The sequence below is a fragment of the Isoptericola sp. BMS4 genome (assembly GCF_011634835.1).
Classification (GTDB): domain Bacteria; phylum Actinomycetota; class Actinomycetes; order Actinomycetales; family Cellulomonadaceae; genus Isoptericola.
The window spans coordinates 1-56606 of the sequence record NZ_SIRP01000001.1 but is presented as its reverse complement, the minus strand read 5'-3'; the positions used below and the strand labels follow the sequence as shown (position 1 = coordinate 56606).

General features: G+C 75.2%; 49 protein-coding genes and 1 pseudogene (1 of these 50 running past the window's edge). 28 read left to right on the top strand and 22 right to left on the bottom strand.

All coding sequences use genetic code 11. The features are described from left to right. Positions 1 to 501, bottom strand: partial view of an ABC transporter permease gene (locus tag EYB28_RS00250; protein WP_166843855.1) — the 5' portion only. The gene continues 264 nt to the left of window position 1, outside the view; only the first 501 of its 765 coding nucleotides appear in the window; it begins with the start codon at positions 499 to 501; the stop codon falls past the left edge of the window. Further along, positions 498 to 1409, bottom strand: a complete 912-nt coding sequence (locus EYB28_RS00245; RefSeq protein WP_166843853.1) for an ABC transporter ATP-binding protein — start codon at positions 1407 to 1409, stop codon at positions 498 to 500. The genes EYB28_RS00250 and EYB28_RS00245 overlap by 4 nt, the downstream gene beginning before the upstream one ends. Positions 1410 to 1573: 164 nt before the next feature. Here EYB28_RS00245 and EYB28_RS00240 point away from each other — a divergent pair, with 164 nt between their 5' ends. Next, complete coding sequence (locus tag EYB28_RS00240) at positions 1574 to 2824, top strand: sensor histidine kinase (RefSeq protein ID WP_166843851.1); 1251 nt, start codon at positions 1574 to 1576, stop codon at positions 2822 to 2824. Continuing rightward, a complete protein-coding gene (locus EYB28_RS00235) occupies positions 2821 to 3519 on the top strand; it encodes a response regulator transcription factor (RefSeq protein ID WP_240930316.1) in 699 nt (232 codons plus the stop codon). The genes EYB28_RS00240 and EYB28_RS00235 overlap by 4 nt, the downstream gene beginning before the upstream one ends. Positions 3520 to 3593: 74 nt before the next feature. Here EYB28_RS00235 and EYB28_RS00230 read toward each other — a convergent pair whose 3' ends face one another. Continuing rightward, entirely contained in the window at positions 3594 to 4385 is a 792-nt protein-coding gene (locus EYB28_RS00230; protein WP_166843847.1) for a deoxyribonuclease IV, read from the bottom strand. Positions 4386 to 4426: 41 nt separating this feature from the next. On the opposite strand from EYB28_RS00230, the gene EYB28_RS00225 reads away from it, so the two are divergent. Both EYB28_RS00225 and EYB28_RS00220 read left to right on the top strand, forming a co-directional pair. After that, entirely contained in the window at positions 4427 to 5134 is a 708-nt protein-coding gene (locus EYB28_RS00225) for a response regulator transcription factor (protein ID WP_240930315.1), read from the top strand. Beyond that, positions 5131 to 6357: a HAMP domain-containing sensor histidine kinase gene (locus tag EYB28_RS00220; RefSeq protein ID WP_166843845.1), complete on the top strand. Its 1227-nt coding sequence runs from the start codon at positions 5131 to 5133 to the stop codon at positions 6355 to 6357. The genes EYB28_RS00225 and EYB28_RS00220 overlap by 4 nt, the downstream gene beginning before the upstream one ends. Here the strand turns inward: EYB28_RS00220 and EYB28_RS00215 are convergent. The 3 genes from EYB28_RS00215 to EYB28_RS00205 are packed head-to-tail and all read right to left on the bottom strand — an operon-like array spanning position 6287 to position 9059. Beyond that, complete coding sequence (locus tag EYB28_RS00215) at positions 6287 to 7087, bottom strand: FAD:protein FMN transferase (RefSeq protein ID WP_166843843.1); 801 nt, start codon at positions 7085 to 7087, stop codon at positions 6287 to 6289. The two genes, EYB28_RS00220 and EYB28_RS00215, sit on opposite strands and share 71 nt — an antisense overlap. 5 nt (positions 7088 to 7092) lie before the next feature. Beyond that, positions 7093 to 7656, bottom strand: coding sequence for an FMN-binding protein (locus EYB28_RS00210; RefSeq protein ID WP_166843841.1), 564 nt, complete (start codon positions 7654 to 7656; stop codon positions 7093 to 7095). After that, positions 7653 to 9059, bottom strand: coding sequence for a ferredoxin reductase family protein (locus tag EYB28_RS00205; RefSeq protein WP_166843840.1), 1407 nt, complete (start codon positions 9057 to 9059; stop codon positions 7653 to 7655). Before EYB28_RS00205 ends, EYB28_RS00210 begins: the two co-directional genes overlap by 4 nt. A gap of 65 nt (positions 9060 to 9124) precedes the next feature. Between EYB28_RS00205 and EYB28_RS00200 the strand changes: the two genes are divergently transcribed. Continuing rightward, entirely contained in the window at positions 9125 to 9952 is an 828-nt protein-coding gene (locus EYB28_RS00200; RefSeq protein ID WP_166843838.1) for a hydroxymethylpyrimidine/phosphomethylpyrimidine kinase, read from the top strand. A 73-nt stretch (positions 9953 to 10025) separates the two neighbouring features. Continuing rightward, positions 10026 to 10688, top strand: a complete 663-nt coding sequence (locus EYB28_RS00195; RefSeq protein ID WP_166843835.1) for a hypothetical protein — start codon at positions 10026 to 10028, stop codon at positions 10686 to 10688. Here the strand turns inward: EYB28_RS00195 and EYB28_RS00190 are convergent. Together EYB28_RS00190 and EYB28_RS00185 are read right to left on the bottom strand one after the other, a co-directional pair. Beyond that, positions 10685 to 11326 carry a hypothetical protein gene (locus EYB28_RS00190; RefSeq protein ID WP_166843833.1) on the bottom strand — a complete coding sequence of 214 codons (642 nt, stop codon included), beginning with the start codon at positions 11324 to 11326 and terminating at the stop codon, positions 10685 to 10687. The two genes, EYB28_RS00195 and EYB28_RS00190, sit on opposite strands and share 4 nt — an antisense overlap. Before the next feature lie 55 nt (positions 11327 to 11381). After that, positions 11382 to 11924 carry a hypothetical protein gene (locus tag EYB28_RS00185; protein WP_166843831.1) on the bottom strand — a complete coding sequence of 181 codons (543 nt, stop codon included), beginning with the start codon at positions 11922 to 11924 and terminating at the stop codon, positions 11382 to 11384. A 153-nt stretch (positions 11925 to 12077) separates the two neighbouring features. Here EYB28_RS00185 and EYB28_RS00180 point away from each other — a divergent pair, with 153 nt between their 5' ends. From EYB28_RS00180 to EYB28_RS00155, 6 genes are all read left to right on the top strand, one after another. Continuing rightward, positions 12078 to 12758 carry a YceI family protein gene (locus EYB28_RS00180; RefSeq protein ID WP_166843829.1) on the top strand — a complete coding sequence of 227 codons (681 nt, stop codon included), beginning with the start codon at positions 12078 to 12080 and terminating at the stop codon, positions 12756 to 12758. Beyond that, positions 12748 to 13251 (top strand): sigma-70 family RNA polymerase sigma factor, encoded by a 504-nt coding sequence (locus EYB28_RS00175; protein WP_166843827.1) that lies wholly within the window; start codon positions 12748 to 12750, stop codon positions 13249 to 13251. Before EYB28_RS00180 ends, EYB28_RS00175 begins: the two co-directional genes overlap by 11 nt. Next, positions 13248 to 13994: an anti-sigma factor gene (locus EYB28_RS00170; protein ID WP_166843825.1), complete on the top strand. Its 747-nt coding sequence runs from the start codon at positions 13248 to 13250 to the stop codon at positions 13992 to 13994. The genes EYB28_RS00175 and EYB28_RS00170 overlap by 4 nt, the downstream gene beginning before the upstream one ends. 150 nt (positions 13995 to 14144) lie before the next feature. Further along, complete coding sequence (locus EYB28_RS00165) at positions 14145 to 16814, top strand: phosphoenolpyruvate carboxylase (RefSeq protein ID WP_166851426.1); 2670 nt, start codon at positions 14145 to 14147, stop codon at positions 16812 to 16814. A 172-nt stretch (positions 16815 to 16986) separates the two neighbouring features. Next, positions 16987 to 18159, top strand: coding sequence for a macrolide family glycosyltransferase (locus tag EYB28_RS00160; RefSeq protein WP_240930314.1), 1173 nt, complete (start codon positions 16987 to 16989; stop codon positions 18157 to 18159). Between the two features lie 87 nt (positions 18160 to 18246). Then, positions 18247 to 18927 (top strand): VOC family protein, encoded by a 681-nt coding sequence (locus EYB28_RS00155; protein ID WP_166843823.1) that lies wholly within the window; start codon positions 18247 to 18249, stop codon positions 18925 to 18927. Between the two features lie 8 nt (positions 18928 to 18935). On the opposite strand, the gene EYB28_RS00150 is transcribed toward EYB28_RS00155, so the two are convergent. The 5 genes from EYB28_RS00150 to EYB28_RS00130 all read right to left on the bottom strand — a co-directional run bounded on the left by EYB28_RS00150 (position 18936) and on the right by EYB28_RS00130 (position 26957). Beyond that, on the bottom strand, positions 18936 to 19916 hold the full coding sequence (locus EYB28_RS00150; RefSeq protein WP_166843821.1) for a 5'-3' exonuclease: 981 nt from the start codon (positions 19914 to 19916) through the stop codon (positions 18936 to 18938). 49 nt (positions 19917 to 19965) lie between these two features. Continuing rightward, positions 19966 to 21021, bottom strand: a complete 1056-nt coding sequence (locus EYB28_RS00145) for a sigma-70 family RNA polymerase sigma factor (RefSeq protein ID WP_166843818.1) — start codon at positions 21019 to 21021, stop codon at positions 19966 to 19968. 38 nt (positions 21022 to 21059) lie between these two features. After that, entirely contained in the window at positions 21060 to 23426 is a 2367-nt protein-coding gene (locus EYB28_RS00140) for a SpoIIE family protein phosphatase (RefSeq protein WP_240930313.1), read from the bottom strand. Between the two features lie 25 nt (positions 23427 to 23451). Beyond that, on the bottom strand, positions 23452 to 26430 hold the full coding sequence (locus tag EYB28_RS20510) for a helix-turn-helix transcriptional regulator (RefSeq protein WP_304599227.1): 2979 nt from the start codon (positions 26428 to 26430) through the stop codon (positions 23452 to 23454). 110 nt (positions 26431 to 26540) lie between these two features. Further along, on the bottom strand, positions 26541 to 26957 hold the full coding sequence (locus EYB28_RS00130) for a hypothetical protein (RefSeq protein ID WP_166843814.1): 417 nt from the start codon (positions 26955 to 26957) through the stop codon (positions 26541 to 26543). Positions 26958 to 27236: 279 nt separating this feature from the next. Here EYB28_RS00130 and EYB28_RS00125 point away from each other — a divergent pair, with 279 nt between their 5' ends. Both EYB28_RS00125 and EYB28_RS00120 read left to right on the top strand, forming a co-directional pair. Then, positions 27237 to 27941, top strand: coding sequence for a hypothetical protein (locus EYB28_RS00125; RefSeq protein WP_240930312.1), 705 nt, complete (start codon positions 27237 to 27239; stop codon positions 27939 to 27941). Between the two features lie 61 nt (positions 27942 to 28002). Beyond that, positions 28003 to 29232 (top strand): MalY/PatB family protein, encoded by a 1230-nt coding sequence (locus EYB28_RS00120; protein WP_240930311.1) that lies wholly within the window; start codon positions 28003 to 28005, stop codon positions 29230 to 29232. 12 nt (positions 29233 to 29244) lie between these two features. Here the strand turns inward: EYB28_RS00120 and EYB28_RS00115 are convergent, their stop codons facing one another. After that, positions 29245 to 30000 (bottom strand): M15 family metallopeptidase, encoded by a 756-nt coding sequence (locus EYB28_RS00115; RefSeq protein WP_166843812.1) that lies wholly within the window; start codon positions 29998 to 30000, stop codon positions 29245 to 29247. A 113-nt stretch (positions 30001 to 30113) separates the two neighbouring features. Between EYB28_RS00115 and EYB28_RS00110 the strand changes: the two genes are divergently transcribed. Beyond that, positions 30114 to 32117, top strand: coding sequence for a penicillin-binding transpeptidase domain-containing protein (locus tag EYB28_RS00110; RefSeq protein WP_240930310.1), 2004 nt, complete (start codon positions 30114 to 30116; stop codon positions 32115 to 32117). 98 nt (positions 32118 to 32215) lie between these two features. Here EYB28_RS00110 and EYB28_RS00105 read toward each other — a convergent pair whose 3' ends face one another. Together EYB28_RS00105 and EYB28_RS00100 are read right to left on the bottom strand one after the other, a co-directional pair. Continuing rightward, on the bottom strand, positions 32216 to 33469 hold the full coding sequence (locus EYB28_RS00105) for an amidohydrolase (protein WP_166843809.1): 1254 nt from the start codon (positions 33467 to 33469) through the stop codon (positions 32216 to 32218). Positions 33470 to 33573: 104 nt separating this feature from the next. Beyond that, positions 33574 to 35628 carry an NAD(+) synthase gene (locus EYB28_RS00100; RefSeq protein ID WP_166843807.1) on the bottom strand — a complete coding sequence of 685 codons (2055 nt, stop codon included), beginning with the start codon at positions 35626 to 35628 and terminating at the stop codon, positions 33574 to 33576. A gap of 127 nt (positions 35629 to 35755) precedes the next feature. On the opposite strand from EYB28_RS00100, the gene EYB28_RS00095 reads away from it, so the two are divergent. The 3 genes from EYB28_RS00095 to EYB28_RS00085 all read left to right on the top strand — a co-directional run bounded on the left by EYB28_RS00095 (position 35756) and on the right by EYB28_RS00085 (position 38331). Beyond that, positions 35756 to 37030 (top strand): ATP-grasp domain-containing protein, encoded by a 1275-nt coding sequence (locus EYB28_RS00095; protein WP_166843805.1) that lies wholly within the window; start codon positions 35756 to 35758, stop codon positions 37028 to 37030. 105 nt (positions 37031 to 37135) lie between these two features. Next, positions 37136 to 37873 carry a copper resistance CopC family protein gene (locus tag EYB28_RS00090; RefSeq protein WP_166843803.1) on the top strand — a complete coding sequence of 246 codons (738 nt, stop codon included), beginning with the start codon at positions 37136 to 37138 and terminating at the stop codon, positions 37871 to 37873. 173 nt (positions 37874 to 38046) lie between these two features. Next, positions 38047 to 38331: an HU family DNA-binding protein gene (locus EYB28_RS00085; protein WP_166843801.1), complete on the top strand. Its 285-nt coding sequence runs from the start codon at positions 38047 to 38049 to the stop codon at positions 38329 to 38331. A 147-nt stretch (positions 38332 to 38478) separates the two neighbouring features. Here the strand turns inward: EYB28_RS00085 and EYB28_RS00080 are convergent, their stop codons facing one another. Both EYB28_RS00080 and EYB28_RS00075 read right to left on the bottom strand, forming a co-directional pair. Continuing rightward, positions 38479 to 39465 (bottom strand): hypothetical protein, encoded by a 987-nt coding sequence (locus EYB28_RS00080; protein WP_166843799.1) that lies wholly within the window; start codon positions 39463 to 39465, stop codon positions 38479 to 38481. 164 nt (positions 39466 to 39629) lie between these two features. Further along, entirely contained in the window at positions 39630 to 42317 is a 2688-nt protein-coding gene (locus EYB28_RS00075; protein ID WP_166843797.1) for a lysylphosphatidylglycerol synthase transmembrane domain-containing protein, read from the bottom strand. Between the two features lie 208 nt (positions 42318 to 42525). Between EYB28_RS00075 and EYB28_RS00070 the strand changes: the two genes are divergently transcribed. The 5 genes from EYB28_RS00070 to EYB28_RS00050 all read left to right on the top strand — a co-directional run bounded on the left by EYB28_RS00070 (position 42526) and on the right by EYB28_RS00050 (position 48936). Further along, positions 42526 to 44172: an ABC transporter substrate-binding protein gene (locus EYB28_RS00070; protein ID WP_166843795.1), complete on the top strand. Its 1647-nt coding sequence runs from the start codon at positions 42526 to 42528 to the stop codon at positions 44170 to 44172. A 20-nt stretch (positions 44173 to 44192) separates the two neighbouring features. Beyond that, entirely contained in the window at positions 44193 to 45236 is a 1044-nt protein-coding gene (locus tag EYB28_RS00065) for an ABC transporter permease (protein WP_166843793.1), read from the top strand. Then, on the top strand, positions 45236 to 46279 hold the full coding sequence (locus tag EYB28_RS00060) for an ABC transporter permease (protein WP_166843791.1): 1044 nt from the start codon (positions 45236 to 45238) through the stop codon (positions 46277 to 46279). Before EYB28_RS00065 ends, EYB28_RS00060 begins: the two co-directional genes overlap by 1 nt. Then, on the top strand, positions 46276 to 47949 hold the full coding sequence (locus EYB28_RS00055) for an ABC transporter ATP-binding protein (RefSeq protein WP_166843789.1): 1674 nt from the start codon (positions 46276 to 46278) through the stop codon (positions 47947 to 47949). The genes EYB28_RS00060 and EYB28_RS00055 overlap by 4 nt, the downstream gene beginning before the upstream one ends. A 93-nt stretch (positions 47950 to 48042) precedes the next feature. Next, positions 48043 to 48936 carry an HdeD family acid-resistance protein gene (locus EYB28_RS00050; RefSeq protein ID WP_166843787.1) on the top strand — a complete coding sequence of 298 codons (894 nt, stop codon included), beginning with the start codon at positions 48043 to 48045 and terminating at the stop codon, positions 48934 to 48936. Here EYB28_RS00050 and EYB28_RS00045 read toward each other — a convergent pair. Then, positions 48841 to 49698, bottom strand: coding sequence for a CPBP family intramembrane glutamic endopeptidase (locus EYB28_RS00045; protein WP_370459414.1), 858 nt, complete (start codon positions 49696 to 49698; stop codon positions 48841 to 48843). The genes EYB28_RS00050 and EYB28_RS00045 overlap by 96 nt on opposite strands. A gap of 158 nt (positions 49699 to 49856) precedes the next feature. Between EYB28_RS00045 and EYB28_RS00040 the strand changes: the two genes are divergently transcribed. From EYB28_RS00040 to EYB28_RS00025, 4 genes are read left to right on the top strand one after another with little or no spacing between them, the layout of a single operon-like run. Beyond that, the gene (locus EYB28_RS00040) at positions 49857 to 50501 is read left to right on the top strand and encodes a hypothetical protein (protein WP_166843785.1); all 645 of its coding nucleotides are present in this window, start codon (positions 49857 to 49859) and stop codon (positions 50499 to 50501) included. Beyond that, a complete protein-coding gene (locus EYB28_RS00035; RefSeq protein ID WP_166843783.1) occupies positions 50494 to 50793 on the top strand; it encodes a transcriptional regulator in 300 nt (99 codons plus the stop codon). Before EYB28_RS00040 ends, EYB28_RS00035 begins: the two co-directional genes overlap by 8 nt. Next, positions 50790 to 51716 (top strand): ABC transporter ATP-binding protein, encoded by a 927-nt coding sequence (locus EYB28_RS00030; RefSeq protein WP_166843781.1) that lies wholly within the window; start codon positions 50790 to 50792, stop codon positions 51714 to 51716. Before EYB28_RS00035 ends, EYB28_RS00030 begins: the two co-directional genes overlap by 4 nt. After that, on the top strand, positions 51713 to 52507 hold the full coding sequence (locus EYB28_RS00025; protein WP_166843779.1) for an ABC transporter permease: 795 nt from the start codon (positions 51713 to 51715) through the stop codon (positions 52505 to 52507). Before EYB28_RS00030 ends, EYB28_RS00025 begins: the two co-directional genes overlap by 4 nt. A 171-nt stretch (positions 52508 to 52678) precedes the next feature. Here the strand turns inward: EYB28_RS00025 and EYB28_RS00020 are convergent, their stop codons facing one another. From EYB28_RS00020 to EYB28_RS00010, 3 genes are all read right to left on the bottom strand, one after another. After that, the gene (locus EYB28_RS00020; protein ID WP_166843777.1) at positions 52679 to 55195 is read right to left on the bottom strand and encodes a cation-translocating P-type ATPase; all 2517 of its coding nucleotides are present in this window, start codon (positions 55193 to 55195) and stop codon (positions 52679 to 52681) included. A 185-nt stretch (positions 55196 to 55380) separates the two neighbouring features. Further along, positions 55381 to 55746, bottom strand: coding sequence for a heavy-metal-associated domain-containing protein (locus EYB28_RS00015; RefSeq protein WP_166843775.1), 366 nt, complete (start codon positions 55744 to 55746; stop codon positions 55381 to 55383). Between the two features lie 26 nt (positions 55747 to 55772). Continuing rightward, positions 55773 to 56117, bottom strand: coding sequence for a metal-sensitive transcriptional regulator (locus EYB28_RS00010; RefSeq protein ID WP_166843774.1), 345 nt, complete (start codon positions 56115 to 56117; stop codon positions 55773 to 55775). 106 nt (positions 56118 to 56223) lie between these two features. Here EYB28_RS00010 and EYB28_RS00005 point away from each other — a divergent pair. Beyond that, a pseudogene (locus EYB28_RS00005) lies at positions 56224 to 56606 on the top strand (deaminase); the annotation flags it as partial.

The following is a 56606-nucleotide window of genomic DNA, read 5'->3' as shown; positions in this document are numbered from 1 at the left end:
GCCGAACCCGACGCCCTGGGCCATGAACAGCACCACGGACAGGGCCAGGTAGGCCACGTTCTGCACCGTCACGTCCCACGCCGGGTCCGCGTCCCGCAGCGAGACGACGAGCAGGTGGGCCAGGGCGGCGAGCGCGACCGCGAGCGCGAGGAGCGCGAGCCCGGAGCCGACGGCGCTGAGCACCTTGGCCAGCCCGACGCGCGTGCGGCGCGGCTCCAGGGTGAACGTCACCAGCGCCGTGCGCTGCGACCACTCGGACGTGGCGGCCATGACGCCCACGATGGGCAGCAGGATCGCCATCGGCGTCGTCGTCGCGACGAGGAACGCGCCGAACGAGTGGTTGCCGCCGTTCACCGCGACCATGATCGCCAGGACGCCGACGGTGATGATCGCGATGGTCGCCAGCAGCCAGCGGCCGGAGCGGGTGTCGAGCTGCTTGCGCCACTCGACGAGGGTGAGCGTGGAGAACGTCACGGGGCGGACCGGGGTCGTCGTGGTCATGCCGCCACCTCCGTCCGGGCGTGCTCGCGGGCGTCGTCGGCGGTCAGCTCGAGGAACAGCTCCTCCAGGCCGCGGGAGTCCGCCGCGCGCAGCTCCGCCAGGACCACGCCGGTCGCGGCGGCGACGCGCCCCACGTCCAGCGGCTCGGCGTCCACCGCGAGGCCGCCGGTGGCGACCACCTCGACGCCGTGTCCGGCGTCGCGCAGGGACGCGGCCAGGGCGGCGTCGTCGGTCGAGCGCACGACGGTGCCCGCCTGCTGCAGCAGCTCGTCCTTGGTGCCCTGCGCGACGATGCGGCCGCGCCCGATGACGACGAGCCGGTCGGCGACCTGCTCGATCTCGCGCAGCAGGTGGCTGGACAGCAGCACGGTGCCCCCGCGGGACGCGAAGTCCTGCAGGAGGTCGCGCATCCACCGGATGCCCGCCGGGTCGAGACCGTTCGCCGGCTCGTCGAGGATCAGCACCTCGGGGTCGCCGAGCAGCGCGGACGCGATGCCGAGGCGCTGGCGCATGCCGAGCGAGTACTGCCCGACCCGGCGCGCCGCCTCACGCTCCGTGAGCCCGACGACGTCCAGGGTGGCCTCGATGCGGCGGCGGTCGACGCCGGTCATCATCGCCGCCAGCGTCAGGACCTCGCGACCCGTGCGCCCGGAGTGCTGCGCGCCGGCGTCGAGCAGCACGCCGACGCGGCGGCCGGGGTTGGTCAGCGCGGAGAACGGCTTGCCGAGCACGCGCGCCGAGCCCGACGTCGCGGGCGTGAGGCCGCTGATCATGCGCATGGTCGTGGACTTCCCGGCGCCGTTCGGGCCGAGGAAGCCGGTCACGTGCCCGGGCTCGACGGTGAACGACACGTCGTCCACGGCGGCCACGGGGCCGTATCGCTTGGTCAGGTGCTCCACGGTGATCATGCCCACCACCCTTCCCGGCCGCCGGGGCCCTCCACATCCCGCAGGGGGATGAACCGTGTCGGTCGGGAGTGTGGTCCGGGTCATCCCTTCGACGGACCCACGAGCGACGGACCGGTGCCGCGTGGCCGATGCCGCCCGGGCGTCCGCTGCCTAGGCTCGGGCGCATGACGACCTCCGGCGCGCCGACGGCCGTGCGACCCGCGACGCCGGGGAGCTCCCGCGCGGCACGCCTGTGGGGGGAGACGTGGCGGCTGCTGGCGGCGGCGGCCGCGGGCTTCCTCGTCCTGGTCGCGGTCGCGTGGGAGTACGACACCGGGCAGCGGGACTTCCCGTCGGACCTGTGGGCGGTCGACGTCCTCGTCGGGGTGCTCGGGCTGCCGCTGCTCCTCCTGCGCCGGAGGGCACCCCTGGTCGTCGCGGTGGTCCTGGCCGCGGCGAGCGCGGTGTCGGTGTCGGTGGCCGGTGCGACGGCGATCGCCGTCATCTCGCTCGCCACCCACCGGCGCTGGTGGTCGGTCGTCGCGGTCGGGGTCGTGTTCAACGCGGCCGGCCTCGTCTACGGGGCGCTCCACCCGCCTGCGGAGGACCACGGCGAGGTGCTCGACGTCGTCGCGGGCCTGCTGTCGTACGGGCTCCTCGTGTGGATCGGCGCGTACATCGGGCTGCGGCGCGAGCACCTGGCGTCGTTGCAGGAGCGCGCCGAGACGGCGGAGCGGGAGCAGGCGAGCCGGGCGGCGGAGGCGCGCGCGAACGAGCGGGCGCGGATCGCCCGGGAGATGCACGACGTCCTCGCCCACCGCATGTCCCTGGTCGCGATGCACGCCGGGGCGCTCGCCTACCGGACCGACCTGCCGCGCGAGCAGGTCGCGGAGACCGCGAAGGTCGTGCAGCAGGGCGCCCACGACGCGCTCACCGAGCTGCGGGAGGTGCTGGGGGTGCTGCGCGAGACCGACGGCGCGGTGCCGGGTGCGCCCGAGCCGCCGCAGCCCACGCTCGCCGACCTCGACGAGCTGTTCGCGGAGGCCCGGCGCGGGGGCACGGAGGTCCGCTACCGGCCTGAGGTCACCGCGGAGGTCCTGGCGGCACTGCCGGAGTCCGTGGGCAGGAACGCGTACCGGGTGGTCCAGGAGGGCCTGACCAACGCCCGCAAGCATGCGCCCTGGGCGCCGGTCACGGTGCTCCTGGCAGGCACGCCCGGGGACGCGCTCTCGCTGACCGTGCGCAACCCCGTGCGCAGCGTCGGGCCACCGGAGGCGGGTACCCCCGAGCCGGCCTCGGCGCCGGCGTCGGGCCTCGGCCTGGTGGGGCTCACCGAACGGGCCGAGCTGGCGGGCGGACACCTGCGGCACGGTCTCGTGCCCGACGGTGGCGGGGAGGCGTTCCTGCTGGAGGCGCGGCTACCGTGGCCCGCGTGACGAGCGACGGGAACCGCGGCGCGGCCGCGCAGGAGACCACCGTGACGCGGGTGGTCCTGGTCGACGACGACCCGCTGGTGCGGGCGGGGCTGCGGCTCATCCTGGGCGGCGGCCCGGGGCTGGAGGTCGTCGGGGAGGCCGTCGACGGGGTGGAGGCCCTCGACGTCGTCGCCCGCGAGCGCCCCGACGTCGTGCTGATGGACATCCGGATGCCGCGCATGGACGGGATCGAGGCGACCCGCCGCCTCGGCCCGGCCTGCCCCGAGGTCCGGGTGATCGTGCTGACGACGTTCGACACGGACGACCTGATCGTGGAGGCCCTGCGCGCCGGCGCGGCGGGGTTCCTGCTCAAGGACACCCCGCCGGACCGCCTGGTCGCCGCCGTCCGGGCCGCGGCGGCGGGGGAGCCGACGCTGTCCCCGCGCGTGGCCGCGCAGCTCATCGCGGCCGTCACGGACGGCTCGGCGCCGGAGGGCCGTCGCCGGGCCGAGGCGCGGGTGGCGACGCTCACCGAGCGGGAGCGGGACGTCGCGCTCGCCGTCGCCCGCGGGCTGTCCAACGCCGAGGTCGCGGGCGAGCTCTACATGAGCGTCCCGACCGTCAAGACGCACGTGTCACGCATCCTCACCAAGCTCGACGCCGGTAACCGCGTGCAGGCCGCCATCGTCATGCACGACGCCGGTCTCGCCGGCTGACCCATGTCGAGAACAACGTGACGGTCGCTACCCGGGCGGGTGGCGACCGTCACGTCGTCCTCGGCGGCCTTCCCTCAGGACGTGAGACGCTCGCGCAGCCAGGCGATGTCCGGGCCCATGTCGCCGTGCGTCTCGCAGACGACCGGCGCCCCGGCGTCGGCGATCACGCCCGTGAGCAGCCCGGGCGGGATCTGGCCCTCGCCGAAGTGGGCGTGCCGGTCGGCGCCGGAGCCCGCGGAGTCGCGGGAGTCGTTCGCGTGCACGAGGTCGATGCGCCCCGTGATGGCGCGGACGTCCGCGGCAGCGGTCGCCAGGTCGATGCCGCCGGCCCAGGCGTGGCAGGTGTCCAGCGTGACGCCGACGTTCTCCGCGCCGTTCGCCTGCATCACCGCGGCCCAGAGCTGCTCGATGCGCTCCAGGTGCCGCGCCATGGCGAAGTCGCCGCCGGCGGTGTTCTCGATGAGCACCGGGACGTCGGTCTCCAGCGAGTCGATGGCCTTGCGCCAGTTGTCGAACCCCTTGGCCGGCTCGTCCTTGGCGGTGACGTGGCCACCGTGCACGACGACGCCCTTCGCCCCGATCTCCTCCGCCCCGGTCATGATCTGCTGCAGCAGCTTGCGGCTCGGGATGCGGATGCGGTTGTTCGTGGACGCGACGTTGATGACGTACGGCGCGTGCACGTAGACGTCCAGCCCCGCCTCCGCCGTCTCCGCGCGGAACGCCTCCGCACCCCCGGGGTGGGCGAACGGCGTGATCTTCCACGCCTGCGGGTCGGACAGGAAGACCTGCACGACCTCCGCCCCGATCTCCTTCGCCTGCGCCACCGCGTCCGACGCGTCGACGTGCGCCCCGATCCTCACGCTCATGGCGACCACCCTACGGGCCGCCCCCGACGCACAATGGGGCCGTGGCCGCATCCGACCCCGCCCGCGGCGGGCCCCGCCCACGAGTCCTCGTCGTCGAGGACGACGCGGAGCTGCTCGGCATGCTCGCGGAGCTCCTCGAGACCGAGGGGTACGACGTCGACACCGCCCGGGACGGGCAGCGTGGCCTGCACCTGGGGCTCACGCGCGAGCACGACGTCCTCCTGCTCGACCGGGGTCTCCCTGCCGTCGAGGGGCTGGACCTGCTGTCCCGGTTGCGGGGGAGGGGCGTCCGGGCGCCCGCCCTCGTCCTCAGCGCGCTCGCCAACCCGGCGGACCGCGTGGAGGGGCTCGACGCCGGCGCCGAGGACTACCTCGGCAAGCCGTTCGACGTCGCCGAGCTCGTCGCCCGGCTGCGGGCCCTGCGCCGCCGCGCCGCGGACCCCGGCGGCCCCCTCGACCGCGCCGACGCGCTGCGGGTCCCCGGCGGAGTCCTGGACGTCCCGGCACGCAGGGTCCGCCTGGACGACGGCCGGCAGGCCGACCTGTCGGCGCGCGAGGCCGATCTCCTCGCGCTCCTCGCACGTCGTCCGTCGCGCGTCTGGTCCCGGCAGGAGATCCTGGGCGAGGTGTTCCCCGAGTCCCGCGACGGCGGCACCGTCGACACGTACGTGCACTACCTGCGCCGCAAGCTCGGACGGGCCGTCGTGACGACCGTGCACGGGCTCGGCTACCGGCTGGGCGCCGGATGACGCGCGCCGTCCTCACCGACGCCGAGCGGACGCTCCTGCGCGGCACGTCGCGCCGCCTCGGCCTCCAGGTCGCCGCGGTCGTGCTGGCGTGCGTCCTGGTGGTCGGGACCACCGTGCTGGTCGTGGTCTCGCGCAGCCAGTCCGCCGCCACGGAGCGGACGCTGGCGAGCGCCGTGACGTCGCTCGACGACGTCGACGACGCGCCGGACGGGACGTGGCTCGCCGTCGCCGACGCCCGCGGGCTCAGCGTCGGCCAGGACGTCCCCGACGGCTTCCCGCAGACCGACGCCCTGCGGCGGGCCGCCGCCACGGGTGGCGAGGTGCGCACCACGCTCGACGTCGAGGGCACGACCGTGCACGTGCTGACCTCCGCGTCCCGCGACCGGGTCACGCAGGCCGCCGTCGACCCCGGACCGTGGCACGAGGAGCGTGAACGGCTGCTGGTGGCCCTGGCGCTCGCGGGCTCGCTCGGGATCGTGCTCGCGGGCGGTGCCGGGGTGCTGCTCGCCCGCCGCGCCCTGCGGCCCACGGTGGAGGCGCTGACGATGCAGCGGCGGTTCGTCGCCGACGCCGGGCACGAGCTGCGCACCCCCCTGACGCTGCTCAGCACCCGCGCCCAGCTCCTGCGCCGCCGGCTGGACGCGGCCGACCCGCCGGACGACCGGGCCCGGGCGGATGCCGCCGGGCTGGTGGCGGACACGGCGGCCCTGGGGGCCGTGCTCGACGACATGCTCGTCGCGGCGGACAACCGCTCGGTCGACCGGGTCCGTCTCGACGTCGCCGCGCTCGCGTCCGAGGTCGTGGAGTCGGTGCGCGCCGCGGCGGAGGCCCGCGGTATCGCCGTGGCGCTCGAGGTCGACGGCTCGACCGGGGCCGACGTCGTGCCCACGGGCGTGCGCCGCGCCGTCACCGCCCTGCTCGACAACGCCGTGGACCACGCGGCCACGCGGGTGACCGTACGGGTCGAGGGGACGCCGGACGACGTCACGGTCCGGGTGCGCGACGACGGACCGGGGCTGCCCGCCGACGGGCGCGACCCGTTCGCGCGCTTCGCTTCGGGCCGTCGTCACGACGGCGACGGGGCCGGGCGCCGGCACTACGGCCTCGGGCTCGCGCTCGTCGCGGACGTCGCGGCGAACCACGGGGGCGAGGTCAGGACCGTCGAGCCCGACGACGGCCGGGGAGGGGCGCTGCTGGTCCTGCGGCTGCCGCGACGTCGGTGACCACCCGCCCGTCGGGCCGCACCTCCAGCGCCCAGGCCGCCCCGTGCCGGGTGGCCCAGGCGCCGCCGCCGGCACCCCGGGCGAACGCCGCCGTGGCGAGCACGTCCGCGGCCGTGAGGTCGCCCGCCACGACGGTCGCGGACGCCAGGCCGTGCGCGGCCGCCCCGGTGCGCCCGTCCCACACGTGCGGGCCGCGCTCGTAGGCGCCGGACGTCGCGACCGCGCCGTCGACGACCCGCACGACGGCGACCTGCCGGTGCGGGTCGGCGGGGTCGCGGACCGCGACCGTCCAGGGCGTCCCGGGTTCGGGCTCGCCGCGCACGACGACGTCGCCGCCCGCGTTGAGGCACAGGTCCGTGACGCCGCGTCGTCCGAGCAGGTCGGCCGCGCGCTGGACCGCCCAGCCCTTGACCACGCCGTCCGTGTCGAGGAGCCCGTCCGGGCCGACGGTGCGGAACGCCCCGCCGGAGTCGCGCTCCGCCGCCCGCGCGACGGCGAGGACGGCGCGCATGTCGGTGGAGACGTCGTCCTCGGTGAGCACCCCGCGGCGCAGGGCATCGAGCTCCGACCCCGGGACGTGCCGGCTGAAGCGGCGTTCCGCCGCGCGCAGCAGGTCGAGGGCGTCGGCGACCGCTGCCCTCGCGGCGCCGGGGTCCTCGGCCGCCAGGCCACGACGGGCCGGTAGGTGCAGGCTCGTCGGCACCCCCATCACCACCGCCAGCTCGCGCACGGCCGTCACCCCTGCCGGCTGTCGATCGCGGACTGCACCGACTCGCGGTAGCCCTCGGACGTGTAGGTCGCGCCGCTGACCGTGTGGATCTGCGCCGACTGGGCGTCGAGCACCTCCTGCGCGAGCTCGGGGGCCGCGTACGCGTTGATCTGCTCGCTCTCCGGGTGGCCGCCGGGCACCTGGACCGTCTGCACGTCGACGATCCGCGAGCCGTCGAACGTCACCGTCACCTGGACGGGACCGTAGCGCGTCTGCGCGACGTCGCCGGCGACCGTGACCTCGGAGCTCGTCGTGGTCGACGAGCCGCTCGTGTCCGACGGCCCGGAGCCGCCCGTGCTGCCTTCGCCGTCGCTGCTCCCGGTGGACGGCGAGCCGGTGCCCGAGGACCCCGTGCCGCCGGACGTCGTGCCGGTGGCGCCCGGCGTCGTCCCGGTGGCCGTGCTGCCGGTCCCGGTGGCGGCGGTCGTCGCCTCGTCGGCCGGCACCAGCCCGAACCGGGCCACGGCGGCGACGCCGATCGCGGCGAGGCTGCCGACGTAGATCAGCGTTCCTCGGAATCGTGCGGTCATGACAGGCTCAGCTCCTCGTGGTGGACGGCGCTGCGGGGCACCCCGAGCGCGGAGGCGGACCGGCGTACGGTGTCGACGAGTCCCGGCGGGCCGCAGACGAACACCTCGCGTGCGGCCACGTCGGGCACGAGCCGGCGCAGCGCCGTCGCGGACAGGGGGTCGTACCCGAGCTCCGCGCGCCGGCCCGGCAGCGCGACGTACCGCTGCCCGGGGACGGGCGCCATCTCGTGCCCGAGGGCGAGCTCGTCCGCCGTGCGGGCACGGTGCAGCACCACGACGTCCTTGCCGCGACGGTAGAGCTCCTCGGCCAGGGCCCGGATCGGGCCGATCCCCGCGCCGCCTGCCACGAGGAGCACCCGCGCGGAGCGCGCGCGGTCGGCCGTCGTGCGCCCGAACGGGCCCTCCAGCAGCACCCGGGTCCCGGGGCGCAGGCCACGGGCCCCGGACGAGTGGTCGCCGAGCGCGCCGATCGTGAAGCGCAGCAGCCCGCCCACCGGCGGCGCGGAGAGCGAGTACGGGTGCGCCGTGCCCAGGTGCCCGCGGGTCAGGAAGCGCACGAGGAAGAACTGGCCGCCCTGGCCGCCGAGGGCCGCCACCCCGGGGCCCGAGACCCAGACGCTCGTCGTGGTGGGCGTCTCCGGCACGACGGCCTGCACGCGCCCCAGGTGGTGGCCCAGCCGCCACAGGGGCTGGGCCACGCGCCACGTCACGATCGCGGCCGCCGTCGCCACGTACAGCCCCGTCCACACGGCGCGCGCCACCGGGGACGCGACGAAGTGGGTCCCGGCGGCGAGCTGGTGCCCGAACGCCAGGTAGACCCCGGCGTACACCGTCAGGTGCACCGCGTACCAGGCCTCGTACGACAGGTACCGGCGCAGCAGGCGGGCGCTGGTCGCCCCGACGGCAAGGAAGAGCGCGGTGCCGACCACGGCGGACAGCAGCTCGGGGCGGGTACGGACCAGGGTGAGCGTCTCGGCCCAGGGTGTGGCGGCGTCGAGCATCGCCCCGCCGACCACGACGAGCACCACGTGCGTCGCGACCAGCAGCACGACGCTCGCGCCGAGGTTCCGGTGCCAGGCCACCAGCCGGTCCATGCCCACGGCGCGCTCGAACCACGGCACCCGGGCCACGAGCAGCAGCAGTGCGCACACGAGGAACGAGGCGAGCAGACCCGCGAGGTCGCCGGCGCCGCTGAGCGCCTCGCCCGGTCCGCCCGCCACGGGGGCGGCGCCGGGCCACCAGAAGGCCACGACGCCCGCCGCGCCCACGACCAGGAGGAGGCGCAGCAGCACGGAGCCCGGGGCGTGTCGTCGTCCGCGCGGCACGACGGGCGCGGCGCGGTGCGCGGGGCCGGTGGGGTCCGTCGGGCCGGGTGTCGCGGCCCGGGGAGTGGTGACGCTCATGCAGCCAGCGTCCGCCGCCGTTCTTGGAAACTTCTCGGAACCGGCCCGTCGTAGGCTGTGCCCCCATGAGCACCACGCCCCCGCTCGCGTACGTCATCGCCGGGTCCGAGGCCACCGGCGGCGCCGGCATCCAGGCCGACCTCAAGACCTTCCAGCAGCTCGGCGCCTACGGCGTCGGCACGCTGACCTGCATCGTCTCGTTCGACCCGAAGCACGACTGGGGCCACCGGTTCGTGCCGGTGGACCCGCAGGTGATCGCCGACCAGGTCGAGGCGGCCACGGCGACCCACGCCCTCGACGTCGTCAAGGTCGGCATGCTCGGCACCCCCGACACGATCGACGTCGTCGCCCGCGCGCTCGAGGCGCAGCCGTGGCGGCACGTCGTGCTCGACCCGGTGCTGATCTGCAAGGGCCAGGAGCCCGGCGCAGCCCTCGACACCGACACGGCGCTGCGCGAGCGGGTGCTGCCGCTGGCCACCGTCGTCACCCCGAACCTCTTCGAGGCGAAGACCCTCGCCGGCATGGACGAGATCGCCTCCGTCGACGACCTCGCGGAGGCGGCGCGCCGCATCCACGCCAAGCTCGACACCGGTCAGGGCCGCCGCTACGTGGTCGCCAAGGGCGGCGTCGAGCTGCCCGGCCCCGACGCCGTCGACGTGGTGTTCGACGGCGAGGACGTGACGATCCTCGCCGCGGCCAAGGTCGGCGAGGAGCGCGTCTCCGGCGCCGGGTGCACGTTCGCCGCGGCGATCACGGCCGAGCTCGCCAAGGGCGCGACCGTCCCGGACGCCGTCCGGGTGGCGAAGGACATGGTCACCGCCGGCATCGAGGAGCGCGTGGCCGCACGCACCCCGTTCGACACCGTGTGGCAGGGCGCGTACGCGGCGTCCTGACCTCGCGTCCTGACCCGACCGGGGGCCGCGCGCCCGCCAGGCGCCCCGGCGGGCGCGTTGCTACGTTCCTCGGGTGTTCTCGGACTGGAGACGCCGCCGCGCCGCGCGGCGGGTGAAGCCCGGCGACGGGCACCCCCTGCCGCGCTTCCGGTGGTGGCAGCCCCTCTCCCGCTCGCTGCTCCACCTGCGCCTCGCCGGGCCGGACGGGCCGGAGACGTGGTCCGTCGACGTCCGCCTGTGGGGCGACTCGGACGACGGCGAGGTCCGTGCCCGCCTGTACCGCGACGGCGTCCACCACGCCACGTCGAAGCTCCCGGCCGAGCTCCCGGTGACCGGCGGCGTGGTGCAGGTGGCGGCCAGCAGCTACGGGCTGCGCCGCTGCCACTACGTGGCCGACGACGGGACGGAGCGGCAGCTCGCTCCGGACCCGGCGTCGGCCGAGGGCCGCCGTGCGCGGCTGGAGCGCCGTCGCCCGGGCCTGAGCCGCGCCCTCGGGGCGGTGTCCGTGGCCGTGCTCGTCGTCGCCCTGGTCCTCGGCGTGCCCCAGATCGTGGAGCAGGTCTCGGCCATCCCGCCCGTCGCCGACCGGTTCGGCACCTTCGTCTCCCCGGTCCGGCTCGCGCCGTCGCTCAACGTCGCGCTCGTGGTGGCCACGCTCCTGGCCAGCACCGAACGTGCTCTGCGGCTGCGCTACCACTGGCTCCTCGACGGCGGGCTCTTCGAGGGCGAGGACTAGTCACCGTCGGGGTCCAGGGACGGGAGGCGCAGGCCCAGCAGGGCGCCGAGCACCGCCCCGGCGAGGGCGCCTGTCAGGGTGCCGGTCCCGATCACCGCGGCGAGCGGCCAGCCCTCCGCGGGAGTGGTGGCGCCCGCGAAGATCAGGGCCATCGCAGGGATCCAGGCGACGGCGTTGGCCCCGATCCACCGCCACGGGTGCGGCACCTGCCGGCGCAGGGTGGCCGCCTGGGCCGCGCCGAGCAGCGTGCCCAGCACCGCACCGAGCGCCGCGCCCCCCGCGATCACCAGCCACGCGGGAGGGCCGGCGCTCTCGTCCGCGGCGCCGGCGAGCGCCGCGGGGGCCGACGCCCCGGCCCATCCGAGGCCCGCCACGACGACGGTCGCCGCGACGTAGCCCGCGGTGCGCAGCCGTCGCCGCCACGCGCGCAGCCCCGTCGCCTGCGCGAGCCCCAGCGCCGTGCCCTCCACGAGGCCGCCCGCCGTCACCAGCGCGAGCGCGACCACCGTCTCCCCGGGGGTGGAGGGCTCTCCGACGGTCGCCGTGGACAGGCGCGCGGCCGCGGCCGCCGCGGACATCCCCACGGCTTCCGCGGCGGCGCAGAGCACCATCCACGTGCCGACCGGCGCACCAGCCACGCGACCTCACCGTCCGGGGCTTCACCGCCCCCGGACTCCAGGCTGCACCCGGCCGTCAGTACCCGCCGCCCGAGTCGGACGCCTTGGTGACCTCCGCGCCGTCGTGCGCGACCACCCACCAGACGTCGTCGACGCCCTGGCCGGTGACGTCGCCGGGCCGCGCGTCCTGGGCGTAGAGGTAGAGCGGGCGGCCGTCGAGCGTCACCTGGAGCTCGCCGTCGTTGCCCGTGATCGTGCCGACCTCCGCGGTGACGCCGTCGACCTGGGGGTCCTCGCCGTCCGCGTGCACCGGCGGCCACGCGGCGAGGCAGTCGTCCGTGCACGCGCTCTCGCCGGACCCCGGCTCGTCGTTCGAGAAGTAGTACACGGTCATGCCCTCGCCGTCGACGACGATCTCGCCGAGGTCGCTGTCCGCCGTGGCGAGCGTCGCGTCGGACGCGGTCCCGCCGGGCTCCTCGTCCGCGCCCCCGCCGCCGTACCCGCCACCGGGCCCGCCGTCCGAGCACGCCGCCAGCGCGCCGGCGAGCGTGCACGCCGCGGCCAGCGCGACGGCCCGCCGGGCCCGGATGCGCCGGAGCGTGGTGCTGCTGCCTCGCATGGTGCCTCCTTCGATCGGTGCCCTCTCCCGGTACGACGGCGCCGGTGCCCGCGCGGTTCAGGTCCGTACGAATGAACCGGACGGGCCGCTCACCCGTCGTGGTCGAGGAGAGAGCAGGGGCGGACGGCACCCTGCGCGGCGGAGGGAGCGGACGTGCGCACACGGACCAAGGTGCTGGTCGGCGCGGGCGTCGCGGTGCTGCTGGTCGGGGGAGCCGCCGCGTGGTTCGGCCCCGGCCTGTACGCGGACCGGGCCAACCGGGCGGCGGCCGACGCGCCGACGGTCGCCGCGACGGGGACGGCCCCGGGCGACCCGGCGGCGCTCGACGGCGCGTGGGTCGTGGCCGACGGGTCGTTCGCCGGCTACCGCGTGCACGAGGTGCTGCGCGGCGAGGACGTCACGGTGACGGGACGTACCGAGGAGGTGAGCGGCAGCGTCACGGTCTCCGGAGGGGCGGTCACGGCGGCTCGGGTCGAGGTCGACGTCGCGAGCGTCGCCACCGACGAGCCGCCGCGCGACGCCTACTTCCGTGGCACCGTGATGCAGGTGGGCACCTACCCGAGCGCGGCGTTCGAGCTGACGGAGCCCGTCGCGCTCACGGCGGGCGAGTCCGCCGTGACGCTGCCGGGCGAGCTGACGATCCGCGGGGTCGGCCGGGACGTCGAGGTGGACGCGGAGGTCGTCACCACGGCGTCGGGCGCGCAGGTCGTCGGGAGCGTGCCCGTCGAGTTCGCGGACTTCGGCGTCGCGGCGCCCTCGCTGGGCTTCGTGCGGGTCGACGACACGGGCGCGGTCGAGTTCTCGCTGGAGCTGGTGCGGGCGGATGGCGACTGACGAGGCGCTCCTCGAGGCGATCCACGGCGCCCACGCCGCGGCGCTGCACCGGTTCGTCGCCCGCCTCGTGCCCGACGACGCGGACGCGGAGGACGTCGTCCAGGAGGCGCTGCTGCGGCTCTGGCGGCACCCGGACGTGCTGGAGCGCCCCGAGGAGTCGGTCCGGGCCTGGCTGTTCACCGTCGCGCGCCATCTCGTCGTCGACCACCTGCGCAGCGCCCGGCACGCGCGCGAGCGCGTCGCCGAGCGGCTGCCCGAGTCGCCGGGGCCGGACGAGACGCAGGCCGTGCTCGACGGCTGGCTGGTCGCCGACGCCCTCGGCGAGCTGTCGCCCGAGCACCGGGCCGTCGTCGTCGGCGCCTACTACCGGGGCCGCAGCGTCGCGGAGCTGGCGCACGAGCTCCAGGTCCCGCCCGGGACCGTCAAGTCCCGCATGCACTACGCGCTGCGCGCGCTGCGGCTCGCGCTGCAGGAGAAGGGAGTCACGTCATGACCCCGACCGACCCGTACCGCGAGTGGGACGCCGCGTACGTGCTCGGGGCGCTCGGGCCGGCGGACCGGCACGCGTTCGAGGAGCACCTGGCGACGTGCGCGGACTGCCGCGCGGCGGTGGCCGAGCTCGCGGGGGTGCCCGGGCTGCTGCGCGGGGTCGCGCCCGAGGACGTCGTCGCGGCCGACCTCCCCGCGGTCGCGCCGGGGGAGGGCGACGTCGTGCCCCTCGACCGGCTCGTGCGCGCGGCCCGGCGGTCCCGGGCCCGCCGCCGGTCGCTGGCGGCGGTCGCGGCCGTCGCGCTCGTGCTCGGCGGCACCGCCGCCGGCCTCGCGTGGGGCGGGGCGTTCGACGGCGACCCCGGCCCTGTGCCGGCCGCCGGGTCGGGGCCGGCCGAGGGGACACGGACCGTCGACCTCGCCCCCCAGGGCGTGGCGGACGTCACCGCCACGCTCACCGCGACGCCGAGGGCGTGGGGGACGAGCCTGTCGTGGACCTGCACCTACCCGTCCGCCACGGCGACCGGAGACGGTCGCTACGACCCGGGGCCCGCGGGGGGCCCGGCGGTGTACGAGCTGGTCCTCGTCGACCGCGACGGCGGACGCACCGTCGCCGCGACCTGGACGGCCTCCGGTCCGGCGTCGGCCGGCCTGGCGGCGGCGTCGGCCGTCCCGCTCGCCGACGTCGCCCGGGTGGAGATCGGGCTCGCGGGGAGCGCCGACGCCCTCGCGGCGGCGACCCTGTGAGGAACGCCGTCGACCAGCACCGTCGCCGTTCCGGCGACCACTGTCCGGACGCAATGCACGGTTCAAGGGCAGTTCCGCTTACCCTCTAGTCCCGTGAGCGAGAACCTGGGATCCACCGGCTCGATCGAACGCGTGGTCGCACGGCACGAGATGCCCGACCAGCTGCGCGAGGACATCCGGCTGCTCGGAGGCATGCTGGGCACCGTCCTGCGCGAGGCAGGAGGGCAGAGTCTCCTCGACGACGTCGAGAGGCTGCGCGAGCTGACCATCCGCGCCTACGGGGCGGACGACGGGGGTGCGGCGCTGGCCGAGGCCGCCGACGTCGTCGCCGCCTTCCCGCTGGAGCGCGCCGAGCAGGTCGCGCGGGCCTTCACGTGCTACTTCCACCTGGCGAACCTCGCGGAGGAGTACCACCGCGTGCGCTCGCTGCGGGCCCGCGAGTCCGAGCGCGCCGCGGGCGACGTCGACGACTCGCTGCCGCAGGCCTTCACGCAGCTCGCGGAGGAGGTCGGCCGGGACGAGGCGCTGCGCCGCCTCGGCGAGCTCGAGTTCCGTCCCGTCCTGACCGCGCACCCGACCGAGGCGCGCCGCCGCGCCGTCTCCGGCGCCGTCCGCCGCATCTCCGGCCTGCTGGCCGAGCGTGACATCCTGCGCCCGGGCGGCACCACCCTCGCGGAGAACGAGCGCCGCCTGCTCGCCGAGATCGACACCATGTGGCGCACGTCGCCGATCCGCGAGAAGAAGCCGTCCGTCATCGACGAGGTGAAGACGGCGATGGGCGTCTTCGACGCCACGATGTTCCGCACGTTCCCCGAGGTGTACCGGCGCCTGGACGACTGGCTGCTCGACGGCGACGCCGGGCACACCGCGCCCGTCGCGCGCCCGTTCGTGTACCTCGGCACGTGGATCGGCGGCGACCGGGACGGCAACCCGAACGTCACCGCCGAGGTCACCCGCCAGGCCGCGACCCTGGCCGCCGAGCACGCCCTCACCGCGCTCGAGGCCGCCGCCCGCGAGACCGGCCGTCAGCTCACCCTCGACGACGACGGCACTCCCGCGTCCGCGGACCTCAAGGCGCTGTGGCAGCGGATGCGCCAGCTGTCCGACGACCTCACGACGCAGGCCTCGGCGGACTCGCCGAACGAGCCCCACCGGGCCGCCGTCCTCGCGATCGCGGGCCGTGTCGCCGCGACCCGCCGCCGGGACGCCGACCTGGCCTACGCCGTCCCGGAGGAGCTCGTCGCCGACCTGCGGGTCGTGCAGGCCTCCCTCGAGGAGGCCGGGGCGCCGCGCGCCGCGTACGGCGACCTGCAGCGTCTCGTGTGGCAGGTGCAGACCTTCGGGTTCCACCTGGCCGAGCTCGAGGTCCGGCAGCACTCGCAGGTGCATGCCGCGGCGCTCGACGAGATCGCGGAGAAGGGCGTGCACGGCGACCTGTCGGACCGCACGCGCGAGGTGCTCGACACCTACCGCGCCCTCGGCGCCGTGCAGAAGCGGTTCGGCCAGCGTGCCGCCCGCCGGTACATCGTGTCGTTCACGCAGGCGCCCGAGCACCTCGAGGCCGTCTACCGGCTCGCCGAGCTCGCGTTCGACGGCACCGACGACGCGCCCGTCGTCGACGCGATCCCGCTCTTCGAGACCTTCGACGACCTGGAGAACTCGGTCGACATCCTCGAGGCCGCGCTGGAGTTCCCGCAGGTGCAGCGCCGGCTCGCCGAGAACGACCGCCGCGTCGAGGTCATGCTCGGCTACTCGGACTCCTCGAAGGACGTCGGACCGGTCGCGGCGACGCTCGCGCTGCACTCCGCGCAGGAGCGCATCGCGCAGTGGGCGGAGCGGCACGACATCACCCTGACGCTGTTCCACGGCCGCGGCGGCGCCCTCGGCCGCGGCGGCGGCCCCGCGAACCGCGCGGTGCTCGCGCAGCCGCCGCACTCCGTGGACGGCCGGTTCAAGCTCACCGAGCAGGGCGAGGTGATCCTGGCTCGCTACGGTGACCCGACCATCGCGGCGCGGCACATCGAGCAGGTCGCCGCGGCCACGCTGCTGGCGTCGGCCCCCACGGTGGAGAAGCGGAACGCGGAGGCCACCCGCCGGTTCGAGCCGCTCGCGTCGTCGCTCGACGCGTCGTCGCGCGCCCGGTTCCACGGGCTCGTGAAGTCCGAGGGCTTCCCGCAGTGGTTCGCCCAGGTGACGCCGCTGGAGGAGGTCGGGCTCCTGCCGATCGGCTCCCGGCCCGCCAAGCGCGGCCTGTCGGTCAACTCCCTCGACGACCTGCGCGCCATCCCGTGGGTGTTCTCCTGGTCGCAGGCGCGCATCAACCTGGCCGGCTGGTTCGGCCTCGGCACCGCGCTGCGGGAGCACGGCGTGCGCGAGGGCGGCCTCGACGAGCTGCGTGCCGCGTACCGCGAGTGGCCGCTGTTCACCACGCTGCTGGACAACGTCGAGATGGCGCTCGCCAAGACGGACGAGGGCATCGCCGCGCAGTACCTCGCGCTCGGCGACCGCGACGACCTCGCGGACATGGTGCTCGAGGAGCTGCGCCTCACCCGCGAGTGGGTGCTGCGCGTGACGGGCAACGAGTGGCCGCTGGCGAACCGCCGGGTCCTCGGCCGGGCCGTGCAGCTCCGCTCGCCGTACGTGGACGCCCTGTCCCTGCTGCAGGTGCGGGCGCTGCGCGCGCTGCGTACCGAGGGCGCCAGCGAGGGCATCACCACCGACTCCGGCACGTGGGTCGACGGCGGGTACAAGGACCGCTGGCGCCACCTGCTGCTGCTCACCGTGAACGGCGTCTCCGCGGGCCTGCAGAACACCGGCTGACACCCCGGCCCAGCAGTGTTGTGGGCGCGAGTTTGGCGCTATTTCGGAGGAAATAGCGCCAAACTCGCGCCCACAACGCTCTCGGACGGACAGCAAATGCGCTGGCCACGGCGGTCGGGCTGCGGAAAGGATGGGGCCGACGCCGACCCCGACCGCTCTGGAGTGATCCCGCATGCCTCGCCCCGCCCACGTCGCGATGGTCGGCATCCCCGCCGTCAGCCACGTCCTGCCCAGCCTGGAGATCGTCCGCGAGCTCGTCGCACGGGGGCACCGGGTCACGTACGCGAACGACCCGCAGGTGACAGACCTGATCAAGGCCACCGGTGCCGAGCTCGTCCCCGTCACCTCCACGCTGCCGGTCGCCGACAACGACTGGCCCGAGGACCCGATCGGCGCCATGGAGACGTTCCTCGACGACCAGATCCAGGCGTTGCCGCAGCTGCGCGCCTTCTACGACGACGACCCGGCCGACGTCTACCTGTACGACATCGGCGGGTACTCCGCGCGGGCCCTGGGCGAGTCGCAGGACCGGCCCGTGCTGCAGCTGTCCCCGACCTTCGTGGCCTGGGAGGGCTACGACCAGGAGGTGGCGGCGCCGCTGTGGCAGCTGCCCGGGGCCGACGCGTACCGCGAGAAGTTCACCCGCTGGCTGGCCGGCAGCGGGGCCACGACCACCGACATGGACGCGTTCCCGGGAGCTCCGGAGCGGGTCCTGGCGATGATCCCGCGCGCGATGCAGCCGGAGGCGGACCGTGTCGACACGGACCGGTGCACGTTCGTCGGCCCGTGCTTCGACCCCCGGGCGGACCTCGACGAGTGGTCCCGGCCGGCCGGCGCGGAGCGCGTGCTCCTGGTCTCGCTCGGCTCGGCGTACACCCGGCAGCCGGAGTTCTACCGCCGGTGCCTGGCTGCGTTCGGCGACCTGCCCGGCTGGCACGTCGTGCTGCAGATCGGGAAGTACGTCGACCTGGCGGAGCTCGGCGAGCTCCCCTCGAACGTCGAGGCGCACTCCTGGGTGCCGCAGCGCGCGATCCTCGAGCAGGCGGACGCGTTCGTGACGCACGCGGGGATGGGCGGTAGCAGCGAGGGACTGCTCGCCGGCGTCCCGATGATCGCCGTCCCGCAGGCGGTCGACCAGTTCATGAACGCGGACCGGCTCGTCGAGCTCGGTGTCGCCCGCCGCCTCGACACCGACGACGCCACCGCGGAGGCGCTGCGGGCGGCGCTGCTCGAGCTCACCGCCGACCCGGAGGTCGCGCGCCGCTCCACCGAGCTGCAGGCCGCCTCGCGCGCGGAGGGCGGCACGCGGCGCGCCGCCGACGTCGTCGAGGAGCTGCTCGGCTGACACCCCTGCTGTTGTGGGCGTGAGATCTGCGGTATTCCGCCGGAAATACTGCGGATCTCACGCCCACAGCGCTCTAGGGTGGGGCGGATGAGCCTCGTGACGTTCAAGGACCTGTGCATCGACGCCACCGACGCCGCAGCGATGGGAGAGTTCTGGGCGCGCACGCTCGGGCTGCGCGCCGAGGCGCTGGACGACGGGGACGTCGTGCTGCGCGGCGACCGGCCCGAGCAGACGGTGTGGATCAACACCGTGCCCGAGCCGAAGACGGTCAAGCACCGGGTGCACCTCGACGTGCGCGCGAGGTCGCTCGACGACTTCGCGGGTGTCCCGCAGGTGTCCGAGACGGGGCGTTTCCCGTGGACCACCTTCGCCGACCCGGACGGCGGTGAGTCCTGCGTGTTCACCTACGACGACGCGCCGGCCTACCGCCTCAAGGACGTCGTCGTCGCGTGCGCGGACCACCGCGTCCTCGGAGAGTTCTGGCACGGGCTGCTGGGCGGGGTGCTCAGCACCGACGGCGAGTACTCCTGGCTGGACGAGAGCGCGGGCGTGCCGTCGGAGTCGTTCGAGTCCTTCGACTTCGTGCCGGTGCCCGAGCCGAAGACGGTGAAGAACCGCGTGCACTGGGACGTCACGCTGAACGACGGCGTCACCCTCGACGACCTCGTCGCCCGCGGCGCCACCGTGCTCCGCGCCCAGGACGACGAGATCGGCTGGACCGTCATGGCCGACCCCGAGGGCAACGAGTTCTGCGTCTTCAGGCGCTGACCCCTCCGCTACCGCGCGGCGAGGGCGGTGAGCACGCGGTCCACGCTGGAGCGGATGCCCCACCGCTCGACGAGGGCGTCGAGCGCGTCGGGGTCGGAGGGCTCGCGCGGCAGCGCGTCGTCGACCTCCGCCACGGGCGCGTCGTGCGCCACCCGGACGACGGTGGGCGCGACGTCGAGGTAGGCGGCGGCCTCGGTCAGCCTGCGGCGCTGGGACGGGGTGAGGCCGGGGGCCCCGGACTCGGCCGCCGCGCGGACCGCGTCGAGGTCGCCGAACGCGCCGACGAGCTTGGCGGCCGTCTTCTCCCCGATCCCGGCCACCCCGGGCAGACCGTCGGACGGGTCGCCGCGCAGGATCGACATGTCCGCGTACGCGGCGCCCGTGGGGACGCCGTACTTCTCTGCCAGCCGGGCCTGGTCGACGACGTCGGGGTCCCGGACCCCGCGCGCCGGGTACAGCACGCGCACCCCGGCGTCGTCGTCCACGAGCTGGAAGAGGTCGCGGTCGCCGGTGACGATGTCGACGCTCGACGGCAGGGCCGCCCCGGCCGCGCCCGGCACCGGCGCCGACGCCGCCATGCCGCGGGCCACCTCGCGCGCGGTGAGGGTGCCGATGACGTCGTCCGCCTCGAAGCCGGGCGCGCCCACGCGGGCCAGCCCGAGCGCGGCGAGCACGTCGACGATGACGGGCACCTGCGGCTGCAGGCCCTCGGGCACCTCCTCGACGTCCGGCTCGCCGTCGGGGGTGAGCCGCGCGACCCGGTGCTCCTTGTAGCTGCCGATCGCCGCCACCCGGAACGCGGGGCGCCAGTCGTCGTCCCAGCAGGCGACCATCCGGTCCGGGCCGTGCTCCGTGACGAGGAAGGCGATCGTGTCCAGCAGCCCGCGCACCGCGTTGACGGGCCGCCCGTCGGGGGAGCGCAGCGAGTCCGGCAGACCGTAGAACGCCCGGAAGTAGAGCGACGCGGTGTCCAGCAGCATGAGGCTCATGGGCCACAGCCTCTCACCCGCCCGGGGAGCGGGCCTCGCACCCGCCGCGTCAGGCCACGGGCGCAGCGGTCCGGGCGGGGGCCTCGTCGAGGCGCTCGGGCAGCCCGAAGCGGGGGAACCAGGTCGCGGTGTCGAGGAACGTGGTGATGCCGGTGATGCGGCCCTGCCCGTCGTCCTCCAGCACGGCCAGACCCCAGGGGGACCAGCCGCCGGTCGGGTCGGCGCGGTACTGCGCGTACGCCATCGACCCGTTGGCCCGCACCGGCAGGCAGCGCGATCCCCGGCACCCCGCGCCGGGCCCCGTCATCCACCGCACCACCTCGTCGCGGCCGCGCACCCACATCGTGTACGGCGGCATGTTGAGCACCGCGTCCTCGCGCAGCAGCGCGACGAGCGCCTCCATGTCGTAGCGCTCGAACGCGTCGAGGTACCGCGCCAGCAGGTCCTCGTCGACGGCGCCCCACCGCTCGGGCGCCGACGCGGCGTCGCCGTCCTCGGCGTCCGGGTCCCGGCGCAGCGCCTTGCTGCCGAGGGTGGCGCGGGCGCGCTGCAGCGCGCTGTTGACCGACGCGACCGTCGTGTCGAGCAGGGCGGCGACCTCCGCCGCCGACCAGCGCAGCACCTCACGCAGGATCAGCACGGCCCGCTGCCGGGCCGGCAGGTGCTGCAGCGCCGCGACGAACGCGAGCCGGATCGACTCGTGACCGACGGCGACGTCGGCGGGGTCGCCGGCGCGCGGCAGCACCGCGTCGTCGGGCACGGGCTCGACCCACCGCTCCTCGGGCAGGACGTCGCCGAAGTACTCCTGCTCGGCGGGCTGCGGCCCGCCCAACCCCATCGGCCGCTCGCGACGCTTCGACGAGCCGAGGTGGTCGAAGCACACGTTGGTGGCGATCCGGTACAGCCACGACCGCAGCGAGGAGCGCCCCTCGAACCGGTCGTAGGCGCGCCACGCGCGCAGCATGGTCTCCTGCACGGCGTCGTCGGCCTCGAAGCCGCTGCCGAGCATCCGGTAGCAGTAGCCCGTGAGCTCGCCACGGTACGGCTCGAGCAGGGCGCCGACGTCCGGGTCGACGTGCGCGCCGGCGGGTGCGGTGTGTGTCACGTCTCACACCGTACGACGGGCCCCCGACACTCGTCGGCTCAGGAAGAGTTCTCGTCCAGCACCCGTTCGACCAGCGGCACGGCGCCCGTCGGTGGCGTCTGCGGGGCCTGCCGCACGCGCGGCACGGCGCCGGTCAAGGGCCGCGCGCTGCGCTCGATTTCGAACCACACCGTCTTGCCCTCGACGACGCCCGAGTGGCGGCCCACCGCGTCCGACCCGTCGTGGCGCTCCACACCCCAGCGCGCCGCGAGCCTGTCCAGGAACAGCACGCCGCGGCCCGACAGGTCGTGCGGGGTGGGCTCCTGGAGCTCCGGCTCGGCCGTGCTGCCGTCGCGCACCGCGACCCGCAGGTGCCGGTCGTCCACCTCGACCGTCGCGGTGATCGGCGCCTCGCCGTGCTCCAGCGCGTTCGTCAGCACCTCGCTGGTGAGCAGCATCGCGGTGCGGCGCAGCTCGTCGTCCACGCCGCACGACTCCAGCACGTCGTCGACCCACCGCCGCGCCGGGCCCAGGTCGCTGAGATCGTCGCCCTGCACCCGCCGCTCGGCGCGCGCCGGACCCGCGGACGACGGCGGCCCCGACGGCGCGGGCACCCGCACCCGCAGCGCGAGCACGGCGACGTCGTCGCGCTGGGCGTTCCCGACCAGGCCGCGGACCAGCGCGCGCGGCACCGCCGACGTCGCCTCGCCCCTCGTGCCCGCCAGCACCCGCTCCAGCTCGGCGAGGCGCTCGTCGCTCGGCACCCCGCGCCGTTCCACGAGGCCGTCGGTGTACAGCACCAGCGTGTCGCCCGGGAGCAGCCGGGCCGTGCGGTCCGCGCGCGGAGCCGAGGGCACGACGCCCAGCAGCAGGTCCGGCGTGCCGTCGAGGCGCTCCACCGACCCGTCGCGGCGCAGGATCATCGGCGGCGGGTGCCCTGCCGACGACCAGGTGGCCGTGTAGGCGCGCTCGTGGGACGGGGCGGCCGCCTCCTCCACGGTGGGCACCGGCCCCGAGGCCGTCGACGGCGGGGGGTCGCGGTCCAGCCGGGCGACGACCGCGGTCGCCATCGCCCGGGGGCCCAGGCGCGCGTTCGCCTTGTCCAGCCGGCCGAGCAGGTCGGCGGGCGACTCGTCGTGGCTCCATGCGAGGGCGCGCAGCATCGAGCGCAGCTGACCCATCTGGGCGGCAGCGTGCACGTCGTGGCCGGCGACGTCGCCGATCATCACGAGCGCGGTCCCGTCGTCGCGGACCACCGCGTCGTACCAGTCGCCGCCGACCTGGTCCGTGCGGGCCGCCGTCGCGTACGTCGTGGCGATGTCGAGGTGGGCGACCGCCGGGGGCTCGGTCAGCAGCGACTCCTGCAGCGTCGTCGCGACGCGGCGGCGGGCCTCGAGCAGCGCCACCCGCTCCAGGGCGAGCGCCACGTACCGGCTGATCGTCGACTCCAGCGCCGCGGTCTCGGCGTCGTGCTCGCGCACGGTCGCCCAGACGCACGCGATCACGCCGATGACGGTCCCGTTCGACGACACCGGCAGGAACGAGCGGGCGCCGTCCGACACCGAGCCGACCGGCTCCATCTGGGGGTAGGCGGCGACCATCTCCGCGTGGTCCCGGAAGCGCAGCGGCAGGTGGCTGTGCACCACGTGCGTGTCGGGGCGCGGCTCGTCCAGGCGCGTGCTGCGCAGCTGCGGGGTGCCGGGCTCCTGGTGCCCGACCGTGACGAAGGTGAGGTGCCGGCGGTCGGCGTCCACGAGGGCGAGCGACACCCACCGTGCTCCCGTGCCCGTGCCGACGACGTGGGCGATCGCGTCCTCGACCTCGTCCAGCGTCGTGACGCGCGCGAAGCGCTCGCTCAGCCCGAGCAGGAACCGGGAGCGCCGGTGCGCCCGGAAGGCGACCTGCTCCGCGAGTCGGGCCCGCTCCCGCTCGGCGCGCAGGCGCAGCTCCCCGGAGCAGGCGGCGGCCAGGTCGGCGAGCGTGTCCAGGTCCGAGTCGGTCCAGGTGCGCGGCTCGGACGCCACCGCCCACAGGGCCCCGACGACGTGCCCGCGCGCGTCCTCGACCGGGTAGCCGGCGTACGCCGCCGCCAGGAGGTCGCCGATGCGGTGCCGGCCGTCGACGCGCGGGTCGTCGTCGGCGTCGTGCACCACGAGCGGCGCGCGGGAGCGCGCGACCATCGCCGTCAGGGGCTTCTCGAGGTCGATCAGCCGCCGCCGCTGGGCCTCCGCCGGGAAGCCGACCGCGCCGGGGAGCATCTTCTCGCTCCCGTCGGGGGAGAGCATGACGATGGCGGCCGCGGGCACGTCGAGGTGGCGGTGCGCGAGCCGCGCGATGCGGTCGAACACCTCGTCGGCGACGGACTCTCCGGCGCTCCGACCGTCCCGCTGGTCGGACGGGTCGCCGGCGACCTGGGTTTCCGGCACGTCGTTCAGTATGGACCCGCCGTGCTCAGACGCTCAGCAGTCCGCGCCGGTGCGCGACCGCGACGGCCTCCGCCCGCCCGGAGACACCGAGCTTCGCGAGCAGGTTCGACACGTGCACGCTGACCGTCTTGGTGGAGATGAACAGGTGCTCGCCGATCTGCCGGTTGCTCAGCCCCTGCGCGACGAGCTCCAGCACCTCCTCCTCCCGGGCCGTGAGCAGCGTGGTCGGTGCGCGTCGCACCCCGGGCAGCGGGACGCGGGCGCGGCGGGCCCAGGACCGCACGGCGTCGGCCAGCGGTTCCGCGCCCATCGCCTCCGCCTCGGCGAGCGCCTCCGCCGCCTCGACCTCGGAGGCCGGCGTGTCGCCGGCGGCGCGGAGGGCCTGCGCCCAGCGCAGCCGCGAGCGGGCGGTCTCGTACCGGTAGCCGAAGTCGAAGGCGCGCACGCAGCGCTCCCAGATCTCGGGGTCGGCGGGCTCGCCGGTGACGGCGGCACGCACGCGGGCGCGCTCGGCCTCGGCGCGCAGCAGCCAGGCGCGCCCCTCGGGCCCCAGCCGCCCGCCGCGCGGGCGCCCGCGCTCGGCGGTCTCGCGGGCCACGGCGAGCAGGTGGTCGGCGCGGGCGAGGACGGACGCCCCGGGCTCGGTGGCGGCCCCGCCGGACCCGTCCGGCGTGCCGGCCCCCGGAGCCTCGGCGGCGTCCGCCAGCGCCGCCGTCGCGAGCGCGGAGATCCAGATGCGGCCCAGGAAGAACTCCGTCCAGATCGCGCCGAGGTGGTCGGCGATCTCCTCGGCCAGGGCGGAGGCGTCGTCGTACCGCTGCGCCCAGGTGAGCGCGTCCACGAGGCAGCCGCCGGCCAGGAGCACGATCTGCCCGTCGGACTCCCAGTCCGGGCGGGTCGCCTCCGCGAGGGGCACGGCGTCGCCGCCCTCGCGCGCCACCGCGGCGTAGAGCCGGACGGCGTCCAGGTACCCGACGGCGAAGCTCGGCGTCCCCGGGGCGGTCCCGCGCGCCGCCAGGTCGCCCTGGAAGTACCGCAGGAGCTCGGTGATCACCTGCAGCTGCACGCCGTAGGGGCTCCACGTCATCCCGGTCTCCAGGGCTCGCGCGACGCCCTGCGCCGCGGTCGTGGCGGCCGGCTCCAGCTCCCCGGCGTAGAAGCGGGTGATCGTGAGGTTGTACCAGCTGCGCAGCTCGGTGGGCAGGTCGCCCGCTGCCCTGGCGCGCTCCCGCGCCGCGGCGTACCGGTCGGCGGCGGCCCGCGGGTCCTCGACCTCCAGGACGCCCAGCGTGGTGAGCGCGTGGGCCTCCGCGTCGGGGGCGCCGGCGGCACGCGCCACCTGGACCGCCCGCTCGGCCCAGCGGCGGGCCTCGTCGTCGTGGTCGACGTCGGACTCGAGGTCGAACTCGAGGTCGGTCTCGACGAGGGCGTGCAGGGCCAGCGTCCACGCGAGGTCGGGGGTGGGCACGGCCTCCTCGACCCGGCCGCCCGGGGCCAGCACGGCGAGCGCTGCCTCGGACTGGCGCCGCGCCTCGTCGTCCTCGTCGAGCACGAGCAGGGACTTCACGAGGACGTGCCGCACGCGGGCCTGCCGCTCCGGGTCGTCGTCGAGGGCCTCGACGACGCCGTGCGCCAGCTGTCTCGCGCGCGGCTCCAGGCCTGCGCTCGAGGCGGCCCCGGCCGCTTCGAGCGCGACGTCCACCCGGTCCCGGTCGAGCAGGTCCGCGGCGTCCGGCACGGACTCCCACAGCGCCAGCACCTCCTCGAGGTGTCGCAGCTCCTCGGCGGGGGCGAGGAGCCCGCGGGCCTCCACGGCGGCCTCGGCGGACGCCACGAGCGCCGCCGGCAGGTCGTGGCCGGCCCGCGCGTGGTGCGCGCGCTGCGCGGCCGAGCCGAGGGCGGGGTCCGCGGCGAGCGCCTCCAGGTAGGCCCGGTGGATCGACGTGCGCTCCCCGGGCAGCAGGTCGAGGTAGAGCGCCTCGGCGAGGAGCGCGTGCCGGAACGCGAGCGTGCGGCCCTCGACGCCGAGCACCTGCTGCGCGACGGCGTCGCGCAGCGCCTCGTCCAGGGCGCCGTCGGGGTGCAGCCCCGGCAGCCGGTCGGCGGCCGCGGCGAGGAGCGTCTCGTCGACCTGCCGGCCCGAGGCGGAGGCCAGCCGGGCGAGCTGCTGCGCGGCCGGGCCGAGCCGCTGCAGCCGGGCCTGCAGCACGTCGGTGAGCGACCACGGCAGGGTCGACGACGGCGCCCCGGCGGCCAGGAGCTCCTCGGCGAAGAAGGCGTTGCCCTCCGACCGCCGCCGCACCTCGTCGAGGTCGCGCGGGGGCAGCGGCTCGCCGTCGCGGACGGCAGTCGTGAAGTCGCGCAGCTCGTCGGCCGTGAACGGCGACAGCTCGAGGTGCTCGACCGCGCGCCGGCGGTGCAGCTCGGCCAGGAGGGGGCGCAGCGGGTGCCGCCGGTCCACGTCGTCGCTGCGGTAGGTGACGACGACCAGGAGGTGCTCCGCCCGCAGGCGCGCGACGACGAAGCGCAGGACGTCGCGGGTCGAGGAGTCGGCCCAGTGCGCGTCCTCCAGCACGAGGACGAGGGGCGCGCCGGGGCGGCCCGCGGCGGCGAGCGACCGCGCGACGCCGTCGAACAGCTGCAGGCGTTCCGCGTGCTCCGCCCCGCCGTCGGCGGCCGGGTCGAGCAGCCGGGCCAGCGCCGGCCGCTCGGCGACGGCCTCGTCCACGTCCGGGTCGCCGCGCAGCTCGGCGAGGGCCTCCGTCAGCGGCAGGTACGGGATGCCGACGTCGCCCAGGTCGACGCAGTGCGCGACGACGACGCGCGCGCCCGCGTCGCGGGCGACCTGGCCGAGGTGGGTCACGAGCCGGGTCTTGCCCACCCCGGCGTCGCCGCCGACCAGCAGCATGCCGGGCTCCCCGGCGGCGGCGCGCTCCAGCGCGCCACGGAACGTGGCGACCTCTTCCTGGCGGGCGACGAGGGGGACTCGGCTGGAGCGGCGCACACCGTGATCGTCCCACCGCGCACCGACACCCGCCGCCGGGTGGCCTGAGCCGGGCACGACAGCGGCGCCCGGGCCGTCGGGAACGACCCGGGCGCCGCCGTCGCCGCCGCTCATGCGGCCCTGCCCCCGGCCTCGGCACCGTGTCCGGCACCGTGCCCCGTGCCGTCCCCGCGCCCGGCGACCAGGCGGTGCACCCCCGTGGGCGCGCCGGTGGCCTCCGGCGTCCGGGGCGTGACCTGCGCGTCCCAGGCGCGCGCGTCGGTGCGCGCCGCGACGGCGTCCAGGACCGCGCCGAGGCCGGCGGCCGCCCGTCGGGCGGTCTCCCGCGCAGCGCCGGCCGCCGACCTCCGCGACCCCCGCGCCGCCCGCCGTGCGTTGCGGCGGGCCGTCCGCCGCGCCCGGGCGCGGTCGCGCAGCGCCCGGCGGAGGGCCGGCACCGCGCCGACCCCGCGGTAGGCCTGCGTCAGACGCTCGCGGCGGTACTCGACCTCGGCCTCCAGGCCCGGTCCCCACAGCTGCTGTCCCATGATCGTCCCCTCCGAGTGCCGCCGACCGGACGTTCCGGTCGTGGCGGCGTGGGGTCCACGCTCGTCCTGAGGTGGGGGCCGGCGGATCGGTCAGACGCCCGGTCTTCGCAGGTCGGGGGTACCTCAGACGACGTCGGGACGGGGCCGGGGAGGGGTCTGAGGTAGGGGCGGGCCCCGGCGGGCGGCGACGCGCGACGCCCCCGGTCGGCGGCTATCCGTTGCGACCTGGGTCACACCGGTCGCACACTGGGAGGACCGGATCGATACGGGGGTGGACTCGTGGCTGGATCTGTCGCAGGTGCTTTCGACGCCCTGCCGATGCTCGGACGTGGCAAGCACCGCAACCCGAAGAAGGGCGCGTGCTTCATGGAGCTGGCGTCGTTCCTCGCCGGTGAGCGGTGGAGCGACCACCCGCAGTGCACGCACCCGCTGCTGGCGATGCTCGCGCGCGCGGTCAACGACCTGACCTCCGACCGGGCACGGCCGCAGCTGGCGCCGCTGATCCCGTCGGTCATCGGGCTGACCAGCGACGACCCGCGCTGGGACGTGCGGATCGCGCTGCGCGCCGCGCAGGCCGCACTGCCGGTGGCGCCCGCGGACCGGCAGCAGACGCTCGCCGTCGCGGTCATCGGCGCCGAGCGGATGCTGGACACGCTCGACGACCGCCCCGACGGCACGCTCTCCCAGGCCAGCGTCGACGCGCTCGAGACGGCCCCGAAGACCACGGACTGGGCGTACCGGTTCTGCGAGGGCACGCGCGTGCGGCCCAAGCGGTTCGTCCGCGACGCCGCACCGTCCGTCGTCTCGACCGCCGTGCAGGGCATCAGCGAGGCCTTCGTCCCCGACGTCGACGCACGGCTTCGCGACCTGCTGCGCGGTGCGATCGAGGACGCCCGCGCCTGGGCGGGCCGCAGCGACGACGAGCCGGCGCTGCGCGAGGAGCAGTGGGAGGACGTGGTGCGGCCCGCCGCCGTCGACGCCTGACGGCGCACCGCCCCGGCGCCCCGCCCGGCCCTGAGTCGGCGGTGTCTGGTAGACCGGAGCCGTGACGACCGACGAGTCCGCCGTCGCCGCCCTGACGGCGCGCGACTGCCCCCTGGACCAGCTCACCCTCGACGACCTGCGCCGTCGCACCTCGGTGAAGTGGCGGGCCTACCCGCCCGACGTGCTGCCGTTGTTCGTCGCCGAGATGGACGTCCCCACGGCGCCCTTCGTGGCCGACGCCGTCCGGCGTGCCCTGGACGTGGGCGACACCGGCTACGACACCGGCACCGCCTACGCGGAGGCCCTGGCCCCGTTCGCCGCGCGGCGGTGGGGGTGGGTGCCCGACGTCCCGACCAGCCGCACCCTCCCCGACGTCATGGTCGCGATCACCGAGGTGCTGCGCGTGCTGACGGCGCCGGGCGACGCGGTCGTCGTCACCCCGCCGGTGTACCCGCCGTTCTACGCGTTCCCGCGCCACGAGGGCCGCCAGGTCGTCGAGGCGCCGCTCGCGCCGGACGGGCGGCTGGACCCGGGCGCGCTCGAGGCCGCGTTCGCCCGCGCCACCGGCGGCGGCTCCGGCCCGGGCAGCGGCCGCCGCGCCGTCCTGCTGCTGTGCAACCCGCACAACCCGGGCGGGGTGGCGCACACCCGGGACGAGCTGGAGGCGGTGCTGGCGCTCGCCGACCGCCACGGCGTGCGCGTCGTCGCGGACGAGATCCACGCCCCCTTCACGTTCGAGCGGGTGCGGCCCGGCGCCCCGGCGTTCGTCCCGCTGCTGTCGGTGGCGGGCGCGGAGCGCGCGATCGCGGTGCACTCGGCGTCGAAGGCGTTCAACCTCGCCGGGCTGCGCGCCGCGGTCGCGGTGGCCGGGCCGGAGGCGGCGGCCGACCTGCGCCGCATCCCGGAGGTCGCGGGGCACGCCGTCAACCACCTCGCCGTGCTCGCGCACGCCGGCGCCTACGCCGACGGCGACGACTGGCTCGACGCGCTGCTCGCGGGGATCGTGCGCAACCGGGAGCTCGCCACGACGCTGCTCGCCGACCACGCCCCGGCCGTGCGGGTGCAGCCGGCCGACGCCACGTACCTCGCGTGGCTGGACGTGCGCGCGGCGCTGCCGGACAGGGTGCCGGCGGGCGACGCGCACCGGTTCGTCGTCGAGCGTGCGCGGGTGGCGCTGGGCGACGGCGTGACGTTCGGCGCCGGTGGGGCGGGGTGGCTGCGGCTCAACCTCGCGACGTCACCCGCGATCCTCACGGAGGCGGTCGAGCGGCTCGGCCGGGCCCTCGGCTGACCGCCCCGGGGCCTATCTCGCGGACCTGTCGGCCTTCTCCGGCCCCTCGGACCCGTCGGGTCCGGCGTCGTCGGCGGGGTAGTCGGGCGCCGGCCCGGTCCCTAACGCCTCCTCGAGGGTGGTGGCGTCGCTGAGGCGCAGGTGGGACGCGAGCCCGACGCCGACGTACCGCAGGTGCCACGGCTCGGGCGCGTACCCGGTCACGGCGCGCTCGCCGGCCGGGTACCGCACGACGAACCCGTAGCGCCAGGCGTGCTCGCGCACCCACCGGCCGGACTCGGTCCCGCCGAACCGGGTGAACGGGGTGCCGGCCTCGGTGACGTCGGCGGCGAGGCCCGTCTGGTGCTCGGAGTGGCCGCTGCGGGCGGAGAACGTGTCGGCCTCGCGCCGTCCGTGGGAGGCGACGTACCGGTCGTAGAGGTCGCCCTGGTAGGCGGCGCTGCGGTAGCCGGAGACGAGCACCAGCTCGTGCCCGGTGGCGCGCTCGGAGGCGGCGGCGAGCTGCTCGAGCGCTCGGGCCGCCACGGGGCGGAGCCGGTCGTGGGCGCCGAGCGCGGCGACGTCGGGCCGGACGAGGCGCTGAGGGGCCCAGTCCCGCGGCGTGATCGGGTGGGTCTTGTTGACGAGGACCCACGGGTGGGCCGGGTCGTCCGCCGCGGCGAAGGTCACCTCGCCGAGCGAGGGTCCGGGCACCGGGAGCACGGCCTGCGCCGAGGTCCCGGCGGCCACGCCGAGGCCGGCGAGGGCCGTCGTGGTGACGGCTGTCACACAGATTCGTCGCAGCATGGACACATGACATCCGGGGGGCACGGCGACCAGGGTGCCAGTGAACCGCTACGCTCGCCAAGGTGCGCCGTCGGACCCGAAACGTTCTCTCTCTCGTGCTGATCCCCGGTCTCGCGCTGCCGCTGGTCGCCTGCAGCGGGCCGGACGTCCCGCCCCCGGACGACGTCGCGCACGCGCTCGCCGAGGCGCTCGCGGCCGTGGACGTGTCGGGCCTCCCCCTCGACGTCGGGGAGTCGGTCTCCCCGCAGACCCAGCTGTCGCAGGTCGTCGAGCCGCTCCTCGACGCCTCCGGGGAGCGGAAGCACGCGGTGAGCGTGGCCGACGTCGGCGACGTCACGACCACCGAGGGCGGGGGAGCGGAGGCGACGGCCACCCTCGCGTGGTCCTGGGCGGTGACGCCGACCGCGACCTGGGAGTACAGCACGGACGTCGACCTGACGTACGTGCCGCCGGCCGGGACGGCGGCGGCCGAGGAGGACGGCGCGGAGCCCGGGCAGTGGCAGGTCGTGTGGCAGCCGGACCTCATCGTCCCCGACCTCGCGCCCGGCGAGCGGCTCGAGGTCGAGCGGCTCGAGCCCGACCGCGCGGACATCCTCGACGGCGCCGGCGACCCGATGGTCACGGCCCGCGACGTGTGGCACATCGGTGTGGACAAGACGGCGGTCGAGGGCCTCGGCGAGGAGTCCGCGGCGCGCGAGCTCGCCGTCCTGGTGGGCCGCGAGCCCAACGTCTTCTTCGACATCGTGCAGGCCGCGGGCGACAAGGCGTTCGTCGAGGCGATCACGATCCGGAAGAAGAACTCGGGGGTCGACTTCACCGTCGACGAGGCGCTCGACATCATCGGCGTGGCCGCGATCCCCGACACCCTGGAGCTGGCCCCGACGAGCGACTTCGCCGCCCCGATCGTCGGGCGCGCGGGGGAGGCGACGGCGGAGGTCATCGAGGCCTCCGGCGGGGACGTGAAGCAGGGGGACGTCGTCGGGCTGTCGGGGATCCAGCAGTCCTACGAGGACCAGCTGGCGGGCGACCGCGGCGTCGTCGTCCGGGTGCTGCCGCCGGGGGCGGACGACGACGGCGAGGAGGTGCGCGAGGTCTTCCGCGTCGACCCCGTGGACGGGACCCCCGTGGCGACCACCCTCGACGTCGGGATGCAGAAGCACGCCGAGAAGGTGCTGTCGGACGTCGACCCGGCCAGCGCGATCGTGGCCGTCCGGCCCTCGTCGGGCGAGGTGCTCGCCGCGGCGAGCGGCCCGGGCAGCGAGGGCTGGTCCACGGCGACGCTCGGCCAGTACCCGCCGGGGTCGACGTTCAAGGTCGTGGACGGCCTGGCGTTCCAGCGCGCGGGCCTCGGCCCGGACTCGAAGGTCGAGTGCTCCCCGACGATCACGGTCGACGGCCGCGAGTTCTCCAACGTCCCCGGCTACCCGTCGTCGGCCCTGGGCACGGTGCCGCTGCGCACCGCGTTCGCCCACTCGTGCAACACCGCGATGATCGCCCAGCGGGAGAAGGTCGCCCAGAAGGACCTCACCGCGGCCGCCGCCGCGCTCGGGCTGACCGACGACGAGGACGTCGCCGCAGGCGTGGGCGTCCCGGCGTTCCTCGGCTCCGTCCCGGCGAAGGCCGGCGCCACCGAGCACGCGGCGTCGCTGATCGGCCAGGGCAAGGTGCAGGCCTCGCCGCTCGGCATGGCCACCGTCGCGGCGAGCGTCGTCGCGGGTGAGCCGGTGCGGCCGGTGCTGGTCCGCGAGACCGAGGGCGCCGGGGACGGCGGGGACGCCGAGGGCGAGGAGCCGTCGGAGTCCCCGGAGGCGTCCGACGGCGCCGAGACCGTGGAGGGCGGCGTGACCGCCGACGAGGCGGCCGTGCTCCGCGACCTCATGCACGGTGTCGTCACCGACGGCAGCGCCGACCTGCTGCAGGGCGTGCCGGGCGTCGTCGGCGCCAAGACCGGGACCGCGCAGTACGGGGACGGGTCGCGGCAGCACGTGTGGATGCTCGCCATCCAGGACGACCTGGCCGTCGCGGTCTTCGTCGAGGACGGGGACTACGGCTCCACGACGGCCGGCCCGATCATGAAGGACTTCCTCACGGGCCTCTGACCCGCCGCCCCCCGGATGCCGAACATGTGGTTGGTCCGGGATCGAGACCCTCGATCCCGGACCAACCACATTTTCGGCAACGAAGAAGGACATGGTCGTCAGCGGGCGAGACGCTCCGCCCGCTCGCGGACGTGCCCCGCGCCGCGCCCGCCGTCCGCCCCCGCCTCCCAGGTGTAGACCTCGGTGCCGGTGACGAAGACGTGCTCGGCGCGCGAGGTGACGTCGAGCGGGTCGCCCGACCAGACCACGACGTCGCCGTCGAGCCCCGGCGTCAGGGCGCCCACGCGGTCGTCGAGGCCCAGGAACGAGGCCGGGTTCACCGTCAGCGCCTCCAACGCGACCTGCGGGTCCAGGCCCTCCTTCACCGCGAACGACGCCTGGTGCACGAGGAAGTTGATCGGCACCACCGGGTGGTCGGTCGTGATCGCGACGCGGACCCCTGCCTCGGCGAGCCGGGCGAGGTTGCCGGTGTCGCGGTCGCGCAGCTCCACCTTGGAGCGCGAGGTGAGCATCGGGCCGTAGATGACGGGCACGTCGCGCTCGGCGAGGACGTCGGCGATCGCCGCGCCGTCCGTGCCGTGGTTGATCACGAGCCGGTAGCCGAACTCGTCGGCGAGACGCAGCGCGGTGGCGATGTCGTCCGCCCGGTGCGTGTGCTGGTCCCACGCGAGCTCGCCCGCGAGAACCCGTGCGAGGGTCTCGGAGCCCAGGTCCCGCGCGAACGGCTCGCCCTTCGCCGCCGCGGCGTCGCGCGCGGCCGCGTAGTGCTGCGCGTCGAGGAAGGCCTGCCGGATGACGGCCGCCACGCCGAGGCGGGTCGACGGCGCCTTCTTCTGCTCGCCGTAGACGCGCTTGGGGTTCTCGCCGAGCGCCGACTTCACCGACACGGCGTCGCTGATCACCTGCTCGTCGACGGTCCGCCCGCCCCACGTCTTGATCGCGACCGTCTGCCCGCCGATCGGGTTGGCCGAGCCCGGCTTGACCACCACCGAGGTGACCCCGCCCGCGAGCGCGTCCCGGAATCCCTCGTCCTCGACGTGGATCGCGTCGAGCGCACGCAGGTGCGCGCCGTCGGGCCCCGTCTTCTCGTTGGTGTCGTCCCCGGCCCAGCCCTCGGCCTCCTCGTGGACGCCGACGTGCCCGTGCGACTCGACGAAGCCGGGCAGCACCCACCGTCCGCCGACGTCCAGCGTGCGGACGCCGTCCGGGACGACGACGTCGGCGCCGACGGCGGTGATCACGCCGTCGACGACCAGGACGGTGCCGCCGTCGACCGGGTTGCCGTCCACGGGGACGACGTAGCCGTTCGTGAGGGCGACGGAGGAGCGGGTGGTGCGGATCGGTGCGGTCATCCCGCCATCATGCCGCCCCGCCCCCTGCCGAACATGGGGTTGGTCCGGGATTGACGGGCTCGATCCCGGACCAACCCCATGTTCGACACCGCGGAAGGGCATGGTCAGCCGGGGACGTTCGCCTCCAGCTCGGCCAGCCACGCGGCGGCGGTGGCGTCCGACGGCATCCGCCAGTCGCCGCGCGGCGACAGCGACCCGCCCGCGGAGACCTTGGGGCCGTTCGGGATGGCGGAGCGCTTGAACTGCGAGGAGAAGAATCGCCGCACGAACACCTCGAGCCAGTGCCGGACCGTCGGCAGGTCGTAGGCGGACCGCTCGTCGTGCGGGAAGCTCGGCGGCCAGGCGCCGGCCTCGGCGTCCCGCCACGCGTGCCACGCGAGGAACGCGATCTTCGACGGGCGCAGGCCGTGCCGCAGCGTCCAGAACAGGGAGAAGTCCTGCAGCGCGTACGGCCCCACCATGGCCTCGCTGGACTGCGGGGCCTCGCCGTCGGCGGTCGGCACGAGCTCCGGCGTGATCTCCTGGTCGAGGATCTCGCGCAGCACCTCGTCGGCGTCGCCGCCGATCTGTCCCGAGTCCGCGACCCAGCGGATGAGGTGCTGGATCAGGGTCTTCGGCACCCCCGTGTTCACGGCGTAGTGCGACATCTGGTCTCCGACGCCGTACGTGCACCAGCCGAGCGCCAGCTCCGACAGGTCGCCGGTGCCGAGCACGATGCCGCGGCGGTGGTTCGCGAGCCGGAACAGGTAGTCGGTGCGCAGGCCCGCCTGGACGTTCTCGAAGGTCACGTCGTACACGGCCTCGCCGTCCCCGGCGGGGTGGCCCAGGTCGCGCAGCATCTGCTCCGCCGCCGGCCGGATGTCCAGCTCCTCGAACCGCACACCGAGCGCGGTCGCGAGCCGGGTGGCGCGGTCCTTGGTGGCCGACGTCGTCGCGAATCCGGGCATGGTGACGGCGTGCACGTCCGTGCGGGGCAGCCCGAGCCTGTCCATCGCGCGGGCCGCCACGAGCAGCGCGTGCGTCGAGTCCAGGCCGCCCGAGACCCCGATGACGACCTTCGGCTGCCCGATGGCGCGCAGCCGCTGCTCCAGGCCGGACACCTGGATGCTGTACGCCTCGTAGCAGTCCTGGGCCAGGCGCTCCGGGTCGTCGGGCACGAACGGGAACCGGTCCACCGTGCGCCGCAGCCCGATGTCGCCCGACGGCGGGTCGACCGTCCATCCGACGGTGCGGAAGCCCTCGACCCGGTCCGCGAGGGCCCGGCGGTTGTCGTCGAAGCTGCCCTGCCGCAGCCGCTCCTGCCGCAGCCGGTCGAGGTCGACGTCGGCGACGGACCGCCGCGGGCCGTCCGGGAACCGCTCGGTCTCGGCGAGCTCGTCGCCCATCTCGTAGATCATCGTCTGCCCGTCCCACGACAGGTCGGTCGTCGACTCGCCCTGCGCCGCCGCGTACGCGTACGCGGCCGAGCAGCGGGCGCTCGCCGAGCGCACCATGAGGCGCCGGTCCTCGGCGCGGGCGACCGTGATCGGGCTGGCGGACAGGTTGAGCAGGACCGTCGCGCCCGCCAGCGCGGCCTCGGCGGACGGAGGGACCGGCACCCACATGTCCTCGCACACCTCGACGTGCACGGTCAGCCCCGCCACGTCGTCGGCGCGGAACAGCAGGTCGGGCCCGCAGGGCACGGGCCCGTCCGCGAACGGCAGGTCGACGGTGGCACCGCGCCGGTCGTCGCCCGGCGCGAACCAGCGCTTCTCGTAGAACTCGCGGTAGTTCGGGAGGTACGACTTCGGTGCGACGCCCAGCACCCGCCCCCGGTGCACGACGACGGCGCAGTTCAGCAGCCGGTTCCCGACCTCCAGCGCGGCACCGACGACGAGCATCGGCCGCAGCTCGGCGCTCGCGGCGACGATCTCCGCGAGCGCGTCGAGGGACGCCTCCAGCAGGGTGTCGGCCAGGTGCAGGTCGTCGATCGCGTAGCCGGGCACGCACAGCTCGGGGAAGACGGCCACGGCGACGCCGTCGTCGTGGCAGGCGCGCGCCTCCGTGAGGACGGCGGCGGCGTTCGCGGCGGGGTCGGCGACCGTCACGGGCACGGTGCACGCGGCCACCCGGGCGAACCCGTGGGCGTAGGCGGACGAGAAGTCGTTGCTGGCCGGCATGCCCCGAGCCTAAGAGGTGGGCGTGGCGTCCGGCCCGCCGGGGCGCCGCTGTGCCACGATCGGTGAACATGAGAATCGTTCCTATCTGCTCGCCGCTGTCCGCCACCGCTCGCCGGGCACCCCGCCCATGACCGTCCTGATGGTCGAGAGCTGGCTCCACTCGACCGGCCTCATGCTCCCGCCCCTGCTCGCGCGCCGTGGCCTGGACTACGTGCTCCTCACCCGCGACCCGGCGCTCTACACGCTGCCTGACGGGACGGCGCACCCGGTCCTCGACGGTGCCGCCGAGGTGGTCGTCACCGAGACCAACGACGACGACGCCGTCACCGCCGCCGCGCGCGACGTCGCCGCCGACCGCGCCGCGGCCGGGACCCCGGTCCGCGGCGTCCTGACCACCTGCGACTACTACCTGCCGACGGTGGGAGTCGTCGCCGAGGCGCTCGGCCTGCCCGGCCCGTCCGCCGCAGCGATGCGCACCGCCACGCGCAAGCACCTCGTGCGCCGGGCCCTCGCCGTCGCCGGCGTCCCGGACGTCGCTCACGCCGTCGCCGCCACCTGGGCGGACGCCCGCGCGGCCGCCGCCGACCTCGGCTACCCGCTCGTCGTCAAGCCCGTCGACCTGAACTCCGGGACGGCCGTGCGCCGCGTCGAGGACGAGGCCGGCCTCGCCGCCGCGTTCGCCGCCGCCACCGGGCCCGAGCGCAACTCCCGCGGGCAGCGCCTCGAACGGCTCGCGCTCGTCGAGCGCGTCCTCGACGGCCCCGAGTGCAGCATCGAGGCCGTCACCCGCGACGGCGTCACGCGGGTCGTCGGCATCACCGCGAAGTCCGTGACCGAGCTCGACGGCGCCTACGTGGAGTCCGGGCACCTGTTTCCCGCCCCGCTCGACGACGCCACCCGCGCCGCCGTCGAGCGCCACGTCGTCGCCGCGCTCGACGCCGTCGGCTACACCCACGGCGTCAGCCACACCGAGGTGCGGCTCACGGCCTCGGGGCCGCGGGTCGTCGAGCTCAACCCACGCCAGGGCGGCGGGTTCATCTTCGACCTGGTGCGGCTCGTGACGGGGCTCGACCCGCTGGGCGCCGTCGTCGACCTCGCGCTCGGGCACGCCCCGGTCGCGCACGAGCCGCCCCGCGCCGCGAGCGCCGCCGTCGCCTTCCTCCTGGCCGCCGACGACGGCGAGCTGCGCGCCGTCCCCGGCGGCACGGACCTGGCCGACGACCCCCGCGTCATCGCCCACCGGCTGCCGGCCCCCGGCCGGGTGGTGCGGCCGGCCGACAACAACGACCGGCTCGGCCACGTCATGACGGCCGACCCGCACGGTGGTGCCGCGAAGGAGTGGGCCGACGACGTCGTGGCGTCCCTCCGTCTCGACGTCGCCGCCGAGGCGCTCGCCGGCTGACGGCACGCCCGGCCGCGTGCCCAGGTTCACCGGGCTCGCCCGCGCCGCCGCCCCGGGGCCGACCGCCGGTCCCGGGGCGGTCCGCCCGCCGCTATCGTCGGGGCCGTGAACCCCCGACCCGGCGCCGTGCGGCGCCACCTCCCGGACCGCGTGACCCTGCTCGCCACCGCCCTCGCGACGGCCGCGGCGACCATGCTGGCCGTCGTCCTCCCCGAGACGCCCGCGGCCGCCCACGACCGGCTGGTCTCGGCCGACCCGCCCGACGGCGAGAGCCTCGACGAGCCGCCCTCCGAGCTCACCCTCACGTTCAGCGGTGAGCTGCTGGGCACGGGGGCGCAGGCGGCCGTGACGACGTCGGAGGGGACCGAGCCCGCCGACACGGAAGTCGACGGCGAGGTCGTCACCGTGACCGTGCCCGACGGGCTCTCGGGCGGCGAGTGGGTCGTCGGGTGGCGTGTCGTGTCGGCGGACGGCCACCCGATCGAGGGGGAGCTCACCTACGACGTCGCCGGCGCCGCGTCCGAGGAGCCCTCCCCGGCGCCGAGCGAGGAGCCGGCCGTCGAGCCGACCGCCGAGCCGACCCAGGAGGCGTCGTCGGGCGCCGCGGAGCCCGAGGAGACGGCCTCCGCCGCCTCCGGTCACCAGCACGGTGCGCCGGGCGCCGAGCTGAGCGAGAACGGGGAGGCGAACTGGACGATGTCGTGGCTGTTCGGCGTCGCCGTGCTCGCGGCCGTCGGCACCGCCGCGGCGGTGCTGCTGGCCCGCCGGCGCCGGGATCGGGACCTCGACGACGAGGATCCCGACGACCGTCCGGACGGGCACCGCGACGGCCCGGACGCCTGATCGACTCCGCCGGCGGGCGAGATCCACGCCGTATCGCACGCCACGCCCGCAAAAGTCGCAGGAATCCGCGGATGTTCCATAGTGTGTTCCCCGTCCTGCCGGCGAGCAGCCGTCAGGGCGGGAACGTGACGACGTGCGGGTAGCGTGCGTCGTGATCCGGAGAAGGGATGCACATGTCGCTGAACAAGTCCGAGCTCGTCTCGGCCATCGCCGCCAAGTCGGACGGCCTCACCAAGGCGCAGGCCGAGGAGTTCCTGAACGCCTTCCAGGCGGTGCTGGAGGACTCGCTCAGCAAGGGCGAGGCAGTCAAGGTCACCGGGCTGCTCTCGGTCGAGCGTGTCGAGCGCGCCGCTCGCACCGGCCGCAACCCGCGCACGGGTGAGGAGATCCAGATCCCCGCGGGCCACGGGGTCAAGATCAGCGCCGGCTCGGTCCTGAAGAAGGCCGTCGCCAAGTGATCCTCCGCTGACGCGCCGCACGTCGCCGCGTCAGCCGCACGAAGGCCCGCCGCTCGTCACGACGAGCGGCGGGCCTTCGTGCGTCCGCGCCGGGCCTCGCGCCGACGAGAACAACACCGTGGCCGTCTCCGAGGCCGATACCGGCGGTCAGGTGGTGCTCGTCGGCCGGGGCCGCCACCCGAGGGCTGCCAACGACCTGACGATCTGGGCACCGACCCGCCCTTCGACACGGAGGTCGCCGTGGGTCACCCGGACGACGACGGCCGACCCCGCCGTCACCATCGCGTTCTGCCGGGCACGGTCGTGGAACAGCGCCTGCGGTGCTGAGTGGACCCCGGCGCCGTCGGCCTCGACGACGAACCAGCGGCCGTCCGGCAGCAACCAGCCGAGGTCGCCGCGGCCGAGGAACCGGCCGTCGCGGTCCTCGACCCCGACCTGGAGCCGGTCCGGCGGGCAGCCGGCGTCGACCGCCTCGAGCCTGGCCCAGGTCTCCAGCGGGGACTCGGCGTCCTCGCGCGCCAGGCCCCACCAGTCGTGGGTCCGCGCCACGCCGCGGCGGCCGCGGGCGAGCTCGTGCGCGCGGTGCAGCCCGCCCCAGGTCACGATGCGCTGCTGGAGCGCGCTGTCGAGGACGGTGACTGCCTGCCGTCGGGCCCAGGTCGGGACGGCCTGCGCGAGAGCGAGCTCGGGGTCGATGACGGGCGCACCTCGGGCCCGCAGGACCCGCCCGGCCTCGTACTGCCGCACGACGACGCCGTCCCGCGCCCGGCCGAAGCGCCCGCCGTGCAGCGCTACCTCGGGGGTCAGGTCGACGGGCAGGCCGTGGACGCCGAGCAGGGCCAGGGCGCTCGCGCCCACGGCGACGGCCTCCGGGCCGTACGCGAGCAGCGCCGCCCAGACCCGCCGGCGGCGACGGTGGTCGAGCACGTCCGTGCCGGTGCGTCGCGCGGGCGGTGTCGGGTCGGTGTCGAAGACGGCGTGCGTCACCCGCGCCCACCGGCCAGCGGCCACGAGCCGGGCCCGCCGGGCGCTGCTCACGCCGTGCTCCTCGCACTGGCGGGCCGAGACGAGCCCTTCCTGCAGGAGCGAGAGGGCGACGAGGCGCGGCGGTGCAGGTGCGAATGGTCGAGGCATGCGAGCAGCGAACCAGCGGACCACCTGCCGCGGGACCGGCCGGAGCCGGGCTGTGGACGGACGCGGCCGGAGGGCATCCTCTGCGCGCGGCGCGACCGTCGTCGCGAGCACGACTTGAGGATCGCTTCCCGCGGAGATGACGGCGGTCAGGTGGTGCTCGGCCGCTAGAGCTCGCCCTTGCGCTCCAGGTAGCGCATCGCGACCCACCCGATGGGCACGCGGCCCCAGTACGTGACGACGCGGTACAGCATCGTCACGGAGAACGCGATGGACGCGGGGATGCCGGCGGCGGTGAGCCCGGCGGTGAGCGCGCCCTCGACGCCGCCGAGGCCGCCGGGGGTGGGCACCAGGGCGCCGAGGGCGTTGCCGACCAGGTAGATGACGGCGACGTCGATGAGGTTCAGGGACTGGCCGAACGCCGCGAGGGCCGCGTCGAACGCGAGCACGTAGCCCAGCGTCATGACGAGGTTGCCGCCGAGTCCGAGGGCGAGGCGGCCCGGCTGCCCGAGCATCTGCGAGAGCCGCGGCCACACCTGCTCCAGCGTGGGCCGCGCCTTCTCCCACGCCCAGCGGCGGGCGGCGGGCACGAGCAGTGTCGCGACGACGGCGAGCGCGACGCCGGAGATCGCGAGCAGCACCGTCGTGGACGGCAGCTCGATGAGCCCGCCCGGGCCGGAGAACATGGAGAGCACCACCAGCAGCAGCACGGTGACGACGAACTGCGACACCTGCACGAGCGCGACGGTGGCGAGGGCCATCGGGGTGCCGACCCCGCGCCGGGTGAGCATCCGCAGGTTGAGCGCGGCGGGCCCGATCCCCGCGGGCGCCGCCAGGGCCACGAACGACCCGGCCATCTGCGTCAGGGTGGCCCGCCACAGCGGCAGCCGCTCCGGGGAGAACGCCGTGAAGGTCAGCGCGGCGCCGAGCCAGGTGATGGCCCCGAGCAGGAACGCGCCCGCCACCCACCAGGGGTTGGCCTCGGCGATCGCCGCGGCGATCTCCTCGAAGTTCATCGTCGTGACGATCACCGCGACGGCGACGATCGTCAGCGTCACCATGAGGACGGTGCGTGCCCCGAACCGGGTGATGTTCTGCGGCTGGACGTCGGCCTGGGGGAGGCGCTCCACCAGTGCCTCGCGCAGCTCGTCGAGCAGGCCCTTGGTCTGGCGCACCTCGGTGCGCGTGGGGCTGGGCAGCGCGATGGTCTGCAGCAGCGGGCCGATCGCCGCGATGTCCTCGTCGGGCAGGGCCCGCACCGCCGACGCGAGGGCGCGGCGCGCGCCGACGCGCAGCGCGAGCAGTGCCAGCATCTGGGTGAGGTCGAGCCGCCGCGACAGGGTCGAGGACGCGATCTCGCCCTGCTCCCAGCCGGTGAGCCACACGTGGGGGTCGCCGCGCGTGTCGTCGTGCACGAGCACGACGTCGGGGGTGAGCGCGTGGTGCGTGAGCCCGGCGGCGTGCGCGCGGCGCACCTGCTCCCACGCCTCGGCGAGGACGGCGTCGCCCCGCTCGCCGTCGAGCCGGGCGTCCGGCAGGTCGCGCAGCGACACCGCGCCCCGGGCGTGCTCCTGGACCAGGACCACGGAGTCGTCGGCGACGCCGATGCCCTCGAGCCGCGGGGTGCGCACCCCGGCCGCCGACGCGGCGTACGACAGGAGGGCGATGCGCTCCGCCGCCGCCTTGAGGGAGATCGCGGCCCGGCCCTCGAGGCCGCGCAGGCGCAGGGCCCGCCAGAGCCGCTGCACCGTCGTCATGACCTGCCGGTCGCCGTCGAGCACCACGGCGTCGCGCCGCCGGCCGTCGTCGGTGAACAGCGCGTACACGCGGTTGTCGCCCGAGCGGGTCAGCGCGACCGCGGCCGGGTCGCTCGACGTCGTGTCGGGGCGCGCGGTCCGGCCCGGGCCGGCGCTGCTCGCTGCCCCGCCGCCGGCGGCGACGGGGGTGACGACGTCGCCCGCGACGTCGTACGACACGACGGCGTCGTCCGGTACGGCGTCGTCGGGGTCCTCCGCGTCGACGGCCTCCGACACGTCGCGCACCCGCACGAGCGCCGTCGGGCGGAACCCGGCGCGGCGCACCGCCGTGACGAGGTCGCCCCCGTACGCCCGCTCGCTGCGGACCCCGGAGACGTACTGCACGGCCTGGCCGGCGAGCCGGCCGAGCAGCAGCGCCACCAGGATGCCGGGCAGGGAGACCTGCCCGGTGATGAGCACGATGAACAGCGCGAGGTACAGCACGTTCCACGACCAGCGGACCGTGCGGCGCCGGGTGCGCGGCCCGGCGGTGGTCAGGAGCCCGGCGATGGCGGACACGTAGCCCGGCACGGTCAGCGTCCACGAGCCGTCGGTGAAGACCGACAGCCCCCGCACCAGCTCGGCGCTGCCGAAGCGCGAGATCGTCACGACGGCCACGACGCCGAGCAGGAGCCCCAGCGCGGCCGCGCAGATCGACTCGACGACCTGGCGGCCGAGGCGCCGGATCCCGAGCTCGACCAGCACCGCGGCGGGGACGAACAGGGTGATGAGGCCCTCGAGGACGGCCACCGGGACGAACAGGATCCGGGCCAGCAGGGAGCTGAAGCTCTGCACGTCCTGCGTGACGCCCTCGGTGGTGGCGTGTGCGACGACCGACAGCACGAGCACGAGGGCGATCCCGAGGGCGCTGGAGACCATGCCGAGCATGTCGGAGGGGTGGCGCACACGGGACTCGGGCGTGTCGACGACCCGCACCAGGTCGGTGTCGGCCCCGGGAGGGGGGACGCCCCCGGCGAGCAGCGCCTGGAGGGGGCCGGTGGGTGGCTGGGAGTCGTGCGACGGGCCGGGTGCAGGACCCGCTGCGCTCGCTCCGGACATACCGGCGAGTGTAGGTCGTACGCGCTGGTTCGGCCTGTGACAGCGGTGCCACGGCGGTGGTAACTTCGCCCCTCACGACGCGATCCGCGCCCGGAGTGTGACCCACGACCGTGACCTGGGCGACTCGACGGTGTGCTACAAAGCCCGCATCGTGACCTGGGCCGGGTGACGACGCCGCGGCCCGAGCTGGAGAGAGGGAACCCCTGACATGACCACGAACCGAGCCTCACGAAGGCTGTTCGCTCCGGTGGCGGGCGCCGCCGCCGTGGCGCTGGCACTCACCGCCTGCTCGGGCGGGTCCGGCGGGACCGGCGACGACGGCGAGGGCGGTGGCGGCGGCGGGTCGCTCATCGTCGGCACCACCGACAAGATCACCTCCCTCGACCCCGCGGGGGCGTACGACAACGGGTCGTTCGCGGTGATGAACCAGGTGTATCCGTTCCTGATGAACACGCCGTACGGCAGCCCGGACGTGGAGCCGGACATCGCCGAGTCGGCGGAGTTCACGGCGCCCAAGGAGTACACGGTCACGCTCAAGCCGGGCCTGAAGTGGGCCAACGGCAACGACCTCACCTCCTCGGACGTGAAGTTCACCTTCGACCGGCAGCTCGCGATCGCCGACCAGAACGGCCCGTCGTCGCTGCTGTTCAACCTCGACAGCGTCGAGGCGCCGGACGACACGACCGTGGTGTTCCACCTCAAGAGCCCGGACGACCAGACGTTCCCGCAGGTGCTGTCGTCGCCGGCCGGGCCGATCGTCGACGAGGACGTGTTCTCGCCCGACGCGCTGACGCCCGACCAGGAGATCGTGGACGGCAACGCGTTCGCCGGCCAGTACGCCATCTCGAGCTACGAGGTCAACCGCCTCGTCACCTACGAGGCGTACGACGGCTACGAGGGCGTCCTCGGGGAGGCCAAGACCCCGCAGGTCAGCGTGAAGTACTTCGCGGACGCGTCGAACCTCAAGCTGGAGGTCCAGGACGGCTCCGTGGACGTCGCGTTCCGGTCCCTGTCGCCCACGGACATCGAGGACCTCGAGGGCAACGACGACGTGCAGGTCGTCAAGGGCCCCGGCGGCGAGATCCGCTACGTCGTCTTCAACTTCGACACGCAGCCGTTCGGGGCGAAGCAGCAGGACGCCGACGAGGACAAGGCGTCCGCGGTCCGCCAGGCCGTCGCCCACCTCATCGACCGCGAGGCCCTCGCCGACCAGGTCTACAAGGGCACGTACGCCCCGCTGTACTCCTTCGTGCCGGACGGCCTGACGGGTGCCGCCGAGCCGCTGAAGGAGATGTACGGCGACGGCCAGGGCGGCCCCGACGCGGCCGCGGCGAAGAAGGTGCTCTCCGACGCGGGCGTCTCCACGCCGGTCGAGCTGGACCTGCAGTACTCGAACGACCACTACGGTCCGTCGTCCGGCGACGAGTACGCCCTCATCAAGGATCAGCTCGAGGCCGACGGCCTCTTCAAGGTCAACCTGCAGACCACGGAGTGGGTGCAGTACTCCAAGGACCGCACCGCCGACGTCTACCCCGCGTACCAGCTCGGCTGGTTCCCGGACTACTCCGACGCCGACAACTACCTCACGCCGTTCTTCCTCGAGGAGAACTTCCTGGGCAACCACTACGCCGACCCGGAGGTGGAGAAGCTCATCCTGCAGCAGGCGTCCACGCCCGACGAGGCGCAGCGCACCGCGCTGATCGAGCAGATCCAGGAGCTCGAGGCCCAGGACCTGTCGACCGTGCCGTACCTCCAGGGCGAGCAGGTCGCGGTCGTCGGCGCCGACGTCACCGGGGCGGAGGACACGCTCGACGCGTCGTTCAAGTTCCGCTACGGCGCGCTGGCCAAGGGCTGAGCCGGGGCTGAGATCCGTCCGTGGCTTCGCGTAGCACGGCAGGGAGCGCACTGGGTCGTTACGTCCTGGTGCGCTTCCTGCTCATCATCCCGACCGTCTTCATCCTGGTCACCACCGTCTTCGTGCTCATGCGCGCGACCGGTGACCCCATCACGGCCGCGCTGGGAGGGCGGCTGACCCCCGACCAGCTCGCCGAGCGCATCCACGCCGCCGGCTACGACCGGCCGATCCTCGCGCAGTACTGGGAGTACCTGACCGGCATCTTCACCGGCGACTTCGGCAGGACGATCAGCGACAACCGGCCGGTGGTCGAGATCCTGTCGCAGTACGGCACGGCGACCCTCGAGCTGGCGACGTACGCGGTGCTGGTGGCGCTCGTGCTCGGCATCCCGTTCGGCATGGTCAGCGGGTACTTCCGCGACCGGCTGCCGGACGCCGTCCTGCGCATCCTGGCGATCCTCGCGTACGCGACGCCGGTCTTCTTCGCCGGCCTGCTGCTCAAGCTGATCTTCTCCGTGTGGCTCGGCTGGTTCCCCGTGGCGGGCCGCGTGTCCACGGACGGGGAGATCGCGATGCAGGTCGCGGGCGCCGACTCCGGCTTCATGCTGGTCGACGCGTTCCGCACCGGCGACCCCGCCGTGGTCCTCGACGTCCTGTCGCACGCGGTGCTGCCCGCCGCGGCGCTGGGACTGCTCACCGCCGGCGTGTTCCTGCGCCTGGTGCGCACCAACATGATCAGCACGCTGGGCGCGGACTACATCGACGCCGCCCGGTCGCGGGGCGTGCGCGAGAGCCGCCTCGTGCGCAAGCACGCGTGGCGGCCCGCGCTCATCCCGATCATCACCGTGGCGGGCATGCAGATCGCCATGCTGCTCGTGGGCGCCGTGCTCACGGAGACGACGTTCGAGTGGCGCGGGCTGGGCTTCCAGCTCGCCGAGTACCTGCAGGCGCGCGACTTCGTCGCCGTGCAGGGGATCGTCGTGCTCATGGCCGTGGTGGTGGCGGTGACGAACTTCCTCGTGGACGTCGTCGCCGCGCTGGTCGACCCGAGGGTGAGGTACTGATGAGCGCCGGAGAGATCAGCAGCGTCGGCACGGCCGGCGTCGCACCCGAGCACCTCGGCGGCAGGGGCGCCTGGTTCAGGCGCCTGCCCGTGGTGCACCAGCTGCGCCAGAGCGTGGGCCTGCAGCGCGGCATGCTCGTCGCGGGCCTCGTGCTCACCGGGCTGTTCGTCCTGGTCGCGGTCCTCGCGCCCCTGCTCGCGCCGTACGGCTGGTCGCAGCTGCGCGACCTCGACGGCGCGTTCGGGGCGCAGATGCCGCCGTCGGCCGAGCACTGGTTCGGTACCACGGTCGGCGGCTACGACGTGTTCTCCCGCGTGGTGTGGGGCGCGCGGACGGCGCTCCTCGTCGTCGTCGTCGCGGTGGCGTCCTCGATCGTCGTCGGCGTGCTGCTGGGCCTCGTGTCCGGGTACTTCGGCGGGTGGCTGGACCGCGTGCTCGTGGTGATCGCCGACGCGGTCTACGCGTTCCCGTCCCTGCTGCTGGCGATCCTGCTGGCCATCGTCATCTCGGGCGGGCAGTCGAGCATGTGGGGCGGCATCCTCGCCGCCGCGCTGTCCATCACCGTGGTGTTCATCCCGCAGTACTTCCGGGTGGTGCGGGCCGAGGTCGTGCGCGTCAAGGCCGAGGCGTTCGTCGACTCGGCGCGCGTGCTCGGCACCGGCAGCTGGCGGATCATGACCCGCCACGTGCTCCGCAACTCGACCCGCACGCTGCCGCTGATCGTCACGCTCAACGCGTCGGAGGCGATCCTCACGCTCGCGGGCCTGGGCTTCCTCGGCTTCGGGATCGAGCCGACGGCCGCGGCGGAGTGGGGGTACGACCTGCAGCGTGCCGTCGCGGACGTGACGTCCGGCATCTGGTGGACGGCGCTCTTCCCCGGTCTGGCGATCGTGATGGCCGCCATGGGCATGACGCTGATGGGCGAGTCGCTCAACGACCTGGCCGACCCGCGGCTGCGCTCGCGGGCCCGGTCCTCGCAGGTCGCGGGGGACGTCGCCGAGACGTCCGTCGAGGACGGCCCGACGAAGGGAGAGCGCGCATGAGCACCGTCGCGTCGATCACCGACCTCGCGGTCTCGTTCGCCACCGACGCCGGCCCGGTCCGGGCGGTCGACGGCGTGAGCCTGGACGTCCGGGAGGGCGAGGTGCTCGCCGTCGTGGGCGAGTCCGGCTCCGGCAAGACCGTCACGGCCAAGACGCTGCTCGGGCTGCTGCCCGAGACGGCGACCACGCGCGGGGCCGTCGTGCTCAGCGGGCGCGACGGCGGGACGACCGACCTCGTCCGGGCGTCGGCCGCGCAGCTGCGCGCCGCCCGTGGCCGCGACGTGGCGATGGTCTTCCAGGAGCCCTCCAGCGTGCTCAACCCCGTGCAGACGGTGGGTTGGCAGATCGCCGAGGGCCTCCGCGCCCACGGGGACGTGCCGAAGAAGGAGGCCCGCCGGCGGGCGATCGAGGTGCTGCGGCAGGTCGGCATCCCCGACCCGGAGCACCGGGTGGACCACTACCCGCACCAGTTCTCCGGCGGGCAGAAGCAGCGCGTCGTCATCGCGATGGCGCTGGTGCTGAACCCCGGGCTCATCGTCGCGGACGAGCCGACGACGGCGCTCGACGTCACCGTGCAGGCCGAGATCCTCGACCTGCTGCGCCGCCTGCGGGACTCCACCGGCACGGCCATCGTGCTGATCACCCACAACATGGGCGTGGTCGCGGACCTGGCCGACCGGGTCGCCGTGATGTTCCAGGGCAAGGTCGTGGAGCAGGCGCCCGTCGAGGAGCTCTTCGCCGACCCGCAGGCCGACTACACCCGCGCCCTCCTCAAGGCGGTGCCGCGGATCGGCGAGGGCACGGCGCGCGCCGTCGAGCGGGCGGCCGGACGGCCGGACGGCTGGGCGGAGTCCGACCCGGTGGTCCGGGCGGAGCACCTGACCGTCACGTACCCGGGGCGGTTCCGGCAGCCCGCCTTCACCGCCGTGGACGACGTGTCCCTGGACATCCGGCCCGGCGAGGTGCTCGGCCTGGTGGGCGAGTCCGGGTCGGGCAAGACGACGATCGCGCGGGCGATCGCCGGCCTGACGCCCGTCTCGGACGGGTCGCTGCGGGTGCTCGGCACCGAGATGCGCGGCGCTCGGACGCGGCGGCTGCGGCCGATGCGCACCCGTCTCGGCTTCGTCTTCCAGGACCCGGGCACGTCGTTCAACCCGCTGCTGACCATTGCGGAGTGCGTGGCCGAGCCGCTCGTGGTGCACGGGCGGTTCGCGTCGCCGCGGGCCGCGCGAGGGCGGGTGGACGAGCTGCTCGAGGCGGTCCAGCTGCCGCGCAGCTACGGCGACCGGTTCCCGCACGAGCTCTCCGGCGGGCAGCGGCAGCGCGCGTCGCTCGCGCGCGGCCTGGCGCTCGAGCCCGAGCTCCTGGTCGCCGACGAGCCGACGTCGGCCCTGGACGTGTCCGTCCAGGCGCGGGTGCTGGAGCTCTTCGCCGAGCTGCAGGCGGAGCTCGGCTTCGCCTGCCTGTTCGTGTCGCACGACCTGGCCGTCGTGGACCTCCTCGCCGACCGGATCGCGGTGCTGTACCGCGGGCGGCTCGTCGAGCAGGGCACGGGCGAGCAGGTGCTCGGCAGCCCCCGCGAGGACTACACCCGCCGGCTGCTGGGCTCGCTCCCCGTGCCGGACCCGGTGGAGCAGGCACGCCGGCGCGAGGCGCTCCTGCACGGCTGACGGCGTCCCCCTGCCCGCCTCTCGACGGGCAGGGGGCGCCCCCGCTCCCTACAGTGGCCGCAACGGGACGGCGCTGAGCACAGGGGGTTGCGCATGACGGACCAGGAGACCGGGGGCGAGGCACCGCCCGCGGAGGTGCGGGACGAGCCGACGACGGCACGCAACCCGTTCCGGCGGGTGTGGTGGCTGCCGGTGGTGCGCGGCATCGCCTTCGTGGTGCTCGGCCTGCTGCTGATGATCGAGCCGCTGGCCGAGCTCGAGGTGCTGCGCCTGGTCGTCGGGGCGTTCCTGGTCCTGGACGCGGTGCTGGTGCTCGTGCAGTGGTTCGTGCACCGCACGCAGCTGGGGTCGGCCTGGTGGCTGGCGCAGGCGGCCGTCAACGTGGTGTTCGGCGTGGCCGTCGCGTTCTGGCCGGACCTCGGCGCCACGCCCCTCTACTACGTCCTCGCCGTGTGGACGATCGTGCTCGGCATCGTCGCCGTCGTCGGGGCCGCCGGGCTGGCGCGCAACCGCGACCTCGGGTGGCCGTGGCTGCTGACCTTCGGGATCACCGCGGCGCTGTTCGGCCTGCTGCTCGTGACCCGGCCGCTGGACTCCCTCGACGTGCTGCGCCTGGTCACCATCGTGTTCGCGCTGTTCGCGTTCGTCGCCGGGTCGATCCACGTGGTGTCCGGCTTCGCGGTGCGGTCGGTCGCGCGCGAGCTGGCCGAGCTGCGGGAGCAGGCCGAGTCGATGGGCGCCGTCGTCACGGGCGGGTCGGTCCTCGGCGCCGCCAACCCCCAGGTGGGGCCGGGCCGGCACGCGGCCGGCGGGGGAGCGGCGACCGCCGCCCGTCCGGCCGCCGAGCCCGCCGTCGAGTCCGCCGGCGAGCTGACCGGGGAGCCGCCCCGGTCAGAGACCGAGCGCCTCCTTGGCGCCCGCGGGCAGGAGGGCGTAGCCCACGAAGGCGACGACGTCGAGCAGGGTGTGCGCGACGACGAGCGGTAGCACCCGGTGCCGGCCCCAGCGGCTGGTGTAGAACCAGGCGAAGACGACGCCCATGACGACGTTGCCGACGAACGGCCCGATGCCCTGGTACAGGTGGTACGAGCCGCGCAGCAGCGCGCTCGCCACCACGAAGCGCACCCGGTGCCACCCGAGGTCGCGCGTGCGCTCGTGCAGGTAGGCGACGGCGACGACCTCCTCGAGCAGCCCGTTCTGCAGCGCCGCGAGGACGAGCACGGGCACGGTCCACCAGGCGCTGTTCAGGGCGCTGGCCTCGACGGCGACCGTGATCCCCAGCAGCCGCCCCAGCAGGTAGAACGCCAGCCCGGGGATGCCGATGGCGGCGGCCAGGGCGACGCCCCACGCGAGGTCCCGGCCCGGTCGTGACCCGCGCAGGCCCCAGTCGAGGCCGATCCGGCGGCGGGTGCCGAGCCACGTCGCCGAGGCGCGCCCGCTGAGCAGGTACAGGGCCAGGGCGACGGGGACGAGCGCGAAGAAGACGCCGAGGAGCTGGTACACGAGGTCGAGCAGCGAGCGCTCCGACTGGCTCGCGTTGAGGGTCGCCGACTGCTCCGCCAGCGGGGTGTCGGCGCTGAGCCTCGCGATGATGTTGACGACGGCGTAGACGGCGCTCTGCCCCAGGCTCAGCCCGAGCACGATCCAGATCTCCGCGGCCGCCCGCCGGCGGTCCGAGGGGGTCGTGGCGGGTGCCGCGGGGCCCGGCGGGGTCCAGCGGCGGGCGGTGGTGGTCTGCGCGTCGGGCACCGTCCGGTTATAGCACCCCTCCCTGCACGTGTTGTGGGCGCGAGTTTGGCGCTATTCCGTCGGGAATAGCGCCAAACGCGCGCCCACAACGCCCGGGGGCTGGCGCCGTAAGATCGGGCATGGCAGAGTAGTTTGCAGTGCAAACCTCGGAGGAGCTCATGAACGACCTCGACCCTGCCGCCTCGCTGCGCATGATCCGCGAGAGCCAGGAGCAGGCCCGCACCGGGACGGAGCCGGACGTCCGCCTGCTCTACCTGGTCTGGGGGATCGCCTGGGCCGTCGGGTACACCGTCCTGTGGACAAGTGCCCGGGGGGCCGGGGGAGCGCCGTCCGGCCCCGGGTTCGCGGTGTTCTTCGCCCTGCTGGGGGTGGCGACGGCGATCACCATCGTCCACACCGTCCGGCGCAGCGCCGGCACCCGGGGGCCGAGCACCCGTGCCGGCGCGATGTACGGGTGGTCGTGGATGCTCGGCTTCCTCGCCTATCCCTTCATCATCTCGGGCGTGGCCCGGGCCGGCGCGTCGGACGAGGTCATCGGGCTGATCGCCAACGCGCTGGCCTGCGTGATCGTCGGGCTGATGTACCTCGCGGGCGGTGCTCTCTTCTGCGACTCGGGCGTGTTCGTCCTCGGGCTGTGGATACTCCTCGTCGGTGGCGTCGCCACCGTGGCAGGCATCCCCGGCAGCTACCTGCTGCTGGCCACCGCCGGCGGAGGTGGGTTCCTCGTCATGGCCGTCCTCGCGCACGTCGTCCAGAGGCGCCGGCGCGCCGCCCTCGGCGAGGGCGGGACGGCCGATGACTGAGCTCGACGCCGTCATCCACGCGCCCGCGCGCCTGCGGGTCGTCTCGACGCTCGCCACCCTGCCCCACGACGACGAGATCGCGTTCCCCAAGCTCCAGAAGCTGCTCGACATGACCGCCGGCAACCTGTCCACCCACCTGCGCAAGCTCGAGGAGGCCGGGTACGTGCGCGTCGCCAAGACGTTCGCCGGCCGCAGGCCGGTCACCTACCTCGCGCTCACCACCTCCGGTCGGCGCGCGTTCGAGGACTACACCGCCGCCCTCACGGACCTGCTGAAAGGAGCACGGGCATGACCGCCATCCGGATCGACCACGTGACACGGAGGTTCGGCGGCGTCGTCGCGCTCGACGACGTGTCCCTCGACGTCGCGCCCGGCGAGCTCGTGGGGCTGCTCGGGCCCAACGGCGCCGGCAAGTCCACGCTGCTCTCCCTGGTGAGCGGCCAGCGCCGGCCCGACGCCGGCACCGTGCGTCTGCTCGGCGGCGACCCGCGCGACGCCCGTGCCCGCCTGGGGCTCGGGCTGACGCCGCAGGAGACCGGCCTGCCCCCCACCCTGCGGGTGCGGGAGGTCGTCGACTTCGTCGGCGGCCACTACCCGGACCCCGTGCCGACGGCGGAGCTGCTCGACCGGTTCGGCCTGGCCGAGGCGGCGCGCAAGCAGACCGGCGCGCTGTCGGGCGGGCAGAAGCGCCGGCTCGCGGTCGCGCTCTCGCTCGTCGGCCGCCCCCGCGTGGTGCTGCTCGACGAGCCCACCACGGGCCTCGACGTCGGCGCCCGCCAGGCACTGTGGGACGCCGTCCGCGAGTACCACGCCGACGGCGGCACCGTGCTGCTCACCAGCCACTACCTCGAGGAGGTGCAGGCCCTCGCGGAGCGCGTCGTCGTCATCGACCGCGGCGTCGTGCGCGCCGACGACACGCTCGACGCGATCCTGCGGCAGGTGTCCCTGCGGCGCGTCGTGCTGACCAGCCCGCACGACCTGTCCGGCTGGCCCGGCGTCGCCCGCAGCGAGGCCGCCGGCCCCGCCGCGGCCGACGGCGAGCGGCAGACCCTCTTCACGCCCGACGCCGACGCGCTCGTCCGCGACCTCGTGCGGGCCGACGTCGCGTTCCGGGACATGGAGATCCGGGGCGCGAGCCTCGAGGAGGCGTTCGCCGAGATGGTGGCCGACCCTGCCGCGCCGGCCGCGGCCGCCCTGGAAGGAGCGGAACGATGAGCACGACGACCACGACGGCGGCGCCGTCCGCGACGACGGTGAACCCCGCCCGGCTGACGTGGCTGCACCTGAGGTACCAGTTCGTCGAGACCGTGCGGATCCCGATGGCGGTGCTCGGCAACGCGCTGTTCCCCGCCCTGGCGATGTTCTTCTTCGTCGTCCCGCAGACCGACGTGGCGCAGAACCCGGAGTGGGCGACGATGGCGGTGGCCGGGCTGTCGTTCTTCGCCGTGTGCTCCGCCAGCCTGTTCACCTACGGGCTGGGCGTCGCGGAGGACCGCCAGCTCCCCTTCGACCCGTACGTGCGCTCCCTGCCCGCCGGCCCGGGGCCGCGCATGGTCGCCCGAGTCCTCAACGGCGCGATCTTCGCCCTGTTCGGTCTGGTGCCGCTGATCGTCATCGCGTGGCTGTTCACGGCCGCGTCGGCGACCCTGCTCCAGGTCCTCGCCGGGGTCGGCATCATCCTGGTGTGCTCGGCGCCGTTCGTGCTGCTCGGCATGGCCATCGGGTACTCGCTCACCGCGAAGGCCGCGCTGGCCGTCGTGCAGGTGGTCCTGTTCCCGCTGGCGTTCGCCGGCGGGCTGTTCCTGCCGCCGATGATGTTCCCGTCGTGGCTCGACGCGATCTCGCAGGCCACCCCGACCCGCGCCGGTCGTGACCTGCTGGTGCAGGCGCTCACCGGCGAGCCCGCCTACGCCCTGGCCTGGCCGGTGCTGCTCGGCTGGACGGTGGTGTTCGCCGCCCTCGCCGCGTGGGCCTACCGCCGCGACGAGGGCCGCCGCTTCCGCTGAGGTCCGGGTCGGGGCGGCGACGGCAGCGTTCCGCCGGGCCGGTTCACGAGGGCGCTCGGGTGGGGACTCGCGCCGAGAGGCTGGTCGGGCCTGGCGGGAGCCGAGCGAGGGACGAGCGAGGCGGATGGCGCGCCTCGCGGCGAGAGTCCCCACCCGAGCGCCCGGTCGCCCTCAGCCCGCCCGGCGCAGACGCAGCGAGTTGCCGACGACGATGACGGACGACGCGGCCATGGCGGCCCCGGCGATCATCGGGTTGAGCAGTCCCGCGGCGGCGAGCGGGATCGCGGCGACGTTGTAGGCGAACGCCCAGAACAGGTTCTGCTTGATCACCCGCAGCGTGCCCCGGGACAGGCGCACCGCCGTCGGGACGGAGCGCAGGTCGCCGCGCACCAGCGTGAGGTCGCCGGCCTCGATGGCGACGTCGGTGCCCGTGCCCATGGCCAGCCCGAGGTCGGCGGTGGCCAGGGCGGCGGCGTCGTTCACGCCGTCGCCGACCATCGCCACGACGTGCCCCTCGTCCTGCAGGCGCCTGACGACGTCGACCTTCTGGTCGGGCAGCACGCGCGCGATCACGTCGTCGTCGGCGATGCCGACCTCGCGGGCGGCGACGCGGGCCGCGCCCTCGCCGTCGCCGGTGAGCAGCACGGGCCGCAGCCCGAGCTCGCGCAGCTCGGTCACGGCCTGGGCGGACGTCGGCTTCACGGGGTCGCGCAGCACGATCATGCCGCGAGCGGCGCCGTCCCAGGCGACGACGACGGCGCTCGCCCCGGTGGACTCCGCCTCGGCGAACGCCGCGGCGAGGTCGTCGGGGAGCGTGACGCCTTCCCGGTCGAGCCACGCGGGCTGTCCGACGAGGACCCGCCGGGCGTTGAGCCCGCCGTCGGGTGCGAGCCCGGAGTGCGCGCGACGTACGACGGCCTCGACCCCGCCGCCGGGCGTGGCCCGGAAGTCGAAGGCCTGCAGCGACCCGATCGCGACGCCGTCGGCCCCCGCTCCTGTCGAGTTGTCAGGCCCTGCGCGGTGCATGTCCCGCGCGGGGCCTGACAACTCCGTAGCGGCGTCGGTGATGGCGCGGGCGATCGGGTGCTCGCTCAGGGCCTCGACGGTGCCGGCGTAGGCCAGCACCTCGTCCTGGCGCGAGTTGTCAGGCTGTGCGCGGCGTATACCTCGCGCAGGGTCTGACAACTCGGTGGCGACGACGCGCTCCACCCGCATGCAGCCCTGCGTGACGGTGCCCGTCTTGTCGAGCACCACGGTGTCGATGCGGCGCGTGGACTCCAGGATCTCCGGGCCCTTGATGAGCACGCCGAGCTGGGCGCCGCGGCCCGTGCCGACCAGCAGCGCCGTCGGCGTCGCCAGCCCGAGGGCGCAGGGGCACGCGATGATCAGCACCGCGACGGCGGCGGTGAACGCGAGCTGGACGTCCGCGCCGACGAGCAGCCAGCCGACCAGCGTCAGCACGGACAGCCCGAGCACGATCGGCACGAACACCGCCGAGATCCGGTCGGCGAGCCGTGCGACCGGGGCCTTGCCGGTCTGCGCCCGGGCGACGAGCCGTCCGATCTGCGCGAGCGTCGTCTCGGAGCCCACGCGGGTGGCGCGCACCAGCAGGTGCCCGGACGTGTTGACGGTCGCGCCGGTGACGGCGTCGCCCACGCCGACGTCCACCGGCACGGGCTCGCCGGTGAGCAGCGAGGTGTCCACGGCGCTGGCGCCCTCGACGACCTCGCCGTCGGTGGCGACCTTCTCGCCGGGGCGGACGGCGAAGACGTCGCCGACCGCCAGCTCCGCGACGGGCACGCGCTCGGTGAGCCGGGCGCCGTCGGGCCCGACGGCGGGGGAGCCGTCGGCGGCGAGCCGCACCCGCTCCGCGTCCTTGGCGCCCAGCTCCAGCAGGGAGCGCAGGGCGTCGCCGGCGCGGCGGCGGGAGCGGTGCTCCGCGTAGCGCCCGGCGAGCAGGAACGTGGTGACGACGGCGGCGACCTCGAAGTACAGCTCCGGCGTGCCGTGCGCGGCGGACGGGAGCAGGGACGGGCGCATCGTCATGCCGATCTCGCCGGCGCCGCCGAGCAGCAGGGCCCACAGCGACCACAGGGTCGCGGCGACGACGCCGAGGGAGACGAGGGTGTCCATCGTCGACGCGCCGTGGCGTGCGGCCCGGGCGGCCGCCGTGTGGAAGGGCCACGCGCCCCACGTGACGACCGGCAGCGCGAGCGCGGCGACGAGCCACTGCCAGCCCGGGAGCTGCAGCGCCGGGATCATCGACAACGCCACGACCGGCACCGTGAGCACGGTGGACGCCCGCAGGCGGCGGCGCAGGTCCGTGCCGCGCGCATCGACGGCCGGTGCGGGCGCGCCGGCGTCGACGTCCGGGGCGGGCTCCTCGGCGGCAGCAGGGGTCGGGCCGGCGTCGGGCGCGGCGGCCGGGGGAGGGGCGGTCTCGTGACGCCCGGTGACGTGGGCGGTGTAGCCGGCGGCCTCGACGGCGGCCAGCAGGGCCTCGTCGTCGACGGGCCCGGTGAGCTCGACGTGCGCGCTCTCCAGCGGCAGGTTGACGGTGGCGGTGACGCCGTCGACGCGGTTGAGCCGCTTCTCGACGCGGGCGACGCAGGAGGCGCAGGTCATGCCCTCGATCGCGAGGTCGATCTCGGCGTGCGGCCACGGGGGCGACTGGGTGGGGGTGCTCATGTGGGTGACTCCGGAGAAGCTGAGAAGGAGATCACCCGCGACGTTCCGGGGCGACGGTGTCGCGGTGGGGGCGCCGGCCCGGGGGGTGCGGGTCGGCGCGGCGCGGAGGGTCTGCGTCGCCGGGAGCGGCGCGACGGGATGGCAGACGGTCCGCGGGGAACGACGGCGGTGCGTCGTCGGCGCGGTCAGGCGCGCGGCGGGACCGCCAGGTCGTACGTCTTCCGCGCGGGCGCGGCGTCGGCGGTGCCGCAGCCGCAGGCGCAGTCGTGCGCCTCCTGGCGGGCGGGCGCCTGGGCGGCCTGCTGGGCGGCGAGGGCGTCGGTCTGCACGGCGACGCTCGCGACCTCGTACCCGGCCTCGTCGACGGCCTCGCGCAGGGCGGCCTCGTCGAGCGGGGTGTCGGAGAAGACGGTCACCTCGGAGGTGCCGCCGGCGTGCAGCTCGACGCTGACGTCCGCGACGCCGGGCACGGCGGAGACGTCCTTGGCGACGTGGGCGACGCAGTTGCCGCAGGTCATCCCGGTGACGCCGAGGGTGGTGACGGTGCTCATCGGTGGGTGCTCCTTCAGGAGGGTTGTCAGCTACGGACCAGGCGGCCGATGGCGTCGGCGGCCTCCTTGACCTTGGCGGCGCCCTCGGCCTCGGACTGCCGGGCGGCGTCGACGACGCAGTGGCCGAGGTGGTCCTCGACGAGCGCGACGCTGACCGACTGGAGGGCCTTGGTGACCGCCGACACCTGCGTGAGGATGTCGATGCAGTACACGTCCTCGTCGATCATGCGCGCGATCCCGCGGACCTGGCCCTCGATGCGCCGCATGCGCTTGAGGTAGGCGGCCTTGTCGGACGCGTAGCCGTGCGGGGCGTCGTGCTCGTGCGCGTCGCCCTGCGCGACGGCGTCGGCGGGTGCGGTGGTGTCGGTCATGCGGCGAGCATACCCCTAGGGGGTAAGGGGTGCAATGGTGCGGCGATCGATGAGTCCGGCGCGCCCACGTCGTCCACCCCTCACCACCACTCACGAAGGGAACCACATGGGTCAGTTGCTGAAGGTCCAGAACTTCGCCGTCTCGACCGACGGGTACGGCGCCGGGGAGCACCAGAGCCTCGAGCGCCCGTTCGGGTCGGTCGACCCCGAGGCCCTGCACGCCTGGGCCATGGCGACCGCGAGCTGGCCGGGCCGCACCGAGCCGGGGGGCGGCCGGGGGCTCGACGACCACCTGGTGCGGGACTTCGACCGGAACATCGGGGCCGAGATCATGGGCCGCAACAAGTTCGGGCCCCAGCGGGGTCCGTGGGCCGACCACGACTGGCGCGGCTGGTGGGGCGACGAGCCGCCGTTCCACACCCCAGTATTCGTCATGACGCACCACCCGCGCCCGTCGTTCACGTTGTCGGACACCACGTTCCACTTCGT

Excerpts from the sequence above, each read along its gene's own strand:
- EYB28_RS00245 (WP_166843853.1), bottom strand. The coding sequence starts at position 1,409 with ATGATCACCGTGGAGCACCTGACCAAGCGATACGGCCCCGTGGCCGCC.
- EYB28_RS00240 (WP_166843851.1), top strand. The coding sequence starts at position 1,574 with ATGACGACCTCCGGCGCGCCGACGGCCGTGCGACCCGCGACGCCGGGG.
- EYB28_RS00230 (WP_166843847.1), bottom strand. The coding sequence starts at position 4,385 with ATGAGCGTGAGGATCGGGGCGCACGTCGACGCGTCGGACGCGGTGGCG.
- EYB28_RS00220 (WP_166843845.1), top strand. The coding sequence starts at position 5,131 with ATGACGCGCGCCGTCCTCACCGACGCCGAGCGGACGCTCCTGCGCGGC.
- EYB28_RS00210 (WP_166843841.1), bottom strand. The coding sequence starts at position 7,656 with ATGACCGCACGATTCCGAGGAACGCTGATCTACGTCGGCAGCCTCGCC.
- EYB28_RS00205 (WP_166843840.1), bottom strand. The coding sequence starts at position 9,059 with ATGAGCGTCACCACTCCCCGGGCCGCGACACCCGGCCCGACGGACCCC.
- EYB28_RS00200 (WP_166843838.1), top strand. The coding sequence starts at position 9,125 with ATGAGCACCACGCCCCCGCTCGCGTACGTCATCGCCGGGTCCGAGGCC.
- EYB28_RS00185 (WP_166843831.1), bottom strand. The coding sequence starts at position 11,924 with ATGCGAGGCAGCAGCACCACGCTCCGGCGCATCCGGGCCCGGCGGGCC.
- EYB28_RS00175 (WP_166843827.1), top strand. The coding sequence starts at position 12,748 with ATGGCGACTGACGAGGCGCTCCTCGAGGCGATCCACGGCGCCCACGCC.
- EYB28_RS00170 (WP_166843825.1), top strand. The coding sequence starts at position 13,248 with ATGACCCCGACCGACCCGTACCGCGAGTGGGACGCCGCGTACGTGCTC.
- EYB28_RS00165 (WP_166851426.1), top strand. The coding sequence starts at position 14,145 with ATGCCCGACCAGCTGCGCGAGGACATCCGGCTGCTCGGAGGCATGCTG.
- EYB28_RS00160 (WP_240930314.1), top strand. The coding sequence starts at position 16,987 with ATGCCTCGCCCCGCCCACGTCGCGATGGTCGGCATCCCCGCCGTCAGC.
- EYB28_RS00155 (WP_166843823.1), top strand. The coding sequence starts at position 18,247 with ATGAGCCTCGTGACGTTCAAGGACCTGTGCATCGACGCCACCGACGCC.
- EYB28_RS00150 (WP_166843821.1), bottom strand. The coding sequence starts at position 19,916 with ATGAGCCTCATGCTGCTGGACACCGCGTCGCTCTACTTCCGGGCGTTC.
- EYB28_RS00130 (WP_166843814.1), bottom strand. The coding sequence starts at position 26,957 with ATGGGACAGCAGCTGTGGGGACCGGGCCTGGAGGCCGAGGTCGAGTAC.
- EYB28_RS00105 (WP_166843809.1), bottom strand. The coding sequence starts at position 33,469 with ATGACCGCACCGATCCGCACCACCCGCTCCTCCGTCGCCCTCACGAAC.
- EYB28_RS00100 (WP_166843807.1), bottom strand. The coding sequence starts at position 35,628 with ATGCCGGCCAGCAACGACTTCTCGTCCGCCTACGCCCACGGGTTCGCC.
- EYB28_RS00095 (WP_166843805.1), top strand. The coding sequence starts at position 35,756 with ATGACCGTCCTGATGGTCGAGAGCTGGCTCCACTCGACCGGCCTCATG.
- EYB28_RS00085 (WP_166843801.1), top strand. The coding sequence starts at position 38,047 with ATGTCGCTGAACAAGTCCGAGCTCGTCTCGGCCATCGCCGCCAAGTCG.
- EYB28_RS00080 (WP_166843799.1), bottom strand. The coding sequence starts at position 39,465 with ATGCCTCGACCATTCGCACCTGCACCGCCGCGCCTCGTCGCCCTCTCG.
- EYB28_RS00075 (WP_166843797.1), bottom strand. The coding sequence starts at position 42,317 with ATGTCCGGAGCGAGCGCAGCGGGTCCTGCACCCGGCCCGTCGCACGAC.
- EYB28_RS00070 (WP_166843795.1), top strand. The coding sequence starts at position 42,526 with ATGACCACGAACCGAGCCTCACGAAGGCTGTTCGCTCCGGTGGCGGGC.
- EYB28_RS00060 (WP_166843791.1), top strand. The coding sequence starts at position 45,236 with ATGAGCGCCGGAGAGATCAGCAGCGTCGGCACGGCCGGCGTCGCACCC.
- EYB28_RS00055 (WP_166843789.1), top strand. The coding sequence starts at position 46,276 with ATGAGCACCGTCGCGTCGATCACCGACCTCGCGGTCTCGTTCGCCACC.
- EYB28_RS00050 (WP_166843787.1), top strand. The coding sequence starts at position 48,043 with ATGACGGACCAGGAGACCGGGGGCGAGGCACCGCCCGCGGAGGTGCGG.
- EYB28_RS00040 (WP_166843785.1), top strand. The coding sequence starts at position 49,857 with ATGAACGACCTCGACCCTGCCGCCTCGCTGCGCATGATCCGCGAGAGC.
- EYB28_RS00035 (WP_166843783.1), top strand. The coding sequence starts at position 50,494 with ATGACTGAGCTCGACGCCGTCATCCACGCGCCCGCGCGCCTGCGGGTC.
- EYB28_RS00030 (WP_166843781.1), top strand. The coding sequence starts at position 50,790 with ATGACCGCCATCCGGATCGACCACGTGACACGGAGGTTCGGCGGCGTC.
- EYB28_RS00025 (WP_166843779.1), top strand. The coding sequence starts at position 51,713 with ATGAGCACGACGACCACGACGGCGGCGCCGTCCGCGACGACGGTGAAC.
- EYB28_RS00020 (WP_166843777.1), bottom strand. The coding sequence starts at position 55,195 with ATGAGCACCCCCACCCAGTCGCCCCCGTGGCCGCACGCCGAGATCGAC.
- EYB28_RS00015 (WP_166843775.1), bottom strand. The coding sequence starts at position 55,746 with ATGAGCACCGTCACCACCCTCGGCGTCACCGGGATGACCTGCGGCAAC.
- EYB28_RS00010 (WP_166843774.1), bottom strand. The coding sequence starts at position 56,117 with ATGACCGACACCACCGCACCCGCCGACGCCGTCGCGCAGGGCGACGCG.